This window comes from Mesorhizobium sp. NPDC059054, from assembly GCF_042739215.1.
Taxonomy (GTDB): Bacteria; Pseudomonadota; Alphaproteobacteria; order Rhizobiales; family Rhizobiaceae; genus Mesorhizobium.
The window spans coordinates 228160-285511 of sequence record NZ_JBHYHV010000003.1 but is presented as its reverse complement, the minus strand read 5'-3'; the positions used below and the strand labels follow the sequence as shown (position 1 = coordinate 285511).

The 57352-nt window shown below is 63.3% G+C and carries 51 protein-coding genes and 1 tRNA gene (2 of these 52 running past the window's edge); 30 read left to right on the top strand and 22 right to left on the bottom strand.

The window, feature by feature from the left end; genetic code table 11:
• From ACFWXH_RS14775 to ACFWXH_RS14755, 5 genes are all read right to left on the bottom strand, one after another.
• Positions 1-1449 carry the 5' portion of a formate dehydrogenase beta subunit gene (locus ACFWXH_RS14775; RefSeq protein ID WP_379121418.1) on the bottom strand. 108 nt of this gene lie to the left of the window's left edge, so only the first 1449 of its 1557 coding nucleotides appear in the window; the start codon lies at positions 1447-1449; the stop codon falls past the left edge of the window.
• Positions 1446-1925, bottom strand: coding sequence for a formate dehydrogenase subunit gamma (locus ACFWXH_RS14770; RefSeq protein ID WP_054312492.1), 480 nt, complete (start codon positions 1923-1925; stop codon positions 1446-1448). Before ACFWXH_RS14770 ends, ACFWXH_RS14775 begins: the two co-directional genes overlap by 4 nt.
• Before the next feature lie 106 nt (positions 1926-2031).
• Positions 2032-2961 carry a LysR family transcriptional regulator gene (locus ACFWXH_RS14765; protein ID WP_054312491.1) on the bottom strand — a complete coding sequence of 310 codons (930 nt, stop codon included), beginning with the start codon at positions 2959-2961 and terminating at the stop codon, positions 2032-2034.
• A 219-nt stretch (positions 2962-3180) separates the two neighbouring features.
• On the bottom strand, positions 3181-3534 hold the full coding sequence (locus ACFWXH_RS14760) for a SnoaL-like domain-containing protein (RefSeq protein WP_379121416.1): 354 nt from the start codon (positions 3532-3534) through the stop codon (positions 3181-3183).
• 121 nt (positions 3535-3655) lie between these two features.
• A complete protein-coding gene (locus ACFWXH_RS14755) occupies positions 3656-4033 on the bottom strand; it encodes a VOC family protein (protein ID WP_379121414.1) in 378 nt (125 codons plus the stop codon).
• 236 nt (positions 4034-4269) lie between these two features.
• Between ACFWXH_RS14755 and ACFWXH_RS14750 the strand changes: the two genes are divergently transcribed.
• The gene (locus tag ACFWXH_RS14750; RefSeq protein ID WP_379121412.1) at positions 4270-5448 is read left to right on the top strand and encodes an Mrp/NBP35 family ATP-binding protein; all 1179 of its coding nucleotides are present in this window, start codon (positions 4270-4272) and stop codon (positions 5446-5448) included.
• A gap of 362 nt (positions 5449-5810) precedes the next feature.
• Positions 5811-7232, top strand: a complete 1422-nt coding sequence (locus ACFWXH_RS14745) for a M20/M25/M40 family metallo-hydrolase (protein ID WP_379121410.1) — start codon at positions 5811-5813, stop codon at positions 7230-7232.
• A 170-nt stretch (positions 7233-7402) separates the two neighbouring features.
• On the opposite strand, the gene ACFWXH_RS14740 is transcribed toward ACFWXH_RS14745, so the two are convergent.
• A complete protein-coding gene (locus ACFWXH_RS14740; RefSeq protein ID WP_379121408.1) occupies positions 7403-7852 on the bottom strand; it encodes a carbon monoxide dehydrogenase subunit G in 450 nt (149 codons plus the stop codon).
• 164 nt (positions 7853-8016) lie between these two features.
• On the opposite strand from ACFWXH_RS14740, the gene ACFWXH_RS14735 reads away from it, so the two are divergent.
• A complete protein-coding gene (locus ACFWXH_RS14735; RefSeq protein ID WP_379121406.1) occupies positions 8017-9822 on the top strand; it encodes an IlvD/Edd family dehydratase in 1806 nt (601 codons plus the stop codon).
• A gap of 49 nt (positions 9823-9871) precedes the next feature.
• On the opposite strand, the gene ACFWXH_RS14730 is transcribed toward ACFWXH_RS14735, so the two are convergent.
• The 5 genes from ACFWXH_RS14730 to ACFWXH_RS14710 all read right to left on the bottom strand — a co-directional run bounded on the left by ACFWXH_RS14730 (position 9872) and on the right by ACFWXH_RS14710 (position 12316).
• Positions 9872-10021, bottom strand: a complete 150-nt coding sequence (locus ACFWXH_RS14730) for a hypothetical protein (RefSeq protein WP_097575905.1) — start codon at positions 10019-10021, stop codon at positions 9872-9874.
• Between the two features lie 102 nt (positions 10022-10123).
• Positions 10124-10540 (bottom strand): GFA family protein, encoded by a 417-nt coding sequence (locus tag ACFWXH_RS14725; RefSeq protein ID WP_379121403.1) that lies wholly within the window; start codon positions 10538-10540, stop codon positions 10124-10126.
• Positions 10541-10564: 24 nt separating this feature from the next.
• Entirely contained in the window at positions 10565-11029 is a 465-nt protein-coding gene (locus tag ACFWXH_RS14720) for an SRPBCC family protein (protein WP_379121401.1), read from the bottom strand.
• 2 nt (positions 11030-11031) lie between these two features.
• Positions 11032-11346 carry an ArsR/SmtB family transcription factor gene (locus ACFWXH_RS14715; protein WP_379121399.1) on the bottom strand — a complete coding sequence of 105 codons (315 nt, stop codon included), beginning with the start codon at positions 11344-11346 and terminating at the stop codon, positions 11032-11034.
• A gap of 133 nt (positions 11347-11479) precedes the next feature.
• Positions 11480-12316 carry a DUF2066 domain-containing protein gene (locus tag ACFWXH_RS14710; RefSeq protein ID WP_379121397.1) on the bottom strand — a complete coding sequence of 279 codons (837 nt, stop codon included), beginning with the start codon at positions 12314-12316 and terminating at the stop codon, positions 11480-11482.
• A 292-nt stretch (positions 12317-12608) separates the two neighbouring features.
• Between ACFWXH_RS14710 and ACFWXH_RS14705 the strand changes: the two genes are divergently transcribed.
• Entirely contained in the window at positions 12609-13412 is an 804-nt protein-coding gene (locus ACFWXH_RS14705) for an alpha/beta fold hydrolase (RefSeq protein ID WP_379121395.1), read from the top strand.
• 11 nt (positions 13413-13423) lie between these two features.
• Here ACFWXH_RS14705 and ACFWXH_RS14700 read toward each other — a convergent pair whose 3' ends face one another.
• Both ACFWXH_RS14700 and ACFWXH_RS14695 read right to left on the bottom strand, forming a co-directional pair.
• Complete coding sequence (locus ACFWXH_RS14700) at positions 13424-15280, bottom strand: diguanylate cyclase (protein ID WP_379121393.1); 1857 nt, start codon at positions 15278-15280, stop codon at positions 13424-13426.
• A 322-nt stretch (positions 15281-15602) separates the two neighbouring features.
• Positions 15603-16022 carry a GFA family protein gene (locus ACFWXH_RS14695; protein ID WP_054313212.1) on the bottom strand — a complete coding sequence of 140 codons (420 nt, stop codon included), beginning with the start codon at positions 16020-16022 and terminating at the stop codon, positions 15603-15605.
• Positions 16023-16384: 362 nt separating this feature from the next.
• Between ACFWXH_RS14695 and ACFWXH_RS14690 the strand changes: the two genes are divergently transcribed.
• Both ACFWXH_RS14690 and chrA read left to right on the top strand, forming a co-directional pair.
• Positions 16385-17851 carry an MATE family efflux transporter gene (locus ACFWXH_RS14690; RefSeq protein WP_379121391.1) on the top strand — a complete coding sequence of 489 codons (1467 nt, stop codon included), beginning with the start codon at positions 16385-16387 and terminating at the stop codon, positions 17849-17851.
• Positions 17852-17952: 101 nt separating this feature from the next.
• Positions 17953-19164, top strand: a complete 1212-nt coding sequence (gene chrA, locus ACFWXH_RS14685) for a chromate efflux transporter (RefSeq protein ID WP_379122217.1) — start codon at positions 17953-17955, stop codon at positions 19162-19164.
• A 309-nt stretch (positions 19165-19473) separates the two neighbouring features.
• Here chrA and ACFWXH_RS14680 read toward each other — a convergent pair whose 3' ends face one another.
• From ACFWXH_RS14680 to ACFWXH_RS14670, 3 genes are all read right to left on the bottom strand, one after another.
• Positions 19474-20073 (bottom strand): dimethylsulfonioproprionate lyase family protein, encoded by a 600-nt coding sequence (locus ACFWXH_RS14680; protein WP_379121389.1) that lies wholly within the window; start codon positions 20071-20073, stop codon positions 19474-19476.
• A gap of 111 nt (positions 20074-20184) precedes the next feature.
• Positions 20185-21774 carry a trimethylamine methyltransferase family protein gene (locus ACFWXH_RS14675; protein WP_379121387.1) on the bottom strand — a complete coding sequence of 530 codons (1590 nt, stop codon included), beginning with the start codon at positions 21772-21774 and terminating at the stop codon, positions 20185-20187.
• 425 nt (positions 21775-22199) lie between these two features.
• On the bottom strand, positions 22200-23690 hold the full coding sequence (locus ACFWXH_RS14670; protein ID WP_054313189.1) for a PLP-dependent aminotransferase family protein: 1491 nt from the start codon (positions 23688-23690) through the stop codon (positions 22200-22202).
• A gap of 336 nt (positions 23691-24026) precedes the next feature.
• On the opposite strand from ACFWXH_RS14670, the gene pgi reads away from it, so the two are divergent.
• The 5 genes from pgi to zwf all read left to right on the top strand — a co-directional run bounded on the left by pgi (position 24027) and on the right by zwf (position 29518).
• Positions 24027-25670, top strand: a complete 1644-nt coding sequence (gene pgi, locus ACFWXH_RS14665; protein WP_379121385.1) for a glucose-6-phosphate isomerase — start codon at positions 24027-24029, stop codon at positions 25668-25670.
• 5 nt (positions 25671-25675) lie between these two features.
• The gene (locus ACFWXH_RS14660) at positions 25676-26386 is read left to right on the top strand and encodes an HAD family hydrolase (RefSeq protein ID WP_379121383.1); all 711 of its coding nucleotides are present in this window, start codon (positions 25676-25678) and stop codon (positions 26384-26386) included.
• A gap of 74 nt (positions 26387-26460) precedes the next feature.
• Positions 26461-26928 (top strand): VOC family protein, encoded by a 468-nt coding sequence (locus ACFWXH_RS14655; RefSeq protein ID WP_379121381.1) that lies wholly within the window; start codon positions 26461-26463, stop codon positions 26926-26928.
• 184 nt (positions 26929-27112) lie between these two features.
• Entirely contained in the window at positions 27113-28120 is a 1008-nt protein-coding gene (gnd, locus tag ACFWXH_RS14650) for a phosphogluconate dehydrogenase (NAD(+)-dependent, decarboxylating) (RefSeq protein WP_379121379.1), read from the top strand.
• A gap of 12 nt (positions 28121-28132) precedes the next feature.
• Positions 28133-29518, top strand: a complete 1386-nt coding sequence (gene zwf / locus ACFWXH_RS14645) for a glucose-6-phosphate dehydrogenase (protein ID WP_379121377.1) — start codon at positions 28133-28135, stop codon at positions 29516-29518.
• Between the two features lie 263 nt (positions 29519-29781).
• Here the strand turns inward: zwf and ACFWXH_RS14640 are convergent, their stop codons facing one another.
• Positions 29782-30474: a class I SAM-dependent methyltransferase gene (locus ACFWXH_RS14640; RefSeq protein WP_379121375.1), complete on the bottom strand. Its 693-nt coding sequence runs from the start codon at positions 30472-30474 to the stop codon at positions 29782-29784.
• Positions 30475-30502: 28 nt separating this feature from the next.
• Entirely contained in the window at positions 30503-31396 is an 894-nt protein-coding gene (locus tag ACFWXH_RS14635) for a DMT family transporter (protein ID WP_379121373.1), read from the bottom strand.
• 506 nt (positions 31397-31902) lie between these two features.
• On the opposite strand from ACFWXH_RS14635, the gene ACFWXH_RS14630 reads away from it, so the two are divergent.
• The 16 genes from ACFWXH_RS14630 to ACFWXH_RS14555 all read left to right on the top strand — a co-directional run bounded on the left by ACFWXH_RS14630 (position 31903) and on the right by ACFWXH_RS14555 (position 49728).
• A complete protein-coding gene (locus ACFWXH_RS14630) occupies positions 31903-33075 on the top strand; it encodes an MFS transporter (protein ID WP_379121371.1) in 1173 nt (390 codons plus the stop codon).
• Positions 33076-33159: 84 nt separating this feature from the next.
• On the top strand, positions 33160-34353 hold the full coding sequence (locus ACFWXH_RS14625; RefSeq protein ID WP_379121369.1) for a GGDEF domain-containing protein: 1194 nt from the start codon (positions 33160-33162) through the stop codon (positions 34351-34353).
• A gap of 453 nt (positions 34354-34806) precedes the next feature.
• On the top strand, positions 34807-36120 hold the full coding sequence (locus ACFWXH_RS14620) for a purine-cytosine permease family protein (protein ID WP_379121367.1): 1314 nt from the start codon (positions 34807-34809) through the stop codon (positions 36118-36120).
• A gap of 64 nt (positions 36121-36184) precedes the next feature.
• Positions 36185-37201, top strand: coding sequence for an alpha/beta fold hydrolase (locus tag ACFWXH_RS14615; protein WP_379121365.1), 1017 nt, complete (start codon positions 36185-36187; stop codon positions 37199-37201).
• 98 nt (positions 37202-37299) lie between these two features.
• Positions 37300-38457, top strand: coding sequence for a transporter substrate-binding domain-containing protein (locus tag ACFWXH_RS14610; RefSeq protein ID WP_379121363.1), 1158 nt, complete (start codon positions 37300-37302; stop codon positions 38455-38457).
• Positions 38458-38475: 18 nt separating this feature from the next.
• Positions 38476-39144, top strand: coding sequence for an ANTAR domain-containing response regulator (locus ACFWXH_RS14605; protein WP_054313179.1), 669 nt, complete (start codon positions 38476-38478; stop codon positions 39142-39144).
• Between the two features lie 231 nt (positions 39145-39375).
• Positions 39376-40623, top strand: coding sequence for a transporter substrate-binding domain-containing protein (locus ACFWXH_RS14600; protein ID WP_379121361.1), 1248 nt, complete (start codon positions 39376-39378; stop codon positions 40621-40623).
• 66 nt (positions 40624-40689) lie between these two features.
• Positions 40690-41559 carry an urea ABC transporter permease subunit UrtB gene (urtB, locus tag ACFWXH_RS14595; protein ID WP_379121359.1) on the top strand — a complete coding sequence of 290 codons (870 nt, stop codon included), beginning with the start codon at positions 40690-40692 and terminating at the stop codon, positions 41557-41559.
• A 34-nt stretch (positions 41560-41593) separates the two neighbouring features.
• The gene (gene urtC / locus ACFWXH_RS14590) at positions 41594-42826 is read left to right on the top strand and encodes an urea ABC transporter permease subunit UrtC (RefSeq protein WP_379121357.1); all 1233 of its coding nucleotides are present in this window, start codon (positions 41594-41596) and stop codon (positions 42824-42826) included.
• 266 nt (positions 42827-43092) lie between these two features.
• Complete coding sequence (urtD, locus tag ACFWXH_RS14585) at positions 43093-43848, top strand: urea ABC transporter ATP-binding protein UrtD (RefSeq protein ID WP_379121355.1); 756 nt, start codon at positions 43093-43095, stop codon at positions 43846-43848.
• The gene (urtE, locus tag ACFWXH_RS14580) at positions 43841-44536 is read left to right on the top strand and encodes an urea ABC transporter ATP-binding subunit UrtE (protein ID WP_379121353.1); all 696 of its coding nucleotides are present in this window, start codon (positions 43841-43843) and stop codon (positions 44534-44536) included. The genes urtD and urtE overlap by 8 nt, the downstream gene beginning before the upstream one ends.
• A 35-nt stretch (positions 44537-44571) precedes the next feature.
• Positions 44572-45609 carry an aliphatic amidase gene (locus ACFWXH_RS14575; RefSeq protein WP_379121351.1) on the top strand — a complete coding sequence of 346 codons (1038 nt, stop codon included), beginning with the start codon at positions 44572-44574 and terminating at the stop codon, positions 45607-45609.
• Between the two features lie 274 nt (positions 45610-45883).
• Complete coding sequence (locus ACFWXH_RS14570; RefSeq protein WP_379121349.1) at positions 45884-46717, top strand: CbbQ/NirQ/NorQ/GpvN family protein; 834 nt, start codon at positions 45884-45886, stop codon at positions 46715-46717.
• A 35-nt stretch (positions 46718-46752) separates the two neighbouring features.
• The gene (locus ACFWXH_RS14565) at positions 46753-48960 is read left to right on the top strand and encodes a nitric oxide reductase activation protein NorD (protein WP_379121347.1); all 2208 of its coding nucleotides are present in this window, start codon (positions 46753-46755) and stop codon (positions 48958-48960) included.
• 87 nt (positions 48961-49047) lie between these two features.
• Positions 49048-49512, top strand: coding sequence for a helix-turn-helix domain-containing protein (locus tag ACFWXH_RS14560; RefSeq protein WP_379121345.1), 465 nt, complete (start codon positions 49048-49050; stop codon positions 49510-49512).
• A 139-nt stretch (positions 49513-49651) separates the two neighbouring features.
• Positions 49652-49728, top strand: a tRNA-Arg gene (locus tag ACFWXH_RS14555).
• A gap of 62 nt (positions 49729-49790) precedes the next feature.
• Here the strand turns inward: ACFWXH_RS14555 and ACFWXH_RS14550 are convergent.
• On the bottom strand, positions 49791-50528 hold the full coding sequence (locus ACFWXH_RS14550) for a DUF899 family protein (RefSeq protein WP_379121343.1): 738 nt from the start codon (positions 50526-50528) through the stop codon (positions 49791-49793).
• 108 nt (positions 50529-50636) lie between these two features.
• Positions 50637-52175: an MFS transporter gene (locus ACFWXH_RS14545; protein ID WP_379121341.1), complete on the bottom strand. Its 1539-nt coding sequence runs from the start codon at positions 52173-52175 to the stop codon at positions 50637-50639.
• A gap of 266 nt (positions 52176-52441) precedes the next feature.
• Between ACFWXH_RS14545 and ACFWXH_RS14540 the strand changes: the two genes are divergently transcribed.
• Both ACFWXH_RS14540 and ACFWXH_RS14535 read left to right on the top strand, forming a co-directional pair.
• Entirely contained in the window at positions 52442-54964 is a 2523-nt protein-coding gene (locus ACFWXH_RS14540) for a DNA translocase FtsK (protein WP_379121339.1), read from the top strand.
• On the top strand, positions 54936-55379 hold the full coding sequence (locus ACFWXH_RS14535; protein ID WP_379121337.1) for a DUF2195 family protein: 444 nt from the start codon (positions 54936-54938) through the stop codon (positions 55377-55379). The genes ACFWXH_RS14540 and ACFWXH_RS14535 overlap by 29 nt, the downstream gene beginning before the upstream one ends.
• Positions 55380-55436: 57 nt before the next feature.
• Here ACFWXH_RS14535 and ACFWXH_RS14530 read toward each other — a convergent pair whose 3' ends face one another.
• Positions 55437-55877: a MucR family transcriptional regulator gene (locus ACFWXH_RS14530; protein ID WP_054312360.1), complete on the bottom strand. Its 441-nt coding sequence runs from the start codon at positions 55875-55877 to the stop codon at positions 55437-55439.
• A gap of 366 nt (positions 55878-56243) precedes the next feature.
• Here ACFWXH_RS14530 and ACFWXH_RS14525 point away from each other — a divergent pair, with 366 nt between their 5' ends.
• Positions 56244-57014 (top strand): MerR family transcriptional regulator, encoded by a 771-nt coding sequence (locus tag ACFWXH_RS14525; protein ID WP_379121335.1) that lies wholly within the window; start codon positions 56244-56246, stop codon positions 57012-57014.
• A 138-nt stretch (positions 57015-57152) separates the two neighbouring features.
• Here the strand turns inward: ACFWXH_RS14525 and ACFWXH_RS14520 are convergent, their stop codons facing one another.
• Positions 57153-57352, bottom strand: the end of a protein-coding gene (locus tag ACFWXH_RS14520; RefSeq protein WP_379121333.1) for an MFS transporter. The gene runs 1123 nt beyond the window's last position; only the last 200 of its 1323 coding nucleotides appear in the window; its start codon lies beyond the right edge, outside the window — the gene reads right to left on this strand; its stop codon occupies positions 57153-57155.

The following is a 57352-nucleotide window of genomic DNA, read 5'->3' as shown; positions in this document are numbered from 1 at the left end:
GAACTTCATCGTGTTGCAGAGGTCGGTCACCAGCGCGAGGCTCTTTTCCGGTTCGATGCCGGCGGCAAGCCTGTCGATCACCTCCATGCCGCGTGTCGAGCCGATGCGGCAGGGCGTGCACTTGCCGCAGCTTTCGATGGCGCAGAATTCCATGGCGAAGCGCGCCATCTTCAGCATGTCGGCGGTGTCGTCGAACACGGTGATGCCGGCATGGCCGATCAGGCCGTCACGCTTGGCGAATTCTTCATAGTCGAACGGCGTGTCGAACAGCTCGCGCGGGAAATAGGCGCCGAGCGGCCCACCCACCTGCACGGCCTTCACCGGCCGGCCCGAACGGGTGCCGCCGCCGATCTCGTCGACGATCTCGCCGAGCGACAGGCCGAAGGCGATCTCGAACAGGCCGCCATGCTTGACGTTGCCGGCGATCTGGATCGGGATCGTACCGCGCGAGCGGCCCATGCCGAAGTCTTTGTAGAACGCCGCGCCCTTGTCCATGATGATCGGCACGGAAGCGAGCGAGATTACGTTGTTGATCACCGTCGGCTTGCCGAACAGGCCCTGGATCGCTGGCAGCGGCGGCTTGGCGCGTACCACGCCGCGCTTGCCTTCGAGCGAGTTCAGCAGCGAGGTCTCTTCGCCGCAGACATAGGCGCCGGCGCCGACACGGATCTCGATGTCGAAGGCGTTCGGCGAGCCGAGCACCGTGGCTCCCAGCACGCCGGCCTTGCGGGCGACTTCGACGGCCTTGTTCATCGTCGCCACCGCATGCGGATATTCCGAGCGGATATAGACGAAACCCTTGGTGGCGCCCGTGGCGATGCCGGCGATCGTCATGCCTTCGATCAGCACGAACGGGTCGCCTTCCATGATCATGCGGTCGGCGAAGGTGGCGCTGTCGCCTTCGTCGGCGTTGCAGACGATGTATTTGCGGTCCGCCGCCGTATCCAGCACCGTCTTCCATTTGATGCCGGTCGGGAAGCCGGCGCCGCCGCGTCCACGCAGGCCGGACTCGGTGACCTGCTTGACGATGTCGAGGGGCGCCATGGCCACGGCCTTGCGCAACCCGTCGAGGCCGCCATGCGCTTCATAGTCTTCCAGCGACACGGGGTCGGTGATGCCGCAGCGGGCGAAGGTCAGCCGTGTCTGCTTGGCGAAGAACGGGATGTCTTCCGGATCGCCGAGCGCCAGCCTGTGCTGGCCACCGGTGAGGAAGCCTGCATCGAACAGGCCTTTGATGTCGGCAGCTTTCACCGGGCCGTAGGCGCGGCGGCCTTCAGCCGTCTCCACCTCGACCATCGGTTCCAGGAAATAGGCGCCGCGCGAGCCGTTGCGCACGATCTTCGCGGCGATGCCGCGCTCCGCCAGTTCCTTGGCAGCCGCCTTGGCAACTTTTTCGGCGCCGAGCGCCAGCGCGCCCGAATCGCCCGGGATGTAGATGGTCGCGCTCATCGACGTACCTCCGCGACGATCTCGTCGATCGCCTCGTCGTCCAGCCTGCCGATAACCTGGCCGTCCAGCATCGCCGACGGCGCGCAGGCGCACAGTCCGAGGCAATAGACCGGCTCCAGTGTAACAGAATTGTCCTTGGCCGTCTCGTGGAAGCCTACGCCGAGGGCCTGCTTGACCTTGGCCGCGATCGCGTCGGACCCCATCGACTGGCAGGCTTCGGCCTGGCAGAGCTTCAGCACATGCCGGCCTGCGGGCTGCTTGCGGTAGTCGTGGTAGAAGGTGGCGACGCCGTGAACCTCGGCGCGGGAAAGGTTGAGCGCGTCGGCAATCACCAGCAACGCTTCCTGCGGCACGTAGCCGAACTCTTCCTGGACACCGTGCAGGATCGGCAACAGCGGACCTTCGAGGCCCTTCATCTCGCTGATCACCGCGGCGGTTCGCGCCGCTATCTCGGTACTTGCAGGCTGCAACGACATGCAGCGCCCTCCCTGACACCGCGCCCTATTGGGCGCCTTCTCCCTATTAAATGCGATGCAAACCCTTGGAATCAATAAAGCTGTTTCGTCGTATGATAAAAATTTTCTATCGATTAAGGTTCGATCGGAGCTTAGCCTCGGCCTCGCGGCGCAGATTGCCTGCCAGCGTCGTCGCCTCGTCCAGCAGCGCCTGCACCAGCGGCGTCTGCGGATCGCGCGGCGCCGTCACCAGTCCGACGGCGTGGCGCGCGTCCGGGTCGACGATGGGGATCGCCCGGATCGGTTCGGAAAAGCCGAATGTTTCCGCGAGGTTGAGCGGCATGATCGACGACCATTTTCCGGTGCGGATGTGCGAGAACAGCACGATCATGGAATTGCTTTCCAGCGTCGGGCGCACCTGCACGCCGGCGTCCGCCAGATGCTGGTCGATGATGCGGCGGTTCTGCATGTCGGGCGTGAGCAGGCAGAGCGGCAGGCTCGACACCTCCTCCCAGGTCACTTCTCCGCGATCGGAATATTCGGTGCCTGCCGCCGTGATCAGCTGATAGCGCTCGTCATAAAGCGGCACGCTGGTCACCCGGCCGAGCGGCTCGTTGTCGAGATAGGTGATGCCGGCATCGATATCGAGATTGCCGAGCAGCGACAGCACCTCGATCGAGGTGCGCGACAGCACCGAGAAGGTGACGCCGGGATGTTTTTCGCGGAACGGCGTGGTGAGCCTCGCCACCATGGCAAGCGCGGTCGGAATGGCGGCGATTCGGATGCGGCCGGAAAGGCCGTGCTTGGCCGCCCGCATCTCCTCCTTCATCGAGCGCGTGTCGCTGACGATGCGTCGCGCCCAGGTCAGCACCTGTTCGCCTTCCGGCGTCAGCCCCTGGAAACGCGATCCGCGCTTCACCAGCATGACGCCGAGCTGGTCTTCCAGCTGTTTGATGCCGGCCGACAATGTCGGCTGGGTCACCCCGCACATCTCGGCCGCGCGCCCAAAATGCTCTTCGCGGGCCAGGGCTATGAAAAATTCGAGCTTGTCGATCATGCGCCGAAAACTAGAGCATTTCCCGACCGGATTGAACCATACGGGCGGGTAGGAAATGCCCTATCGGCAATGCGAAGGAACGCCGTCAGGAATTGCGTCAGACCAAAGAGCAATTCCAGGAAAAGTGTGCAGCGGTTTTCCGTCAGGGATTGCGTCAGACCAAAGAGCTGGCGCGGGTCGCCGTTTCCGTGAAACGGTGGACCGCGCAAGGCCTCGGCTTTAGTAGTAGAAGCGCTCTTCGACGATCTTGCCGTCCTTGACCGTGTAGACGCCGACCTCGTCCATTTTGATACGCTCGCCCGTTGCCTTTGGCGTGACGTCCATCGTGAAACGGAGGGCGAATTGATCGCCGTTGACATAGGGTCCTTCGACGGAACCGCTATGGACGTCATGGTTTTCCGTCCACCAGTCGCTCTTCTGTTTGACGGCCTGCCTGCCTTCGCAGACCGCCATCGGACCTTCCATGGCTTCGTAACTGACAATGTTGTCGGCGTTGTACTTCTCGGCGGCTCCCTTGTGATCGTTTTGCTTGAGCAGATGCGTGAAGTCGTTGGCAAGCTCGGTGATGGTCATGATCAGCTCCTGGCGATCTGAAAACTGCAGTCCTGTCCAAGCCTGAATAATGCATCTCGCGTCGTTTGATGTCGACGCGAGAGCCGCATGTCAGCTGACAGATATCGCCAATGCGACTGCGCTATTGGTCGATCACGTTCAGGATGTTGCCATCCGGGTCCTTGAACCAGGCGACCTTCATGCCGTGGCCGACGTGGAGATCGCCGTCCAGTGTGGTGCCGGGCATATCGTAGTGTTCGAACGGCACGCCCTTCGATCTCAGGTCCTTGACGATGGTGTCGATCTCGGAGCCCACGGCCCACGTCACCGAGGTCGCCTTGTTGGTACCCGCGAACTCGGAACGGTAGACGACAAGAACGGTCTCGCCGCTCTTCAGGACAACGAGGTCGTCGTCCATGTGCGAGACCTCTTCCAGCCCCAATATGCCCTGGTAGAAGGCACGCGCGGCTTTGACGTCGCGGACGGCGATGTTGGCGGCTGCATTGTTGTTGGAAAGCATCTTCAATCTCCTTGCTCTGGTTCGTCCGCCGATTGTCCCGCAGTGAGCTGCGAGAACAGCATCGGCGCGAAAGACGATCACGAACTGACGGTGTGCTTTCCTAGGACGAACGTACCGGTCCTACCCCGACAAAAGGGCAGGGTTTTAATTTGTCGAAGGTAGGGGTGGCTTGGTCTTGCACGGGAAGTGCACTATTTCAGGCTCAAACAACAGGCAGCACAGGCAGAAGAAGCAGCATGTCCGTCAGCAAGGAAGCCGTCATCGATCGCCTGAAGACGATCAGCGGGCCGGATTTCTCCGGCAATATCGTCGATCTCGGCATGGTGTCGGAAATCTTCATAGCCGACGCCAAGGTGTTCTTCTCCATCACCGTACCGGCAGCGCGCGCCCAGGAGATGGAGCCGCTGCGCGCGGCCGCCGAGCGCGTGGTGAAAGCCATTCCCGGCATTGCCGGCGCGGTCGTGGCGCTTACCGCCGAGAAGAAGAGCGGCGGTATGGAAGCGCCGGTGCCGCAGCGTCCGGCAGCGCCCCGTCCGGCTCCACCGCCTGCCGCCCCACGCCCTGCACCCGCACCCCGGCAGGCGCCGCCATCGCAAAGTTCCGGCAAGCGCGGCGTTCCCGGCATCGAAGCGATCATCGCCGTCGCTTCCGGCAAGGGCGGTGTCGGCAAATCCACCACCGCCGTCAACATCGCCCTCGGTCTCGCAGCCAATGGCCTGAAGGTCGGCGTTCTCGACGCCGATATCTACGGCCCCTCCATGCCGAAGCTGCTCGGCATCCATGGCAAGCCGGAGACGGTAGACGGCAAGGTGCTGAAGCCGAAGGAGAACTACGGCCTCAAGGTGATGTCGATGGGTTTCCTCGTCGATGAGGAAACGCCGATGATCTGGCGCGGGCCGATGGTGATGTCGGCGCTCACCCAGATGCTGCGCGAGGTCGAATGGGGGCCGCTCGACGTGCTGGTGGTCGACATGCCGCCCGGCACCGGCGACGCCCAGCTGACCATGGCCCAGCAGGTGCCGCTGGCCGGCGCGGTGATCGTCTCCACGCCACAGGATCTTGCCCTGATCGATGCGCGCAAGGGGCTGAACATGTTCAGGAAGGTCGACGTGCCATTGCTCGGCATCGTCGAGAACATGAGCTATTTCATCGCCCCCGACACCGGCAAGCGCTACGACATCTTCGGCCATGGCGGCGCGCAGAAGGAAGCCGAGCGTCTCGGCGTGCCGTTCCTCGGCGCCGTGCCGCTGGAAATGGGCATTCGCGAAAGCTCGGATGCCGGCTCCCCGGTGGTCGCTGCCAAGCCGGATGGCGCAGAAGCGAAGATCTACAAGGACATCGCGGCCAAGACCTGGGCACAGCTGCAGGCAGGGAAGGGCGCCGCCGAGAGCGGGCCAAGCATCGTTTTCGAATAGGCCAACCTTGCTGCCGGCGCGCGGCCATCGGAGGCCGTGGCCGGATCGAGGTACTCTCCTTCAATGCAGTGGCCGCAGGCAGGGCTCGCAGTGTCCTGCCGCAATGCCTGGAGCTCGGCTCGAAGGCATCGCGCGTGCGTTCGCTATCGCCAGAACCTCACCACCACTCTTCACTGACACGCGTTCGGGATGAACCCTCACCTTGGGGGAGCATACCTAGCACTTAGTCGTATGTCGTAAGTCGTATGTCATAAGAAGTTGCTTTCATTAGGATGGACGAATGGGCGTTTCAACGGGGGAAATCCATAGACGGTTGAGGAAAGAAAACGATGAGATCGGTTCAGTCCATTTTGAGAACTGGCGTGGCTGTGTTCGGCGTTGCTGCCTTGATGGGAACAACGGCGCCCGTTGCTGCGCAGGAACCCGATGGAGCCGTTAAGCTTCTTCAACAGCTTTTGCGTTTCGACACGTCGAATCCACCGGGGAAGACGTTGGAAGAAGCGACCTTCCTGAAGAAGGTCTTCGACGAAGCGGGCATAGAGAACGAGATCATAAAAACCCCGAAAGAGGGCGTGGCTCATTTCATCGCCCGGCTCAAAGGGGACGGCAGCAAGCAACCGATCCTGCTGGCCGCACATTCCGATGTCGTTCCGGTGGAGCGGCAGACATGGAGTGTCGATCCTTTCGCCGGCGAAATAAAAGGCGACTATGTGCTGGGCCGCGGTGCGATGGATTTCAAGGGCGGCCAGGCTGTCTTCGTTCAAGCTCTTCTGGATCTCAAAAAGAGTGGTGTCGCCCTGTCGAGGGACGTGATCTTTCTCGCCGAGGCCGACGAGGAGGCCGGCGACTATGGCACCGACTGGCTGGCAAAGAACCACTGGGAGAAAATCAAGGCCGAATTCGTGCTGAACGAAGGCGGGTGGATTTTCCAGGACAAGAACGGCGTCGCCCGGCAGGTCAACATCACAACGCGTGACAAAATCTACGCCGGTCTGCGGCTGCGGGTGGTTGGCACGCCTACGCATTCCTCGCGTCCACAGCCAGACAGCGCGATCGGCAAATTGACCAGAGCCCTGGCGAAAATATCCACATGGGACACCGAGCCGACCCTTACGGATCAAACCAAAGCTTACTTCAAGGCGCTTGCGTCGAGCGCGAGCGGGCAGATGAAAGCGGATCTCGAAACCTTGGCGTCGAGCAGCGACGCTTCAGCGTTGAAAGAAGCGGGCGAGCGCGTCTCCGCAACGGGCGATTATCCCTTGCTGTGGCATGCTCTGATGCGCAACACGGTGGCGCCGACGATCGTCAAAGCCGGGGTGAAGGAGAACGTCATTCCAGGCGCCGCTGAGGCCTATGTGAATATACGCCTCGTTCCCGGCTCCACGCCATGGGATGTGCAGCAACAGGTCGAGAAAGTCGTGTCTGATCCGGATGTCAAGATCAGTGTCGATACGACGATGAACGAGGCCGACGCGAGGGCCTACTACAAGGAACGCACCGAAGCTCAGGCATCGCCTACGGATACTCCTTTGTTCAAGGCTCTCGAGAAGGCAGCAAAAAAGACATGGCCCGAAGCCACGGTGGTTTCGGCTCTCTTCGAGGCAGGTACGGACGCATCCGCCTGGCGGGATCGCGGCATCCCGGTCTATGGCATCTATCCATACCCTTTGGACAACGAGACACTCGAACGAATGCACGGCAATGACGAACGCGTGGCCGTCAAGTCGTTGGAAGAAGGGACAACCTTCATCCATGACATGCTGGTCGACGTTGCGGCAAAGTGAGCATCAACCGGCTCCGGCTTGCGGAGACCAGTTGATTTAAGTCGCGAAGCAAAGGGTGGGAGCGGGATAGCGGTTCTTCTGGGTCGCATTCCGCTCTCGTGAGATCCACCAGGGGGAAACGGATCGAGACGAAACAGGCGCGAAAGTGCCGCCGGCTGCGACCCTGAGCCTCAGCCGCCCACCTTCTTGCCGAAGGTGGAGAAGAACTCGCCGGCGAGTTTCTTCGAGGTCGACGTGATGAGGCGGCTGCCCAACTGCGCGATCTTGCCGCCGACATCGGCCTTGGCCGCGTATTTCAAGAGTGTCGCGCCATCGCCGTCGGGGGCCAGCGTCACGTCGGCGCCGCCCTTGGCGAAGCCGGCGATGCCGCCCTTGCCTTCGCCCTGGATGGTGTAGGAATGCGGCGGCTTGAGGTTCTTCAGTGTCACCTCGCCGTTGAAGGTGGCCTTGATCGGCCCGATCTTCAGCACCACCGTGGCCGCCATATCTGTGGGCGACTTCATCTCCAGGCTCTGGCAGCCGGGAATGCTTTCCTTCAGCACCGACGGGTCGTTGAGCGCCGCCCACACCTTCTCCACCGGGGCTGCGATGCGTTCCTCGCCTTCGATAACCAGAGCCATGCAATCCTCCCGTTGAGACGGTCCTCTCATTTAGACGGCCCGCCACTAGCCAAAGCGGTAGCGTAGTGCATCAATGCTGTCCATCGCACCAAAGTCCGGGGGCATGGCCTTGCCGGGATGCGTGCGATGACATATCCAATTGTCGGACAAATGCGGAGACAGCCATGGCAGGCGCGCCTAGCGATAAGAAAAAGTTCCGGTCGCAGGAATGGTTCGACAATCCTGACAATCCGGGCATGACCGCGCTCTATCTGGAGCGCTACCTGAACTATGGTCTCACCCGCGCCGAACTGCAGTCGGGCAAGCCGTTGATCGGCATCGCCCAGACGGGTTCCGACCTGTCGCCCTGCAACCGCCATCACCTCGAACTCGCCAAGCGGGTGCGCGAAGGCATCGTTGCGGCCGGCGGCATTCCTTTCGAGTTCCCCTGCCATCCGATCCAGGAAACGGGCAAGCGCCCGACCGCCTCGCTCGACCGCAATCTGGCCTATCTCTCGCTGGTGGAGGTGCTCTACGGCTACCCGCTCGACGGCGTCGTGCTCACCATCGGCTGCGACAAGACCACGCCGGCCATGCTGATGGCGGCGGCCACCGTCAACATCCCGGCGATCGCGCTTTCCGTCGGGCCGATGCTGAACGGCTGGCACAAGGGCAAGCGCACCGGCTCCGGCACCATCGTGTGGGAATCGCGCCAGCGCCTGTCGGCCGGCGAGATCGACTACGACGAATTCATGGAGATCGTTGCGTCTTCCGCGCCTTCGGTCGGTTATTGCAACACCATGGGCACGGCCACGACCATGAACAGCCTGGCCGAGGCGCTCGGCATGCAGCTGCCGGGTTCGGCCGCCATTCCGGCGCCCTATCGCGAGCGCGGCCAGATCGCCTACGAGACCGGCAAGCGCATCGTCGACATGGTGCATGAGGACCTCAAGCCTTCGGACATCATGACGCGTGAAGCCTTCGAGAACGCCATCGTCGTCAACTCGGCGATCGGCGGTTCCACCAATGCGCCGATCCATCTCAACGCGATCGCCCGCCATCTCGGCGTCAGGCTGGACAATGACGACTGGCAGGCGATCGGCCACAAGATCCCGCTTCTGGTCAACCTGCAGCCGGCCGGCGAATATCTCGGCGAGGACTACCACCATGCCGGCGGCGTGCCGGCGGTGGTCGCAGAACTGATGAAGGCAGGCCTGCTGCCGCATTCCGGCGCCGTCACCGCCAACGGCAAGACCATGGGCGAGAATTGCGGCAAGGCCGAAAACCTCGACCCGAAGGTGATCCTGCCCGTTGCCGATCCGCTGAAGAAGGAAGCCGGCTTCATCAATCTCAAGGGCAATCTGTTCGACAGCGCCATCATGAAGACCAGCGTGATCTCCAAGGAGTTCCGCGACCGCTACCTGTCGAACCCGGCTGATCCCGAAGCCTTCGAAGGCAAGGTCGCGGTGTTCGACGGGCCGGAGGATTATCACGCCCGCATCGACGATCCCGCCGAGGGCATCGACGAACACACCATCCTGTTCATGCGCGGCGCCGGTCCGGTCGGTTATCCGGGCGGCGCGGAAGTGGTGAACATGCAGCCGCCTGCCTATCTCATCAAGAAGGGCATCCACTCGCTGCCTTGTATCGGTGATGGCCGCCAATCCGGCACGTCCGGCACGCCTTCAATCCTCAACGCTTCCCCGGAAGCCGCGGTCGGTGGCGGCTTGGCGCTGTTGCGGAAGGGCGACCGCGTGCGTATCGACTTGCGCAAGGGCACCGCCGACATGCTGGTGCCGGAGGACGAGCTTGCCCGCCGCCGTGCCGCGCTCGGCAGCAATGGCGGCTACCATTACCCGAAGCACCAGACGCCATGGCAGGAAATCCAGCGCTCGATGGTCGACCAGTTCTCGGAAGGCATGGTGCTGAAGCCGGCCGTCAAATACCAGGACGTCGCCCACACCGCAGGCATGCCGCGCGACAACCACTAGCTTGCGGTGGCGTCACTCGGCTGGACCGCCAAAGGGTCCCGCCGAGCGGCTAGTGGCGCTTGAAGTATTGCACCTCACGCTCGTGCTTCTCGGCCGCTTCCCGTGATTTGAACGTGCCGAGGTTCCTGCGCTTGTGGGTCCTGGGGTCCACCTTGCGCGAATAGAGACGGTATTCGCCTGATTTCAGCTTGCGGATCATGGCAACCTCCTGTGCAGCCACAACCCCGTACGGTTTTGCGCGGTTCCGATAATCTCTGCTCCGGTCAGGCAAGCGTCGGCAGGAGTACACGCTGATGCGAGCCTATCCGTTCGGCATGCCGTCGAATGTTGGCAGTGACGGATCAAGCAAATCCCAGGCATGGCCACGAGCGGCATAGGTGACCACCTGCGGCTTGAACTGGCCAGGGTCGTCCAGGCTGGCCGCCGAGACCGCGACGAAGTCCGGCATGGCGACGGTCGACAGATAGACCGGCGCGCCGCAGGTCGGGCAGAAGGCGTAGATCTTTTCGTTGCCGCTGTCGCTCGCCACACGCCAGCTGTTCGTTTCGCCCGTCATCGCCATGTCGGCCCGGCTGGCAAAGGTCAGATAGGAGGCGTGTCCGGTGCCGCTCTGTTTCTGGCAGTCGCGGCATTGGCAGTGGTTCTCGAAGATGGGTTCGCTTTTCGTCTCATAGCGGACCGCGCCGCAGGCGCATCCGCCGCGATAGATCTTGGTCATCGGGAATCTCTCGTTGGATGAAGGTCAGGCCGCTTTCGGCTTGCCGAAAATGTCGAGGCCGCGGCCGGTTTCCAGGAAGGATTTCAGGCTGGAGAGAACCACAGGCCAGCCGTTCTTCATGGTTTTCGCCATGTCGCTGCCGGCTTCGAGTTCATCATGCGTGACGGTCAGCCGAACCATGTTCTCATAGTCCTCGATCGCGAAGGTCACCCGGCTGTGGTTTGCAGGATCGGCAGCCTGCGCCGGAGCGGCCCAGGTGACGACGAGGCGGGTCGGCGGCGTGGCCTCGACGACCTTGCCGACAACCTTGACGGTGCGCTCGTCACTGGCGCGCACATGTTCCCACGCCGATCCCGGCTTCCAGTCGGAGACGTTCTCGTGGCCCCAGTAGCGTCGCGTGACGTCCGGTTTGGCGATGGCCTCGAACACCTTTTCCGGGGTCGAGAGGATGTAAGTCACATAGACAAAACTGGTCGTTTCCTTGGCCATCCTCACTCTCCTTCGAGTTCCTGCTTCAGATCGTGCAGCAGTGCGAGCCGCTGACGTTCGAATTTGCGCACCCATCGCTCGTAGACCTCATGCAGCGGCACGGGGTTGATGAAATGCAGCTTTTCCCGGCCACGCCGGACTGTGCTGACCAGATTGGCTTCTTCCAATATGCCAAGGTGCTGGGTGGCGGATTGCCGGGCCATGTCCAGGTCTTCGCAAAGCTGGCCGAGCGTCTGCCCGTTCTTCTCATAGAGAAGGTCAAGCAGCCTTCTGCGTGTCGGATCGCCCAGCGCCTTGAAAACCTTGTCCGCGTCCATCGTTCCCGCTCGAATGTGGGATGATAATATGCAGGTAAAAGCCTGCATGTCAATATCAAGCAGGTAAACACCTGCATTTTGGCTCGCGCCCTGCCTTCCGCGCGAGACCATTTCCTGAAAGCTGTCGGCAGGCCTATTTCGCCGTGACAACGGCTTCGGGCTGTCCATTTCCCGACAGGATCTGCGCCGCCCCGCGCAGGGCGTTGCGGAACGTATCGTCGAAGCCGAAGCCGCGCAGTTGCCAATGACGGTCCTGGCTCTTTGAAACGAGATGCCAGTCGGCGACCCAGCCAAGGGCTTCCTCGCGCCAGACCATGGTGCCGACAAGGAGGAGGTCGCCACCCAGGGTTTTGGCTCTTTTGGCGAGCACTTCCGGCTTGGACTTCCCGGTTCGGATTGCATCGGCTTTGTACCGCGCAGGCAACTGCAACGGCATGCCTGTCTGTTCAGCGGCCGCCAACAACGCCGCACGCATGTCCGCGGCGAGATAGTTGTCGCTCTTGTTTGCCAGCATGAAGCTGTCGCCTTTCATCGGCGCGGCTTCGATCAGTGCGACGATCTTGGGTCGCGGCAACGGCCAGGGTTTGCGTCCGAGCGATGCCAAAAGAGCATTGATCTTGTCCGGATCGAAGTCGGCGGTGAGATATTGCGGCCGGTCGTAGGTGCCTTGTTCGTCATGCGGCGGGCGGTTGTTGAGGAGGTCCCGATAGCTGAACGCCTTGAGATAATCGGGAGCGTGTCGCGCCATTTCAGCGACACGCGGATCGCCGATCAGGCGAGGATCGCCGGAAACCTTGACCAGCACGTCTTCCAGGCTAGGGGCCAGCGCACGCGCCCGGTTCACTTCGCCGAAGCCATTGGTTACCGATTGGCCACGATAAAGATTGGTACGGTTGACTTCCGCTGCGCTCGCGGAAACCGCCATCGCCAGCGCTGCTGCAACGATCCCCGACTTCAAACCACCAAACATGCCAATTCTCCTGGTTTGACGGCGGCAGCTTAGAGCAATTCCAGGAAAAGTGTGTAACGGTTTTCTGTCCGGAATTGCGTAAAAACAAAGAGTTAGAGCGTTTCCGCGTTTCCGTGGAAAACGGAAACGCTCTAGAGGCAACGGCAGACAACGCGAATTTGGATGGTGATGCTGAGGTCGGCTCGAACTTTTTCATCTGGACTTGTCGAAAACGGTCGCGCCCGATCGTCTATAAAAGATGGAGCATCCTTTGCGTGTCCAAAAGGGCGTGTCGCGCTCCAAGGAGAGGCCTATGAATTTCACGGACGACGAACTCTTGAGTTTCGATGCGCATGGCGCCGCGCCGCTTCCCACTGCAATGATGGAAGGGTTCGTGGAGAACGACGGCGCTCGGATCTGGCATGCCGTCTATGGCTCGGGTCCCGCCGTCGTCCTGCTGCATGGCGGGCTCGGGCATGCCGGCAATTGGGGCCATCAGGTTCCGGCACTCGTCCAGGCAGGCAGGACGGTGGTCGTCATCGACAGCCGCGGCCATGGCCGCAGCACGCGCGACGCCGGGGCATTCGGCTACGAGCGGATGGCGGGCGACGTATTGGCCGTCATGGATCACCTCAGCCTCGAGAAGGCGGCGCTCGTCGGCTGGAGCGACGGCGCCTGCACGGCGCTGATCCTGGCCGACAAGCATCCGGAGCGTGTTTCGGGCGTCTTCTTCTTCGCCTGCAACATGGATCCCAGCGGCACGCTGGACTTCAAGCCGACGCCGCTGACCGATCGCTGCTTCAGCCGCCACGGCAAGGATTATGCGGCCCTGTCGGCGACCCCCGATGATTTCTCGACCTTCGTGTCCGATGTCGGGCGCATGATGTCGACCGAGCCGAACTACAGCGCCAGGCAACTGAGAGGCATCCGGGTGCCGGTTGCGGTCGTCATCGGCGAACAGGACGAGTTCATCCGGCAGGACCATGCCGATTATCTTGCGCTCAGCATTCCCGGCGCCGAACTCGTCGTGCTTGCAGGCGTCGGCCATTTCGCGCCGCTGCAGCGTCCGGTTCAGTTCAATCGGGAAGTGCGCCGCTTTCTCGATCGGGTCGGATAAGCCTCGGTGGGTCAGACGTGGCGCTTGGGCATCGCCACGAGCGCCGCTTCGATCATGAGGTTGCGCAGGTTGCTGGCCACGACCCGGTTCCGGCCCTGCCGTTTCGCCTGGTAGAGAGCCGCATCGGCGGCTTCGAACAGGGAGCCGTCGTCGTCGGCGAAGGCGGGGCGGATGGTCGCGCAGCCCACGCTCACCGATACGATCCCATATTCGCTGGCGTCGTGCCGTATATTGAGGTTACGCACCGCGGCGCAGATATCCTCGCCGATCTTCAGCGCTCCAGCCGCGTCGGTTCCGGGCAACAGCGCCACGAATTCCTCGCCGCCGTAACGCGCACAGAAATCGTCCGGCCGCTTCAGCACCTTGCGGATGGCGGAAGCCACCTCGCCCAGGCACTTGTCGCCCTTTGCATGACCATAGACGTCATTATACGTCTTGAAGAAATCGATATCGATGACGTGGAGAGACAGAAAGTCGCTGTGCCGCGCGGCCAGGCGCCACTTCACGCGGCTTTGCTCGTTGAGCTGGCGCCGGTTCGGCAGTCCGGTGAGAACATCGACGGCTGCCATTTTTTCCAGTTGCTGTTCGCGCAACACGCGCACCGTCACCTCGCGTGTGGAGCCGACGATGAAGCGCGGCCCCTCCTTGGACGTGGTGGTCGACAGGCGCATGCGGTTCTCGAACCACAGTTCGTTTCCGTCCGCATCGAAGGCCCGGAAGAGACAGTCGACATCCTCTTCGCCGCGGCGCGCGCGTTGCAAGGCGGCGTCTATGATGCCGAGATCGTCCGGATGTATGTGGTTGCGCCAGTCGAAATCGCCAAGCGCGCCTTCACCGAGGCCGAGCACCTGTGCGGTCACCGGTGAAATGAAGACGATGCGCCCGTCGAGATCGCAGACGAAGGCCATGTCGCCGGATTGGCGGGCGACCATTTCGTAGATGTCGCGGTCGGCTTGCGCCAGGCGCTGCAACTGTTCGCGCTCGTGCAGGAGTGCCGCGATCATGACGACGATGATGAAGGTGATGACCAGGAACACCCGGCAAAACAGCAGTGCGTGATGGACATTGGCGTCGCTCTGGCCGCCGCCCACCACGTGCAGATTGTCCATGGCATGGAACGGGCCTTGTCCCGTGCCGGTCAAAAGTACCGCGATCGGCACGAGAAGGGCCATGGCGACGGAGAGGCCGATGAAGCCGACGCGGAAAAGGATGATGATCAGCGGCGGCAGGATCAGGAACAGCGGCAGCACCGACGGTTGCTTGAAGATCAGTGCGGCGAACACACCGAAACCGGCGATCAAGGCGATTGCTTCCACCATCTTGCCGCTGCGGTGGAGTTCACGCCATTGCCGTGGCCGGGCGCGCAGCACCGGCGGCGTCAGCACCAGATAGGCCAGCGCCACGTTGGAATAGACGTTGAACCAGTATTCCGCCGAACTGTATCCGGGCGGCGGAATGCGCACGGCGGCAAATATGCTGGCGCAGACGAGCGGCAGCACCACCACCGTGACGAAACCGGCCGTTGCCCAGGCGCCGAGCTGGTCGGAACGGCCCTCGACCCAGTCGCGGTCGCGCGACAGGATGGCGGCGCCGGCCGTGGCGGCGAGGATCGATGTTACGGTGCTGACCAGTGCAAAGAAGCTGGTCAGTTCGGAGAGCGAGCCGATTGCCAGTGCCCGCACCATGATCAGCATCGGAAATGCGGTGATCAGATAGGCCGGCCATTGCCGGCGCGGCGTCAGGAGAAGGATCGCCAGCAGCAGGGCATAGGTCAGCTGCAGGGCAACCATGCCCTGAATGCGGAACACTGAATTCGAAAGGTAGTTGGCGAGGCCGAGCAGTGCGATCCAAAACAGGAACCGCGCCATGGTTCCTGTTCTCTGACCGGAGCCAAGTATCTGTATTTGCTGCATTAGCTACGTGTAATCGAGTGTGCCCCTTGCCCTCCTTCCTTCTAGCTTGCCGTCTTTAAGAATGGGATGCCAGAGGCAATCGCATTTAAATCGAATTCGATGAGTGTCCGGCCGGCTTCTTGAGCGTCGGCAGCCCCCGAGCCTTGGCCCAAGACAGGCTCCATGGTGCCGGAAATCTGTTTGCCTCGGGACAGAAGTGTCGTGCGTTCAGGCAAAAGCGCTGCGCCTGGGCAATTCCAGCAAAGTGCGCGGCGTTTTCGACAAAAGCGGAAACGCTCTAGAGATAGGCCGTGATTTCAGGTGCCTGCAGCTGCTGATCGCGCTTGCCGTCTTCATAGATGACGGGAGCGGCCGCCAGTTCTTCTTCCGTGGCGTCGTCGAGGCAGGCAACATTCACCGCCCAGAAATTGCCGCCCATGAACTCGAGATAGCCGCGCGAGAACGGATGCACGCCGCATTTCGGGCACATGTAATGATTGATGTCGCCTTCGGGCCAATTTGAGGGACTGGCCTTGTATTCCGCCATCTCGGCCTTGCCGCTGGTGATGTCGACCGCCTCATAGGCGGCAAAGGACTTCTTGTAACCGACCTTGAGGCAGAAGCTGCAGTTGCAACGGCGGATGCCTTCGTCGAGGTCGAGTTCGGCAGAAAAGCGGATAAAGCCGCAGTGACAGCTGCCGTGATAGGTCTTCTTCATCCTCTTCCCCGTCTTCCATTCGACCGGCTTCGCAAGCATGCACATTGTCCGCTGCGACGATACCCGCCTCGACGCGCGGGCGGCATCGTTATGGCCAGTTCTTGCCACCGAGGGCAGGGCAATCGCATTTGCATGCAGCGCGACTTGAAGCAGGGTCTCGATCGCCGCACCTTCGTCCACGTTCCGGAATGGCCCGGAAGAAACATGGCCATATGCGGCTGCCGCTCAGTAGGAGCTGTTATGTCGATAATTTTACCCGGATAATATTGACGTGACCGATAAAGCCGGGCATAGGGCGGACGTTTCGGCAGCGGCGGCATTTCGCTACAGTCGCCGCTACGGCGGAATCAGGAACGACCGGCATGAACGACAAGGCTTCCCGTCGCCAGCGCGACCTGACCAGCGGGCCGATCGCGTCGACGCTTCTGGTGTTTGCGCTGCCGGTGCTCGGTTCCAACGTGCTGCAATCGCTCAACGGCTCGATCAACTCGATCTGGGTGGGCCGGTTCCTCGGCGAAACCGCGCTTGCCGCGACCTCCAACGCCAATCTGGTGCTGTTCCTTCTGCTCGGCACGATGTTCGGCATCGGCATGGCGGCAACCATTCTGGTTGCGCAGTCGGTCGGTGCCCGCGACATGGCCGAGGCCCGGCGCATCGTCGGCACCAGCGCGACGTTCTTCTTCCTGGTCTCGCTGGTCTTCGCGCTTGGCGGCTGGCTGTTCGTGGATCAGATTCTTGGGTTGCTCGGCACGCCGGCCGATGTGATGCCGCTGGCACGCGCCTATCTGGTCATCATCTTCGCAGCGGTGCCGGCGGCCAATCTCCTCTCCTTCGTCATGACCATCCTGCGTGGCGCCGGCGATTCCCGCACGCCGTTCTTCTTCATGGCGCTCGCCGTCGTGCTCGACATCATACTCAATCCGCTGCTCATCATTGGTTTCGGCCCGATACCGGGCTTCGGCATCGCCGGGTCCGCGCTCGCCACGCTGATCGGCCAGACCGTGAGTGTGGCCGCGATCCTGATCCTGCTCTACCGGCGCAAGCACCCCCTGCGGCTGGCCGGCCCCGATCTCGCCTTGCTGAAACCTGATCCGCGCCTGCTGCGCATCGTCGTCACCAAGGGCATCCCGATGGGCCTGCAGATGATCGTCATCTCGATGGCGGCGCTCGTGCTGATGGGCATGGTCAATGGCTACGGCTCGCAGGTGGCGGCTGCCTACGGCATCGCCGCTCAGTTGTGGACCTATGTCCAGATGCCGGCGCTGGCGATCGGCGCCGCCGTGTCTTCGATGGCGGCGCAGAATGTCGGCGCCCGCCGCTGGGACCGCATCGGCCGTATCTGCGCCGCCGGCGTTGGCTTCAATCTCCTGCTCACAGGCACGCTGGTGCTGCTGCTTTATCTGTTCGACCGGCCGGTGCTTGGCCTGTTCCTGGCAGCCGATGGTCCCGCGGTGGATATCGCCCAGCGCATCAACAATGTCGCCTCGTGGTCGTTCATCCTGTTCGGCGTCACCATCGTGCTGTTCGCTACCGTTCGCGCCACCGGGGCGGTGATGCCGCCGCTGATCATCCTGATCATCTCGGTGCTCTTCGTCCGCACGGGCTTTGCCTATTCGCTGCGCGACGTGCTCGGCCAGGACGCGCTATGGTGGAGTTTCCCAGCCGGCTCGATCGCCTCGCTGGTGCTGGCCGTCGCCTACTACCGCTTCGGCAAATGGCGCACCATGCACATGATCGAAGAGGAACGGCCGGCCGCGGGCGAACCGCCGGATACCGGCCTCGGCGTGCCGCGCGGGCGCGCCGGCCTGGCACCGCAAGGGGAGAGCTGACCTCCTTCTTCTCCCATGTTTGAAAAGCAGGACAGCAAGCTTGCTCCTCCACCGCAAGGCGGTAGGATCGCCGCCGCAACGAGGTGGCAGTAGCGAGGCGGATGGTGACGGGGGAAAGCGATGAAGCGGCATCGCAAGGATCGCGCATCGCCGAGGTCTTCCTGGCCTTTCTCCAGCTTGGCCTGACGTCTTTCGGCGGACCGATCGCGCATCTCGGTTATTTTCGTGACGCCTTCGTGGTGCGTAGGAAATGGATCGACGAGGCCGGTTATGCCGATCTCGTCGCGCTGTGCCAGTTCCTTCCCGGTCCCGCCTCCAGCCAGGTCGGCTTTTCGCTCGGCGTGCTGCGCGGCGGCGGTCTCGTCGGCGGGCTTGCGGCCTGGGCCGCCTTCACGCTGCCGTCGGCATTGCTGCTGCTTGCCTTCGCGCTGGGTGCCGGCGCCCTCGACAATACCGTCGGCCAGGGCATTCTGCATGGGCTGAAACTGGTGGCGGTGGCCGTGGTCGCGCAGGCGCTGTGGGGCATGGCGCGCACGCTGACGCCCGACCGTCAGCGCATCGCCATTGCGTTCGGCGCACTTATGCTAAGCACCCTCGTTGGCGGCTGGCTTGGCCAGGTCGGCGCCATCGCTGCCGGTGCGGTTGCCGGGCTGTTCCTCTGCCAGGGCGAGGCCGGTGCAGCATCGACACATCCGGCCTTTCCGGTCAGCCGCAGGGCCGGCATCGCCGCGCTCGTCCTGTTCGCGGTCCTGCTCACGCTGCCGCCGCTGCTCGCCAGCTGGACCGGCAGCCATGCGCTCGCCTTCTTCGACGCTTTCTATCGTTCCGGCGCGCTGGTGTTCGGTGGCGGTCATGTCGTGCTGCCGCTGCTGGAGAACGCGGTTGCCGCACCCGGCTGGGTGCCGGTGCAGGATTTTCTCGCCGGCTACGGCGCGGCACAGGCCGTGCCCGGTCCGCTTTTCACCTTTGCCGCTTATCTCGGCGCCGTTTCCGGCATCGTGCCCAATGGCCTTCTGGGCGCCTCCATTGCGCTCGTCGCGATCTTTCTGCCCGGCCTTCTGCTTGTCTATGGCGCGCTGCCGTTCTGGGATGAGTTGCGCACTTTGCCAAAGGCGCAGGCGGCGATGCGCGGCACCAATGCCGCGGTGGTCGGCATCCTCGCTGCCGCCTTCTACGATCCGGTGTTGACCAGCGCGATCGCCGATTGGCTCGATGTCTTGCTTGCCCTCGGCGGCTTCCTGCTGCTGGTGTTCGCCAAGGCGCCGCCCTGGGTGGTGGTGGTCCTGCTGGCGATGGCCGGGGCCGCGGTGTGAGTGCGCCCTTATCTCCCCCCATGTGGGGGAGAAAGCGATTTCAGCATTTTAGCGAGCACGCCCGCAGGGCGGCGCAGCTAAGTGCTAGAAATCGCAAGAGAGGGGATTTGCAGCCGCCACGTTGGTGATCTGCTTCTTACCCTCTCGAACAAAGAGAAGAGATTTGTCAAATGCGAGATGTATCAGCTGAAAATCCCCTCTCTTGGATTTTCTACGACTTAGACTGCGCCGCCCTGCGGGCGTGCTCGCTAAGATCGTGAAAATCCTTTCTCCCTCGCAAGGGGGGAGATAAAAGCGCCTCGCCATCGCCTAAGGCAAGGGCAGGCACCAGATCGCGAACAGGGGCTGGTCGCCCGAGCGCATGGCGTGGACGATGTTGGCAGGGTTGTGGATCAACCCGCCGATACCCGGCGCAATCCATGGCTCATCATTCTGGCGCCAGTCTCCGGCGGACAGAGCGATATAGACCTCTTCCGGCGGATGGCGGTGGTCGGGATAGACCATGTTCGGACTGAGAATGGAGACGCCGATCTCGACATGCTCGCTCGCGATCACGCCGTCGCGACCGACGATCGTCGCGCCGGCGTAGTTTTCGGCGAGCGCTTTGGAATCACGCCTCTCCTCGCGGCTGGTCCAATCGAGCAACGGCTCGATTGCCTGGAAGGAGACGGCAAGCTTGCGCAAATGCGGTCCGGCATTTTCCAGATTGCGGTAGCCGGCAGCAAGATGGGTGCAGGCCGGCCGTCGTGCCGGCTGCGCCGGGCCGGTCTCGATCTCGCCACGCGGAATGCTGTCGGCCACCCGCCGCCAGCCACGTGCCAAGGGCGTGTCCCCGACCGCTTTCGGCTCGATCGCGGCCGCGAGGTCATCGAGGAAGGTGATCAGCTTCTCTTGGTTGGATGCTGCCATGCTGCTGCTCCGGCGTTGTGGTCACACTGTCCCGCGCGAGACAGGATGGAAGCAATGGCGAGCCTGGCACCGTATTTCCGGCAAGCGGAGACGACGACGCCGGCGTTGCCTTCACCCTCCCATGCCGGAACGGGGCAGGTGGATGATGCCGTCGAAGCGCTGGCGCAGGCGGTCGTCGATGGCGCGCGGCACGTGGTGCGGGAAACGCTCGGCCAGGATCCGTTTCTTCTCGGCGATGGCGCGCTGCAGGATGTCGGGCTTGCCGCGCTCGTTCCATTCCTTCGGCGAGAAACGGTCGCCGATGGCCGGGTAGAAATACTCCGTCTGCATCAGCTTCAGCGTCTGGTCGTTGCCGAGATAGTGGCCGGGACCGTTGAGGCAGACTTCGGTGATGGTGTCGATCGACAGCGCCTCGTCGCTGACCTCGATGCCGCGCACGCAGCGCAGGCACTGGCCGATCATGTCATTGTCGATGATCAGGCTTTCCAGGCAGAAGCCGAGCAGCGAAGCGTGCATGCCGGCCGATTCATAGACGAGATTCAGCCCCGACAGGCCGGCCATCACGTCGGTGATGCCCTTTTCGAAGCCGGACTGGATGTCGGGCAGTTTGGAATCGGCCATGCCGGCGGCTGATCCGCCGGGCAGGTCGTAGAATTGCGCCATCTGCGCGCAGGCCGAAGTCAACAGCGCCTGCTCGGCCGACCCGCCGGACATCGCGCCGGTGCGCAGGTCCGAGACGAAAGGCCAGGTGCCGAAGATGGCGGGGTGCCCGGGCTTCAGGGCGTTGACATAGACCAGTCCTGCCAGCACTTCGGCCACCGCCTGCACCACCGCACCGGCGATTGCCGCGGGTGCCGTCGCGCCGGCCTGGCCGGCGGAAAGCAGCAGGATCGGGATGCCGCCTTCCACGCAGGCTTCCAGCACGCCGCAGGCATCCTCCGCGAATTTCATCGGCGGCACGACGAAGCAGTTGGAGTTGGAAACGAAGGGCCGGGCGCGGAAATTCTCCTCGCCGCCGGCGATCGCATAGAGCATCTCCAGAGCCGGCTTCACGTTTTCGCGCACCGTGAACGAGGTGCCGACGTGCTTGGAGGTTCCCATCACGCAGGCATAGAGCGTGTTGAAATCCATCTCGAGCGGATCGGGAATGTCGCGCGGCACCATCGGCCGTTGGAAGAAGTGGATGTTGTCCAGCCCGTCGACGATGCGCGCGGCGTCGTAGATGTCCTGCAGCAGGCTCTCGCGGTATTCGCGCTTTTCGACATCGACCAGATGCACGGCGGCACCCGCCGTGCCGTAATGCACGCGCTTGCCCTGGATCAACATGTCGTGTTTGGGATCCTGGCCATGCAGCGTGAAGTTGCGTGCGGCGTTGCGGATCGTGTCGAGCACCAGCGCTCGCGGGAAGCGGATGCGGCCATCCTCGCTGTAGCTGGCGCCGACCCTGGTCAGCGCCTCGATGCAGGATGGAATGGCGTTGGCGAAGCCGACTGTTTCCAGAAGCGTCAGCACCGCCTCATGGATGCGTTCCAGGTCGTTTTGGGCCAATGGACCGTAGCGTCCGCCCTCCAGGCCGGCTCTCACTGGCCTAATGTCGTCAGCCAGTGGCGCCGCGCGCATGGCGCGTCTCGCTTCACGCCCGCCGGATCGTCGGGACCGGCTGTCGCCTTGCAAATCCTGCTTTTCCGCCGTCATGGACATGGAAAACCTCCACTTTTTGTCCTGAAGCTTTGCATGTGGCGGTTGGTCCACCATCAGCAAGCTTCTTCCCCTTGCTTCGCGGAACTATGCCAATCGTATTGGTGCAGCATATGTGCCAGCGATTTCGGGAAGATGGACCAGCGAAGAGGCAGAAATGCGGTTACTCGCCTTGGGCCGCATCACTTCTGAAAAAGCGATTTGCCCGGGCCGCCAGCGCGGCCGCGAAGCCCTGCAATCCAAGTGCCGGAAATTCCTGAAGGTTCAGAACGACAGGTGGGGAAATGGATCGCCCGGCAGATGGAGCGCCTGCGCAGGAGCATCCAGGTTCCGGCACCGAATCGCGGCGGAGACGAACCGGAGAGCCGCGAATTTAAAAACCCTCCCCCCGTTCAAGGGGGAGGGCTATTGTCGCTTGGGAGGTGGACCTATGCCGCCGCCGGCCTACGGCCTGCTGCGGTCGCGAGCTCGCGAATGCCGGGTTCGATATGTTGAAGCGCAATGGACGAAATGCCCAGCCGCATGAATCGTGACGGCTTGTCGGTGCGGTCGAAGAAACGGTCGCCCGGTTCGATGATCACGCTGCGGCTGGCCGCCGCCGCCGCGAGATCGCGGGAGTCGGTGCCGCGCGGTCCTTCCAGCCACAGCGAGGTGCCGCCAGCGGAATCGGTAGCGCGCCATTCCGGCAGGAATGCCGAGATCGCGTGCACCAGCCGCTTGCGCCGCTCGTCGAAGGCCGTCGAAAGACGGCGCACCAGCGCCTCGTGATGGCCGAGCGAGAGGAACAGCGCCACCGCGCGCTGGTTGTTGGCCGGCGGGTGGCGCAGCATGAAGCGGCGCAGCGCGCGCAGTTCCGCGATCAGCCCGGCGGAGGCCACGATGTAGCCGAGGCGCAGGCCGGGTGCCAGCGTCTTCGACATCGAGCCGACATAGACGACGCGGCCGGAGCGATCGATGCTCTTCAGCGCCTGCTGTGGGGCCTCGTCCAGCAACTGGCTGTCGTAGCCGTCCTCGATGATGATGTGGTTGTTGCGGTTGGCGCGGGCCAGCAGGTCCTGCCGGCGCTCCTGCGACAGTGGCACCATCGTCGGGCACTGGTGGCTCGGCGTCACGAACACGAAGCCCGTGTCTGCCGGGATCGCCGAGGTGACGATGCCGGACTGGTCGACCGGGACAGGCTGGATGTCGGCGCCGGCCAGCCGGAAGATCGAGCGGGCATCGGGATAGCCGGGGTCTTCCATTGCCACCTTCGAGCCCTTGGTCATCAAGAGTGTGGCCAGCATATAAAGTGCGTTCTGCGCGCCCAGCGTCACGATGATCTCGTCCGGATTGGCGAAGATGCCGCGCCGCGGCAGCAGCCGCGCCTGGATCTGTTCGATCAGCAGCGGGTCGTCGCGGTCGACCATGTCGGAGGCCCAGTTGCGGATCTCCAGCACGGCTAGCGCCATGCGGTTGCACTCGCGCCACTCGGCGGTCGGGAACAGCGCCGGGTCGAACTGGCCGTATACGAACGGATATGACGACTTGATCCAGTTGTCGTGCTTGGCCGGCGGCGGCATGTCGCTGGCGGCGATCTGGCGCAGCTTCTTCCAGTCGATCTCGTTGGCCTGTTCCGGTGTCTTCTGCGGCCGTGCCGGCGTCGCCAGAACCTCCGGGTTCACGAAGTGACCGCGCCGTTCGCGTGCCACCAAAAAGCCTTGATCGACCAGCTGCTGGAAGGCGAGCACCACGGTGCCGCGCGCCACGCCGAGCTTCTCGGCGAGGATCCGGCATGAGGGGAGCGGCATGGACGCGGCGATCTGACGGTCGAGGATCGCGGCCACGATGGCTTGGCGGATCTGCGCCTGCAGGGTCTGGCCGGACTCGGCCGAAATCCTGAACAGGCCCGACCATATCGCGGTGTCGTTACGCTGTGGCATATTCGGGCGCTCCTCGTTGGTCAGTCTTTTTTGTTTTGTGGACCATTGGACTGTATGATTGGTACAAGGGGTTGCGCCAATCAATTTTTCTGATCGCTGGGATTTATGCCAGTGATCCTTCATTCCCGCCGGTGAACACCAAAAAGTAGAAATTTCCCGCTCTGGTTGGCGTGGCAGGATGCATGCCCCGCTCCATTTCGCGCGGACGCAAAAATGTGCGCGCCGATTGGCTTGAACCGATTGAAACTCCGCTAGATAAGTTCGCTGCAAGCCTGTCGCTTGCCGCACTCGCTCTGCTAAAGTCTGAACCGACCCTGCCATAGTCTGGAGATCGCCGTGGACCGCACCGCCTTCGACAAACAGCTCGCCGCCCTGCGCGCCCATCGCGCGGCAACTCCGATGGACATGCGCGAGGCCTTCGCCGCCGATCCGGACCGCTTCAAGCGCTTCTCGGCGCTGGACGGCGACCTGTTGCTCGACTGGTCCAAATGCGCGGTCGACGGCAAGACGATGGAACTGCTCGAAAGCCTGGCCAAGGCGGCCGACCTCGAGGGCCGACGCGCCGCGATGTTTTCCGGCAAGCACATCAACATCACCGAGGATCGCGCCGTGCTGCACACGGCGCTGCGCAACCTCGACGGCAAGGGCTTGCATGTAGACGGACAGGACGTGCAGAAGGATGTCCGTTCGGTGCTGGATGCGATGAGCGTCTTTGCCGACGCCATCCGCTCCGGCAAGGCGGCCGGCCACACCGGCAAGAAGATCACCGACATCGTCAACATCGGTATCGGCGGTTCGGATCTCGGCCCGGTGATGGCGACGCTGGCGCTCGCCCCCTATCATGACGGGCCGCGCGCGCATTACGTCTCCAACATCGACGGCGCCCACATGCACGACACGCTGAAGGGCCTTTCGGCGGAAACGACGCTGTTCATTGTCGCGTCCAAGACCTTCACCACCGTCGAGACCATGACCAATGCCGAGACGGCGCGCAAATGGGTGGAGGCCAAACTCGGCAAGGAAGCCGTCGGCAAGCACTTTGCCGCCGTCTCCACCGCGCTCGACCTGGTTGCCAAATTCGGCATCGAGAAAGACCGCGTCTTCGGTTTCTGGGACTGGGTCGGCGGGCGCTACTCGGTCTGGGGTGCCATCGGCCTGCCGGTGATGATTGCCGTCGGACCTGAGAATTTCCGCGCCCTCCTGGCCGGCGCGCATGAGATGGACGAGCATTTCCAGTCCGCGCCGCTGAACAGGAACCTGCCGGCGTTGCTCGGCCTTGTCGGTTTCTGGCACCGTGTCGTCTGCGGTTATCCGGCTCGCGCCGTCATTCCTTATGACCAGCGCCTGTCGCGCCTGCCGGCCTATCTGCAGCAGCTCGATATGGAATCGAACGGCAAGAGCGTCATGCTGGACAATGGCAAGGCGGTGACGCCGACCGGTCCGCTGGTGTGGGGCGAGCCGGGCACCAATGGCCAGCACGCCTTCTTCCAGTTGCTGCACCAGGGCACCGACATCATCCCGGTCGAGTTCATCGCCGCCGCGATCGGCCATGAACCGGACCTCAAACACCATCATGATCTGCTGTTGGCCAATGTCGTGGCGCAGTCGGAAGCGCTGATGAAGGGGCGCACGCTGGAGGAAGCGCGTGCGCAGATGCTGGCCAAGGGCATGAAGCCGGAACAGGTCGACAAAATCGCGCCGCACCGCGTCTTTTCCGGCAACCGGCCCTCGCTCACGATCCTTTACCGCAAGCTCGACCCGCGCACTTTCGGCCGACTGATCGCGCTCTACGAGCATCGCGTCTTCGTCGAAGGCACGCTCTACGACATCAATTCCTTCGACCAATGGGGTGTCGAACTCGGCAAGGAGCTCGCCACCAGCCTGCTGCCTGTCGTTGAAGGCAAGGAGAATGCCGCCAAGAGGGATGCCTCGACCGCGGGACTGGTGGGACATATCCACCGGCTGAGCGGACGGGAGTGACGGGTTTGGCGGGCATCAAGGGTATCCTTTTCGACAAGGACGGAACGCTGATCGATTTCCACGCCACCTGGGGAGGCGTGGCCGATCGCATGGCGCTGGAAGCGGCGAACGGCGACCGTGCCAGGGCCGACGCGCTGCTGGCCAAGGCCGGCTATGATTTTGAGACGAAGGGCTTCAAGCCGGACTCCGTCTTTGCCGCCGGCACCAATGCCGACATCATCGCGCTGTGGTTTCCCGAATTGTCGGCGGCCGAACAGCGCGATGCGCTGGACCATTTCAACGCAATCAGCACCGAACAGGGCTCGGCGCTCGCCGTGCCGCTGCCCGGCATTGCCGAGTCGCTCGCAGCGCTGCATGCGAAATCCTATCGGCTAGGCGTCGCCACCAACGATTCCACCGCCGGCTGCGAGCGCACGCTTTCGGCCATCGGCATGGCGCAGCTGTTCGAGGCTGCCTATGGCTACGACGCGGTCGCCAACCCGAAGCCCGCGCCGGACGCGGTGATCGCCTTCTGCGACCTCACCGGCCTGAAGCCTTCCGAGATCGCCATGGTCGGCGACAACCGGCACGATCTCGACATGGCCCGCGCCGGCGGCTGCGGCCTGGCGGTCGGCGTGCTGTCCGGCACCGGCACGCGCGAGTCGCTGGCGCCGCTGGCCGACGTGGTGCTGGCTTCGGTTGCGGACCTGCCGGCGTTTCTGGCAGGGAGAGGGTGACAGAGCGTTCGCCGCTTGGCGCCCTTTCTCCGGGGAGATAAAGGCGCTGGGGCCCGGTCGAATGGAGATGCGTTGTGCACGACCCCTTCCAGCACGCCACCCTCGGTGTCGGCGTCTTCTACCGTGATCCATGGGCTGCGCTCGGATGGCTCGAGCGTGCGTTCGGTTTCCAGCGCAGCATGCTGGTCACTGATCCATCGGGCCGGCTGATGCATTCCGAAATGCGCTTCGCCGACGCCTATATCGTCGTCGACCATGAATGGGCGGACGACATCGCCAGCCCTGTCTCGGTCAATGGCAAGAATACGCAGCGCGTGTATCTGAAGCTGCCCAGCGGCCTCGACGAGCATTGCGAACAAGCGCGTTTCGCCGGTGCCGAGATCGTGCAGGAGCCTGCCGATCAGTTCTATGGCGAGCGCACCTACAGGGCACGTGACCCGGAAGGCCACGTCTGGACCTTTGCCGAGACCATGCGGCATGTCCCGCGAGACGAAGCGGAGCAATTGAGCGGCTGCCAAATCGACGGCTGGCACCGGGAATAGCTCCGACACTCCTTTTCCCCCAAGGGGAGAAGGGACGCCAACACAGGCTCTTCATTTGACACCACCTTCACATTCTTCTGGCTTGATCGCGACGGATCGGAGATTGTCTGCACCTCGGTTGCGTCGGCTGGTGCCGGCGAGCAGGGCGATCGGGCAGGCCAATGTCAGCAAGTAGGATGGAAACATGCAGATCGGAATGATGGGACTGGGCAGGATGGGCGCCAATATGGTCAGGCGCCTGCAGCGCGACGGCCATGAATGTGTCGTCTACGACATCAACCCGGCCAGCGTCGAAGCCCTGGTCAAGGAAGGGGCGACCGGCTCCGGTTCACTGGAGGAGTTCATCGGCAAGCTGGCCAAGCCGCGTGCCGTCTGGCTGATGCTGCCTGCCGCGATCACCGGCAAGGTCGCCGATCAGGTCGCAGCTCTCCTCGACAAGGGCGACATCATCATCGACGGCGGCAATTCCAATTATCGCGACGCGGTCGATCTCGGTGCCAGATATGCCGAAAAGGGCATCGCCTTCGTTGATGTCGGCACCAGCGGCGGTGTCTGGGGCCTGGAGCGCGGCTACTGCCTGATGATCGGCGGACCCGATGCTGCCGTGAGACATCTCGATCCGATCTTCGCCTCCTTGGCGCCAGGCGCCGATCATGGGGCTACGCCCGACAAGGCCGCCGGCACTGCTCCGTTTGGTTATCTGCATTGCGGCCCGAGCGGCGCCGGCCATTTCGTCAAGATGGTGCACAACGGTATCGAATATGGCGTCATGGCCGCCTATGCGGAGGGCGTGAACATCCTCAAAGCCGCCGGTTCCGGCAAGGCCAAGCGCAGCGCCGATGCCGAGACCACGCCGCTGTCCGAGCCGCAATATTATCAGTTCGACATCGATCTGCCGGCGGTCACCGAAGTGTGGCGGCATGGTTCGGTCATCGGCTCCTGGCTGCTCGATCTTACCGCCGGCGCGCTGAAGGCGGATCCTGCGCTGGCGCAGTTCGGCGGCCGCGTTTCCGATTCCGGCGAGGGCCGCTGGACGCTGAAGGCCGCCATCGACACCGGCGTGCCGGCGCCAGTGCTTTCGGCCGCACTTTTCGACCGTTTCTCCTCGCAGGGCGAGTCGGCCTTCGCCGACAAGCTTCTGTCCGCCATGCGCTATGCCTTCGGCGGCCATCTCGAGAAGCCGAAGGCATAAGGAGAAGCGATCATGGCAGCAGCGGCTGAAACCCGATCGGATGTGCTTGTGCTCTTCGGCGCCACCGGCGACCTGGCGCACAAGAAGATCTTCCCGGCACTCTATTCGATGGTGGAGCGCGACCACCTGAAAGAGCCGATCATCGGCATCGCCTATGACGACTGGACGGTGGAGAAGCTGGCCGAGCGTGCGCATGACGGCATCAAGGCGGCTCTCGGGAAAGTGGACGAAAAGGTGTTCGCCAGGCTGGTCGGCCTGTTGCGCTACGTCAGCGGCGATTACCGCAGCCAGGAAACCTTCGACAAGCTGAAGGAAGCGCTGAACGGCTTCCGTCACCCGCTCTACTACCTGGCCGTGCCACCCTCGATGTTCGAGCCGGTTGTGCAGGGGCTGGAACAGTCCGGCGGTGCCGCCGGCGCCAGACTGATGGTGGAAAAGCCGTTCGGGCGTGACCTGCAGTCGGCGCGCTGGCTGAACCGGGTCCTGCACATCGTCTTCGATGAGAATTCGATCTTCCGCATCGACCACTATCTCGGCAAGGAAGCGATCCAGAATCTGCTCTATTTCCGTTTCGCCAACTCCTTCCTGGAGCCGATCTGGAACCGCAACTATGTCGAGAGCGTGCAGATCACCATGGCCGAGGATTTCGGCGTGCAGGGGCGCGGCAAGTTCTATGACGAGGTCGGCTGCATCCGCGACGTCATCGAGAACCATCTGCTCAACATCATGCTGCTCCTGGCCATGGAGCCGCCGTCGGGCCGCTCGGCCGAGGACCTGATCGACGAGAAGGTGCAGGTGCTGAAGGCCGTGCGCACGCTGACCAAGGACGATGTGGTGCGCGGACAGTTTGCCGGCTATCTGAAAGAGCCTGGCGTGGCGCCGGGTTCCACGGTCGAGACCTTCGCCGCGGCGCGTTTCTTCGTCGACACATGGCGCTGGCAGGATGTGCCTTTCTTCATCCGCGCCGGCAAGAACCTGCCGGTGCGCGCTACCGAAGTGGTGGTCCGGCTCAAGCGGCCGCCGCTCGACGTGTTCGATGCGATTGCGCCCGACGAGACCAACTATCTGCGCTTTCGCATCAACCCGGAAATCTCGATCAGCATCGGCGCCCGCCGCAAGCAGGCCGGCGATGAAATGGTCGGTGAACAGGTGGAGCTTTCGGCGGTGGACGATTCCGCCGGCGACATGGAGCCGTATGAGCGCCTGATCGGTGACGCTATGAACGGCGATGTGCGCCTGTTCACGCGGCAGGATGCGTCGGAAGCGGCCTGGCGCATCGTCGGCCCGATACTCGACGACAAGAGCCAGCCCGCGATCTACGAGCCTGGCACCTGGGGGCCGGCCGAGGCGATGGTCAAATTCGGGCCGCCGAACGGCTGGATCGACCCGGCAAAATAGGGTCTGCGACACAGGGCTGCGCACAGAAAAAGACCGGGACGCTGGGCGTCCCGGCCGAAGCAGAGGCTGAAGAGCCTCTCGGGAGGGAAGAACACATCCGGTGCTACGGGAGGAATCACCGGATGATTTTTTCAGCATGCAGCAAGAATCTTGTGCACGCGAAGCATGAGATTCTGTTTTTTAGGCAATACACGCAAAAATAGGCGGCATTCTTCCAGGCAATCGCAGGTGGCGTAGAAGCATGTTCTTCCGCCAGGGTTGAATTAGCTGCTTTGCATGAAAGAGAAGACCGTCGCCCGGGTTATCTCGCCGGCCGCTGTGCCAAAGTCGGTCACGGGGTATTCGGCGATCGCTGCCAGCCGCTCGCGCGGCAGATAGGCGCGGCCCGGATCGCCGACCAGGACTATGATACCGGCGGCAAGGCAGCGGTCGAGGAACGCGGTGACGCGCTTTGCGAGCCGGCGTTCGTAGAACAGGTCGCCGACCGTTATCAGGTCGACACGCGGCGGCTCTCCGATGGTCAGATCGGAGAGCAGGGGCTCGATCGTCACATCGTTCAAGGCGGCGTTGAGGCGCAGCGCTGCAATCGCGTGCGCGTCGATGTCCACGGCGGTCACACTGCCAGCGCCTGCCTTAGCGGCCGCGATGGCGACAAGGCCGGAGCCGGTGCCCAGGTCGAGCACGGTCCGCCCGCGCACCGTTTCGGGATGATCGAGCAGATGGCGTGCCAGCACGGCCCCGCCTGCCCATTGATAGGCCCAATAGGGCGAGAGCCTGCTTCGCTGTTCGGTCAGGCGGCGCAGGCCGCTGCCGGGACGTGCGCCATGCAGCCGGATTTCGGGAATGTCGGGAACCGCGGCGACCGGCAGGTTGGCGGCGATGAAGGTCGCGATCTCGCCTGTCGCGTCGACGACGGCAGCTTCGATCTCATGGGGCTTATGTGTCACGGCATGCATGCCAGCAAGCCTAAACCGGCGCTCGGCATCACGCCATGAAGATCAGCGCCATGCCGGCCACCACCAGCGCCGCACCCGCCCAGGCGCCGGCGGCCGGTCGTTCGCCGGTGCGCAGCCACAGCAGCGGCAGGATGAGGACGGGCGAGGTTGCCGACAAGGTCGAGACGATGCCGACCTTGCCGCCGGAAAGGGCAAACAGCAGCAGCGTCATGCCGATCGCCAGCGCGAGGATGCCGGTCAGCGCGGTCATCGCCGCCACCTTCCAGGTCAGCGGGCCTTTGGGCTTCAACGCGGGAATAGGCAACTGGATCATGACGCTGAGGAAGGCCGCAGCGACGCCGACCCTGAGCATCGAGGCCACGAACGGGTCGATGCCGGTTTCCATCACCGGTCGCGCGATGATGGAGCCGATCGCCTGGCCGGTCGCGGCGCCGAGCCCAAGCGCCACGCCGATCCACAGCGGCCCTTTCACCGTCTCCCATTGATGAAGCTGCGATCGGCGTTTGCCGAACAGGATGGCCAGCAGGACGCCGGCGACGACAAGCGCCATGCCGAAGAGCGCCTTGGCGGTCAGCGTCTCACCGAGCAGCAGCCAGCCGAGGACCGCTGCGATCGGCGCGTTGAGCGCAAACAGGATGCCGGAACGGCGAGGACCGACCCTGTTCAGCGTAGCGAACAGCAATGTGTCGCCGATGAAGATGCCGATGAAACCCGAGGCGAGAAGCGGCAGCACATTGGCCGCCTCTAGCTCTCGCCATGAGCCGGTCGCCAGCACATAAAGCGCCAGCATGGCGGTGACGAAGATCTGGCGCAGACGGTTGAAGGCCGGCGCGCCGAGATGACCGGCCGGACCTGCCGAGATGATGCCGGTCAGCGCCCAGCAGGTTGCGGCGCCGAGCGCTGCGAGTTCGTGGATGGGCATCGGTCCTCGGTCGGGTCAGATTGGGTGGTCGACCGCTTGTACTGTTCGCGCGACGCCCCAGCCGGCGCAGGCCAGGTACGCATCCGCGCAGACATATTCGGCTTTCCAGCAATGCGGGTTGTCGATCTCGCGGAATTCCGTGCCCTTCGCAAGCGGTAGATCGTGTGGAACGTTGCGCCAGCACGATCGGCAGGCGGCAATGCGGTGGCCGCATACGCCGCCGCCACCCTTAACCTCTCCCGTGGAAACGGGGAGAGGGGTCGCGGCCAGTCTCTCTTCTCCCCGTCCTTCGCGGGGAGAAGATGCCGGCAGGCAGATGAGGGGCAGTGCAAACGTTATCGGTCAGGTGCCCAGCATGAACTGGCCACCGCCTTTCCCCTCAACTTCACTCATGCTAAGAACCCAGCTCCTGGGATAACCGAAGCACAGCCTCGAAACCCGATACGCAACACCACGCCGTATCGGAGGCCCTTCCGTCGCGGTGAGACGCGCGACGGGGCGGACACGTGAACCTTCGGATATTCTTCCTGGCTTTCGCCACCTTTGCCACCGGCACCGCGGAAAACATCGTCATCGGCATCCTGCCGGGCATCGCTTCCGGCCTTGATATCTCGATCGGCCTTGCCGGCCAATTGACGGCGGTCTTCTCGATCACCTTCGCGCTCACCGCTCCGCTGGCGCTTTTGCTGGCGACGCGGCTGGAACGCAAGACCATGCTGGGTCTGGCGCTGCTGCTGTTCATCGCCAGCAATGTGCTTGCAGCAGCCAGCCCTGGCTACGCGGTTCTGTTCGCGGCCCGTATCGGCATGGCGGCAGCCAGTGCCACAGCCTGCCTTGTCGCCACCATGCTGGCAACCGAACTGGCCGGCCCTGCCAAGCGCGGCCGGGCGATCGGCATCATCTTCATGGGCATCAGTGGTTCCATGGTGCTGGGCGTGCCGGCAGGGATGCTGGTCGGCGAACGCTTTGGCTGGCGCGCCGTCTTTGTCGCGCTTGCCCTGCTGGCCTTGGCCGTTCTCGCCATTTGCCTGCGCACGCTGCCGACGGCGGGGCGTAACAGCCCGGCGGCATCGGGATATCTGCAGCATCTGCGATCGCGGCCCCTGGTTGCCGCCCAGCTTGTCTCGATCCTGATGATCGGCGGTCATTTCACGCTGTTCGCCTATCTGGCGCCCTATCTCACCGAGGTGGTCGGCGTCGCAACGGGAAATGTCGCGCTGTTCTTCCTGGCTTTCGGTGTTGCCGGCATATGCGGAGGCTATTGCGGCGGCTGGCTGGCAGATGCCGTCGGGCCGCGTTTCGCCATCGTGGCGACGCCGCTCGCCTATCTGGTCGCGCTTCTCGCCATACCGCTCGCGGCGAAAGCGCCCGGGCTTTTCATCGTCGCGATGATGGCCTGGGCGATGATCAGCTGGATGATCTCGCCTGTGGTGCAGAGCTTCCTCATGGCGACAGGGCCGCAGACAGCGGAAGCCGGCGTCAGCCTCAACCTGTCGGCCATGCATATCGGCGTTGGTCTCGGCACCGCTCTGGGTGGCCTGGTGCTGGCTTGGTTGCCCTTGCAGAGCCTGCCCTGGCTGGGTGGGCTCCTGGCCGCGGGAGCCTTGGCCGCCGCCCTCGTCGCCGTGCGTTCTGGCGCGGAGGCGCCTCGGATCACGCAGCCGGCTGGCATTTTCTAACAGTTGACGCAAAACCCACCTTTTATTTTAACGTCCGGCAAAGCGGCGAACCCTTAGGAGGAAGGCTTCGTCCGGGGCATTGCGATGAAACTCGACTTCTTGACGCTTTACATCGTCATCCTGCTCAACTCGCTGACGGTGGCGGTCATCTGGGGCGCGATCGCCTATCGCTACCGCAATTTCGCGGCGGCGCGCGTGTGGCTGGCCGGATGCGTGCTGTCCACCATCGGCGGCTGCGTGCTGGCCCTGCAGGGCAATGAGGGCAGCTATGTGCCCGCCGTCGTCGGCAACGGTTTCGTCATTTTCGGCTTCTGCATGTTCTGGATCGGCGTGCGCGTCTTCTACGGCCAGTCCGGTGGCCTGAAGGCGAGCGTGGCGATCACCGCCGGCAGCCTGTTCCTGCTGCTGCTTCTGTTCGGCAGCCTGCAAGGCCGCAATCTCGTCTACGCCGGTGGTCAGTCGGTGCCGCTGGTGCTTGCTGCCTGGTATCTGCTGCGCTGGCATCGCAAGGATCTCGGCGCGATGATCGCGGCCATCGCCATGATTGTCGGCATCCTCGGCCATCTCATCGAAAGCCTCTTGAATGTCGGACTGATGCTGGGGCGCGTCGACCAGGACTTCTACACGACGGTGGAATCCTACGCGCTGTTGTGCGTCATCTTCTCGGGCGTGGTGTGGAACTTCGGCTTCACCATCATGTCGATCGGGCGGCTGCGCGAGGAACTTGCCGAACTTGCCCAGACTGACGACCTCACCGGTATTCCCAATCGGCGCCATTTCCTGGCCTTGCTGGAAGCCGAGGACAAGCGCACGCGCCGCACCGGCCGCCATTTCTCGCTGATGTTGATCGATATCGATCACTTCAAGCGTTACAACGACACCAACGGCCATGCCTTCGGCGACCGTATTCTGCGGCAGTTCGCCGAGATCGCCACCTCCATGGTGCGCGGCAGCGACATGGTGTTCAGGCTCGGCGGCGACGAGTTCGCCATCATCTTGCCGGAGACGACGGCGCGCCAGGCGGAAAAGGTCGCGTCCGTCCTCGTGGCCACCGTGCGCGAAGGCAGCGGCAAGACAGAGGACGAGGAGCGCTTCACCATCAGCTTGGGCATCGCGGAATGGACGCCCGACATCTACGTCGCCGCCGTCGACCTCACCGCCAAGGCGGATGAGGCCCTCTATCGCGCCAAGGCGGCCGGTCGTGACGGCTACGCCATTTCCGGCATGAAGAACCGCCGGCCGGCCGGGCAGAGCCATCTCAAACTGGTGGTTTCGTAAGGAGGCTGGCCGTCACTTGTCCCTTGGGGGGAGGATGCCTGTTCGAAATGCTCCTGCTGTTTGCCGTGGGCGCTCCATGGGCATCATTTTGAACTCCGAAACGCCGTATTGACAGGGTTTCGATGCCCGTCTAAATTTTTCTTCGCCTGTTAAGCAGGCAGGTGGCAACGGGGCCACCCAATCAGATCAAGGCAAGAAGGCCTCCCTTTGACTTCGGAAACGAAGCCATCGGGAGGCCTTTGTCGTTTTGGCGATACCGACCGAGATGCCGATGGGGAACCGGCGCCGGACGGCTATGAGCAAGGGGCTTGCGCCGGCGAACCGCCAATGGTTCCCGCGCGCCTTCCGAACCATGGCCTGAATGCGCTTCCACCGGGAAAGCGGGTGAGGACAAGGACGTCCAATCGCGACGACAGCCGCACACGCAACGCGATTGAGCCCTGGGAGGGTGCCATGAACAACAAGACGGAGATCGAGACGCTCGATAGCGTCGATCACATATTGGGAGAAGAATACGAACATCAGCCCGTGCCGATGGCGGCGCGGCGCTCGACCTTTTCGGTGACGACGGTCTGGATCGGTTTTCCGATGATCATCACCGGCGCCATGACCGGTTCCATCCTCGTGCTCGGCATGGGCTTCACCAGCGCGCTGTGGGCGATGGTGATCGGCAACCTCATCATGTTCGCCTATGTCGGTGCGCTGGGGCTTCTTGGAACCAGCCGCGGCATGAACTTCGCGCTGCTGGCCTCGATCGTGTTCGGCCGCAAGGGCTATGTCTTCGCCTCCGGCCTGCTGTCGACGCTGCTGCTCGGCTGGTATGCGGTGCAGACCGGCATCACCGGCGCGCTGATCAGTTCGGCCTATGACCTCAATTATGTCGCGATGACCATCGTCGCCGGCCTGCTCTACATCGGCATCACCTTCGTCGGCGTGCATGGGCTGCACCTGATCGGGCTGGTCTCGGTGCCGCTCTTCGTCATCCTCGGCGGCTGGGTGGTGTTCGATGCCGCTTCAGCCTCCGGCTGGCAGGCGATCCTCGCCTATCCCGGCAACAATGGCGCGGCTACGATGTCCATGGGCGTGGGGTTGACCGTCGTCATCGCGCTCTTCATCGACGCCGGCACGGTGAGTGCCGACTTCAACCGCTGGGCCAGGGACGGCAGGAGCTCGCTGATCGCGACCTTCAGCGCCTTCCCCTTCGCCAACCTGATCGCCATGCTGGTCGGCGGCATCATGACGGCCGCCCTTGCTGTTCCGAATGCCAACCCGTTCGGTGCCGACAACATGTTCGGCTACATGAACGGCAAGCAGATGGTGTTCCTCAGCGCACTCGCCTTCGTGTTCCTCTATCTCAACCTGGGCTCTGTCTGCGCGCACTGCCTCTACAACGCTGCCACCGGCTGGTCGCGCATCTTCGGCACCCGCATGCGCGTGATGGCCGTGCTTCTCGGCGCCATCGGCATCGCAGTCGCGGCAGGCAATGTCTGGGCCTTCTTCATCCAGTGGCTGTCGCTGCTCGGCATCCTGGTTCCGCCGATCGGCGCCATCATCCTGGTCGACCAGTATCTGGCCCGCAAGAACGCCGAGATCGACCGCGACTGGCGCCCGACCGCCTTCATCGCCTGGATCATCGGCTCGGCGGTGGCGGTCGTCGTCGAATTCTATCTGCCGCATTTATCGACCGCGATCAGCGCGGCGCTCGCCGGCGGCATCGCCTATGCGGCGCTGGCGCTGCGGCCGTCGCCGGAGCGGGCAACCGCATGATGTTCCGGACGAGGCCCGGTCGCCGGGCCTCGTCTCAACGTTTGAAAGTAAAGGAAACTGCCTGATGCCTGATTATGAGATCTACTCGCTGGGCGATTTTGTCCTGCAACGGGGGGCGACGCTGCGTGATGCCAAGCTTGCCTACAAGACCTTCGGCAAGCTGAATGCCAAGAAGGACAATGTCGTCGTCTTCCCGACCTGGTATTCCGGCCAGCACGTCGACAATGAATGGCTGATCGGCAAGGGCATGACGCTCGACCCGGCGAAATACTTCATCATCATCCCGAACATGTTCGGCAACGGGTTGTCGTCGTCGCCCAGCAACACGCCCGAACCCTACAACAAGTCGCGTTTCCCGCAGGTGACGGCCTACGACAATGTCCGCGCCCAGCACCAGTTGGTGACCGAGAAGTTCGGCATCAAGAAACTGAAGCTGGTCGTCGGCTGGTCGATGGGCGCGCTGCAGACCTTCCATTGGGGGGCGATGTATCCCGACATGGTCGAGCGCATCGCACCGTTCTGCGGTTCGGCCAAATGCTCGCGCCACAATTTCGTGTTCCTGGAAGGCGTGAAGGCGGCGCTGACCGCCGACTCTGCCTGGAACAATGGCTGGTATGACGACAAGCCGGAAAAGGGCCTGCGCGCCATGGCCCGCGTCTATGCCGGTTGGGGCTTCTCGCAAGCCTTCTATCGCCAGGAACTCGACCTCAAGACGCTGGGTTATTCCTCGCTGGAGGATTTCCTGGTGGCCTTCTGGGAAGGTTTCTTCCTGCCCAAGGACGCCAACAACCTTTTGACCATGCTGTGGACCTGGCAGAACGGCGACATCAGCGACAACGAGCTCTACAAGGGCGATTTCAAGAAGGCGCTCAAGGCTATCAAGGCCAAGGCTTTCGTCATGCCAAGCCGCACCGATCTCTACTTCCCGCCGGAAGACAGCGAGTTCGAGGTGGCCAGCATGCCGAATGCCAAATTCGTTCCGTACGAGTCGGTCTGGGGTCATTTCGCGGGCGGGCCGGGAACCAGCCCGAACGACGTCAAATTCCTCGACGGCAAGCTGAAGGAACTGCTGGCCAGTTGACCCATGAAGCGGCCGGCCTCAAGCTGCGCGGCCGGCCGCCGCATTCAGCAAGAATAACAACGAAATCCAGCGGCACTGGGGAACTTTGGGAGCGTATATTGACGAGATCAAGCAATACCTCCGAACCGTGGCGCGTCGGCGTCCTCTTCTCGCGCACCGGCTTCATGGCCGTGATCGAGGAGACGCAATTGCGCGGCACGCTGACGGCGATCGAAGAAATCAATGCTGCCGGCGGCATCAATGGCCGGCCGCTCGAGCCGGTGGTCTATGATCCCGGTTCCGAGGCCACCGCTTTCGGCCGCTATGCCAAGAAGCTGATGGTCGAAGATGGCGTTTCCACCATCTTCGGCTGTTACACCTCATCCAGCCGCAAGGCCGTGCTGCCGGTGGTCGAAAGGCTGAACGGGCTGCTGTGGTATCCGACGCTCTATGAGGGTTTCGAATTCTCGCCCAACGTCATCTACACCGGAGCGACGCCGAACCAGAACAGCGTCGAACTCTGCCGCATCCTGATGGAGCGCTACGGCACCCGCTTCTATTTCATCGGCGCCGACTACATCTATCCGCGCGAATCCAACCGCATCATGCGTGAATTGATCCGCAACAGCGGCGGCACGGTCGTGGGCGAGTCCTATGTGCGCATGGGCGCGTCGCGGGGCGAGTTCCTGCCCGTGATGCGCGACGTCAAGCGTGCGCAGCCCGACGTCATCTTCTCGACTGTCGTCGGTGACGGCACGGTCTATCTCTACCAGGCCTATGCCGATCTCGGGCTGGATCCCAAGGTGATGCCGATCGCCAGCCTGACCACGACGGAAGCCGAGATCCGCGCCATGGGTTATGATGTCGGCGAAGGCCACATCACCGCGGCGCCCTATTTCCAGGGCGTCGGCAGCGAGCGCAACTCATCCTTCGTGCGCGACTACAAGAAGCGCTACGGCGATGACGAGCCGACCAACATGTGCCTGGAGGCGTCCTATTTCCAGGTCAATGCCTTCGCCAAGACGCTCGAACAGACGAACTCGATGGACACCGAGATCCTGCGCGCTTCCGTGATGGGATCGGAGTTCGAGGCGCCGCAAGGCGATGTCGCCATCAACCCCTTATGGGGCCATGCCGATCTGTGGACGCGCATCGGTCGCGCCAACCGGCAGGGCCAGTTCGACCTCGTTTATGAATCGCCATCCTGCGTCCTGTCGGACCCTTATCTGCTGGGTTACGGGCGCAGCCTTGGCCAGAAAAATCTCGAGCTCGCATAGCGCGGCGGGGAGGAGAGAATGCAGGAAACCATCGACATCGCAAGATTTGCCCGCGAACCGCAGGGCGCGGGCGCCAGGAAGGACGCAAGCGGTCGCGACGCCCCTTCCGGTCCGTCCTCTTCGCGTTCGTTCTGGAACCTCAAGGTGGCCGTCATCGTCGATCGCGATGACGACGGCGAACGACTGATCCGCGAACTGCAGCGCCTGCGCTGCGACGTGCATCACGAATGGCCGATGCCCTCGCAGATACCGGCGCAATACGACGTCGTCTTCTGCGTGCTTTCACCCGACCTGCCGCAGCGCCTGCCCTGGATCCCCGGTGAGCCGGCCTCGGCACTGGTCGTCATCGATCCCGGCACCGGCATGCTCGACCTCAACCTGCTCCACAATTGCGCGGCCCACGGCGTGCTGCATTATCCGGTGACATCGCGCTCGGTGCAGTCGACGCTGGCACTGGCGCGCGGTCATTTCCTCTATGAGCGCAGGCTGAGAGGTCGCATCGAAAAGCTGGACGAGAGCCTGCGCACCATGCGCAGCGTCGAGCGGGCGAAGTCGCTGCTTATGCGGCTAAAGAATGTCAGCGAGGAAGAGGCTTACAACTATCTCCGGCGCCAGGCGATGGAACGGCGCGTCACGATCGGCGCTGTCGCCAGCGCCATCATTGACTCCTACGAACTTCTTGGCTAGCGTTCGATCATCGGCAGCAACGACGCTGCCGTCGAAATACAGGTAACGGAACCTCACGACTTTCGCGGAAGCGGGACGTGGGGTTTTTTGTTGCTTACGACCTTACTCTAGCGAACCGGCATGGTTCGCAGCGGCGTCGCTGCCGCGAAAAACAACAGGGCAATACGGCCTCGAAACGGTCTGCTTCGGCAGCTCGCTTCGGGGCCTTTTTTGTTTTCAGGGGAGAAGAAGGTGAAAAGCAATCGTCGCAGTTTTCTGAAGGCCACAGCCGCTTTCGGCACCGTGTCCCTCGTCGGGTTCCCGCATATCTGGAGCAAGAATTCCTCGCTCGCCTACGCCGCCGACGGGGAGATCAAGGTGGGGGTGCTGTTCTCGCTCACCGGCACCACCGCCATCATCGAGGAGTCGCTCAACAAGGCGACGATCATGGCGATCGAGGAAATCAATGCCGCCGGCGGCATCAACGGCAGGAAGCTCGTGCCGGTGGTCGAGGATCCGGCCTCCGATCCGGCGACCTTCGCCGAAAAAGCCCGCAAGCTGGTGCTGTCCGACAAATGCGTTTCGGTGTTCGGCTCCTACACCTCGGCCAGCCGCAAGGCGGTGCTGCCGGTGTTCGAGAAGCAGAACAATCTCTACTGGTACCCGACCCTCTATGAGGGCCGCGAATGCTCCAAGAACGTCATCTACACCGGCGCCGTGCCCAACCAGCAGCAGGACGATTTCGTCCCCTGGCTGGTCGAGAAGTTCGGCAAGCGCTGGTACCTGATCGGCTCGAACTACATCTATCCCAAGGAAGAGAACAACTACTGCAAGAAGCTGCTGGCCGAGCTCGGCGCCGAAGTGGTGGCCGAGGAATATGTGCCGCTCGGCCATTCGGAATTCTCGTCCGTCATCAACAAGCTGAAGGCTGAGAAGCCGAACGTCATCTTCTCGACGGTGGTCGGCGACTCCGTCGTCGCGCTGCATCGCCAGTACCACGCCGCCGGCCTCGATCCCGAGAAGATGCCGATGGCGAGCCTCACCACCTCGGAGAACGAAGTGGCGGCGATGGGCGGCGAGGCGGCCGCGGGCCACTTCACGTCGGCGCCTTACTTCATGGTGTGGGACTCGCCCGAGAACCACAAATTCGTCGATGCCTACAAGAAGCGCTGGGGCGGCGACAAGGTCACCCACTTCGTGTCCGAACCGTCCTATTTCCAGATCTACCTGTTCAAGCAGGCGGTCGAGAAACTGGCCGGCTCCGACATCTCGCCCAACGCCATCCGCGAGGCGGTCAAGGGCCAGGAACTGGTGGCGCCGCAGGGCAAGGTCCGCGTCGAGCCGGAGAACCTGCACACCTGGCTGTGGCCGAAGATCGGCCAGTGCCAGGCCGACGGCCAGTTCAAGATCCTGAAGCAGTCGGCCAACTGGCTCGAGCCCTCGCCCTACAAGGCCTACCCCAACCAGCACTGCACGGCCGAAGGCCTGAAGCAGAGCTGACAATGCGATACCCGGTGGCGGGCTTCGCACCGCCACCGCCTCCTCTTTTCCGGAAGAAGCGGCGACATGGAAATCTTCGTCTCCCAGATCATGACGGGCCTGAGCATCGGCTCCATCCTGCTTTTGGTCGCGCTCGGCCTCGCTATCATCTACGGCGTCACCGGCGTCATCAATCTTGCCCATGGCGAGTTCGTCATGCTGGGCGCCTACGCGGCCTGGTTCCTGCAGACGCAGTTCGGGCTCGGTCTGCTGGCCAGCCTGGTGCCGATCTTCCTGCTACTTGCCTTGTTTGGTTGGCTCATCGAGGCGCTGGTCATTCGCCATCTCTACGATCGGCCGCTCGACACCATCCTGGCGACCTGGGGCATCGGCGTCATGGCGCAGCAGGCAATCCGCCTGACCGCCGGTGGTGAGCTGCGCTATGTGCAGATGCCGGAATCGCTGTCGCAAAGCGTCAACATCCTCGGCGCGACCGACTCTGCCTATCGCCTGTTCATCCTGTTCCTGGCGCTCGGCCTGTTCGCGCTGACCTGGGGCATCTACCACTACACCAATTTCGGCCTGAAGCTGCGCGCCATCACCCAGAACCGCGCGGTCGCCTCTTCCTTCGGCATCAATGCCGGCCGCATCTATCGCTCCACCTTCGCTTATGGCGCCGGCATGGCCGGTCTTGCCGGTGCGCTGGTGTCGCCGCTGAAGAGCGTGTCGCCGGAGATGGGCACTACCTATGTCGTCGATGCCTTCATGGTGGTGGTGCTTGGCGGCACGCAGAGCCTGATGGGCACGCTGGCCAGTTCCGGCATCCTCGGCGAGCTGTCGGGCTATCTCGCCTTCTATTCCAACGACACGATCGCCAAGGCGCTGGTGCTGCTCGCCATCGTCGTCCTCATCCGCTTCCGGCCGCAGGGCCTGTTCACCGCCCGCGTGCGCGCCTGAAGCGACGATCATGTCAAGCCAGGGAAACAACAGAGTGCCAGAGCAAATCCAGGAAAAGGGCGTAGCGGTTTTCCGTGCGGAATTGCGTGAAAACAAAGAACCGGAGCGTTTCCGCGTTTCCGTGAAAAACGAAACCGCTCTTGCCAGAACGAAGACCGAAATCGCGCTCTACGCGGCGGTGTGCGTGGCCATCCTGCTTGTGCCGGTGTTCCTGCAGGATGCCTTCCTGCTCAACAAATACGCCCGCTACCTCGTCTTCGGCATGCTGGCCGTCTCGCTCAGCCTGTCCTGGGGGTATGGCGGCATCCTGAACCTCGGCCAGGCGATGACCTTCGGCATCGGCTCCTACTGCATGGCGATGATGCTGAAGCTGAAGACCGTTCCGGTGCATACCGGCGCCGACGGCCTGCCAGACTTCATGGTCTGGAACAATGTCACTGAACTGCCCTGGTTCTGGACGCCATTCTATTCGCCGCTGTTCGGCGTGCTGGCCGGCATCCTGCTGCCAGCCGGCGTCGCCGCCCTGCTCGGCTGGTTCGTGTTCAAGGGCAGGGTGACCGGCGTCTACGCGGCCATCATCACGCTTGCCGCCATGGTGGTGGTGCAGCTCGTCATCATCGATCAGCAGGCCTTCACCGGCGGCTTCAACGGCATCACCGATCTCGGCCAGTTCGACATCGCCGGCATCACCTTCGATGCCTACGGTTCGTCGAGCTACTATCTGGTCGCGATCTGCCTGACGGTCACGCTGTTCCTGGCGCTGGCCATCACCAGGAGCAAGACCGGCCTGATCGTGCAGGCGATCCGCGACGAGGAGGATCGCGTCCGTTTCTTCGGCTACGACGTCGCGCTCTACAAGATCTTCATCTTCTCGGTTTCGGCGGCGATCGCAGGCCTTGCCGGCATGCTCTACACCATCGTCATGGAGTTCGCCTCGCCGACCTTCCTCGGCGTGCCGCTCTCGCTTTCTGTCGTCATCTGGGTCGCGGTCGGTGGTCGCCAGAGCCTGCTCGGCGCGATGCTCGGCGCACTCATCGTCACTGGCGTGCAAGGCGCGCTGTCGGAATCCGAAACCTTCCTCGACACCTGGACCCTGATCATGGGCCTGCTGTTCGTGCTCGTCGTGCTGTTCCTGCCACAGGGCATCGCCGGCGCCTTCGCCAGCCTCGCCAGACGCTTCGAGCGGCAGCGGCCCGCGCCTGCGCCGAAGCCGGTACAGCACACCGAACCCGTGCCCAATGGCCGCGAGATCGAGAGCACGCGATGACCAGCAGCCTGCATTTCTCACACTCGATGTGGCCTGCGCCGGTTCAAGAAGCCGACAGGGTAGGAGCCATGCACAGACGCGATGCTGGGGCATCGCGCAAGCATGGCGACGCACACTGTCGGCTTCTTCAACCGGCCCTCCGGGTTGCCTTTCGGCGGACGTCTACGGCGTCGAGAGGCTCAACCGTATGTCCAATACGCTCTTCGCCCCTCGGCGCCGTATCCGCCTCGCCCAAAGTGCAACGCAGGCTACATGGAGTGTGAGAAATGCAGGCTGACCAGCTTATTGTCGAAAACGCCAGCGTGTCCTTCAGCGGCTTCCGTGCCGTGTCCGACCTTTGCCTCAAGGTCCGCGCCGGAGAGCTGCGTTGCCTGATCGGCCCGAACGGTGCCGGCAAGACCACCGCACTCGACCTGATCTGCGGCAAGACCAAACTATCGGGCGGCGAGATCGTGTTCAAGGGCAAGCCCATCCATCGGCTCAGCGAACACGCCATCGCGCGCGCCGGCATCGGCCGCAAGTTCCAGGTGCCCAGCGTGTTCCGGGCGCTCAGCGTGCGCGACAACCTCCACATCGGCCATTCGAAGCAACCCGGCGTGCTCGCCAATCTGGCGACCTTCGGGCAGGGCGGCGACACCGAAGACATCGAGCATCTGGCCGAACTGGTTGGGCTCGAGGACGAACTCGACACGCCGGCCGCGCATCTTTCGCATGGGCAGACGCAATGGCTGGAGATCGCGCTGATCCTGGCGCAGGACCCCTCGCTGATCCTGATGGACGAACCCACCGCCGGCATGACGGCGCAGGAAACCAAGAAGACGGCGCAGCTCTTCAACCGGCTCGGCGGTCGCCACACGCTGATCGTTGTCGAGCACGACATGGGCTTCGTGCGCGACATCGCCCAGACCATCTCGGTGATGCATCAGGGCAGGCTGCTCGCCGAAGGCAGCATCACCGACATCGAAGGCAACCAGGCGGTGCGCGACGCCTATCTCGGTTCCGGAGGGATCGGCCATGCTTGAGCTCGCCAATGTCGACGGCTTCTACGGCCGCAGCCGCGCCCTGCAATCGGTTTCGATGACGGTGGAAAACGGTGACTTCTTCTCCGTGCTGGGCCGCAATGGCGTCGGCAAGACCACGCTGCTGCGCACCATGCTCGGCCTGATGAGCCGCACCTCCGGCTCGATCCGGCTCGACGGCGAGGAACTGGTGGCCAGGCCCACGCATGAACGCGCGCTGGCCGGCCTCGGCTACGTGCCGCAAGGGCGCGGCATCCTGCCCGGCTTCACTGTGCGCGAGAACCTCATGGTCGGCACTTTTGCCGCAAAGGGTGGTGGTGGCCGCATCACTGAGTGGGTGCTCGACCTGTTTCCGATCCTCAAGGAATTCCTCAACCGCCGCGGCGGCAACCTGTCCGGCGGCCAGCAGCAGCAACTGGCGATCGCGCGGGCGCTGCTGTCGGAACCCAAGGTGATGCTGCTCGACGAGCCGACCGAAGGCATCCAGCCCAACATCGTCGAGCAGATCGAGGACGTGCTGATCGACCTCAACCGCAAGCAGGGCCTCACCATCGTGCTGGTCGAGCAGAACATCGCCTTTGCCCGCCGCGCCTCGAAACATTTCGCGATCCTCAATCGCGGCAGCGTCGCCGTTGGCGGCGCCATTCAAGAGCTAAGCGACGACCTCATCCACAAACATCTCGTCGTCTAGACCGCCATTCTGCAACCACAGGAGGAGACTGAAAAATGTACCACGGCGATATTTCGAGCAGCAACGACACCGTCGGCGTTGCCGTCGTCAACTACAAGATGCCGCGGCTGCATACGCGCGAAGAAGTGCTCGCCAATGCCCGCAAGATCGCCGACATGGTGGAAGGCATGAAGCGTGGCCTGCCCGGCATGGATCTGGTGATCTTCCCGGAATATTCCACGCACGGCATCATGTACGACCAGAAGGAGATGTACGAGACCGCCTCGGCCATTCCGGGTGAAGAAACCAGGATCTTCGCCGAGGCCTGCAGGAAGGCACGCGTCTGGGGCGTGTTCTCGCTGACCGGCGAGCGCCATGAAGAGCATCCCAACAAGGCGCCCTACAACACGCTGATCCTGATGAACGACAAAGGCGAGATCGTGCAGAAATACCGCAAGATCATGCCCTGGGTGCCGATCGAGGGCTGGTATCCCGGCGACTGCACCTATGTCTCCGACGGCCCCAAGGGCCTGAAGATCTCGCTCATCATCTGCGACGATGGCAACTATCCCGAGATATGGCGCGACTGCGCCATGCGCGGGGCGGAGCTGATCATCCGCTGCCAGGGTTACATGTATCCGGCCAAGGAACAGCAGATCCTGATCTCGAAATCCATGGCCTGGGCCAACAACGTCTATGTCGCGGTTGCCAACGCTGCCGGCTTCGATGGCGTCTATTCCTATTTCGGCCATTCGGCGATCATCGGCTTCGACGGCCGCACGCTCGGCGAATGCGGTACCGAGGAGAACGGCATCCAGTATGCCCAGCTCTCGACCTCGCTGCTGCGCGACGCGCGCCGCAACATGCAGTCGCAGAACCACCTCTTCAAGCTGCTGCATCGCGGTTACACCGGCCTGATCAATTCCGGTGACGACACCCGCGGCCATGCCGTGTGCCCGTACAACTTCTACCATCAGTGGATCACCGATCCGGAAGGCACGCGCGAGAAGGTCGAGGCGATGACCCGTCAGACGGTCGGCACGCCGGAAAGCCCGATCGAAGGCATCCCGAACAAGGTGGCGGCGCACCGCTGAACGGAGCGGCCACCGACGTGTCGCGGCCACCTGGAGCGCCGCGCGTCCTCTTGGACGCGCAAAGGACACTCCAGCACGTTGGGTGGGCGCATGATCCTTTCCGAAAATCGGTTCCGATTTTCGTGGTCATGCGCCGGGGTCGCGACACGTTTGGCCCGGGTTTTCCATTCACGCCTTTTTTGCTCGCGGTGGCTTTGCCGCGGGCTCGCTCTGCCAGGGCTCGGGGAAGCGAGCGGGCAGGCGGAACTGAACGGCAATTGCATCGAGGTTGGAAATGCACAGCACCAGCGGCGCCAAATCGGCTCACGATCCTGCGCTCGACGATTTCAGGATCGACCAGGAACCCTATTACCGCTCCGTCGGGCACGAGGTCGCGCTGTTCGAGGCCGCCTATGGCGCGCGCATGCCGGTCATGCTCAAGGGACCGACCGGCTGCGGCAAGACCCGTTTCGTCGAACACATGGCCTGGCGGCTGAAGCGCCCGCTGGTCACCGTTTCCTGCCATGAGGACATGACCGCCTCCGACCTCGTCGGACGCTATCTGCTCGATGCCGATGGCACTGTCTGGCATGACGGGCCGCTGACATTAGCGGTGCGTTCTGGCGCCATCTGCTATCTCGACGAGATCGTCGAGGCACGGCAGGACACCACGGTCGTCATCCACTCGTTGACCGATGACCGCCGCATCCTGCCGCTGGAGAAGAAGAACGAGGTCTTGAAGGCGCATCCCGACTTCCAGCTCGTCATCTCCTACAATCCCGGCTACCAGAGCGTGCTCAAGGACCTGAAGGAATCGACCAAGCAGCGTTTCGCGGCGATCGCCTTCACCTATCCCGACGCGGCGATCGAGGCGGAGATCGTGGCCTCGGAAGCCGGTGTGAAGAAACCTGTCGCTGAGACACTGGTGCGCATCGCCCAGCGTTCGCGCAATCTCAAGGGCCACGGCCTGGAGGAGGGCGCCTCGACGCGCATGCTGATCAATGCCGGCCAGCTGGTCGCCGGCGGCATCGCGCTCGACCAGGCTTGCGAGGTGGCGCTGGTGCTACCGATCACCGACGATGCCGACATGCGCGACGCGCTCACCGCCGCGATCGCTGCCTGCCTCTGACGGCGATGGGTGCTGAGCAGAAGACGAGCAGGACGATGCAGTCGGACGAAGCCATCCGGTCCGTCTTTCCGGGCGATCTCTACGATTCCTGGGGCGATGTCTGCCGCCGCCTTGCAGGCGCCGGCTATGGCGATGTCGTCACCGACAGCTATTTCAAGCATTCGCCAGAACTCGCCCGCCTGGCTTCGCCGCAGGCAGCGATCGCGCTGGCGGCGATCGTTTCGGGTCTGGCGATCCGGACTGGTCGTCGCGCGGCCTCGCTGGCGCCGGCCGCCGCGATCGTCGCGGCAAAACGCTACACCGATGCAGCTTCGCTGCAGGAATGGCTGCGGCTCGTCGAGCAGGTCGGCGATCAGGCGCCGGAATCGGCAGGCGCCCTGCTCGACCAGACCGCCAGCCTGACCGCGCGCCTCGACGTGCGCGCGCTGGCCTCCTGGGTCCGGATCGGCCTGCGTTCGAACAATGGCGAGCCGGAGCGGCGCCTGCGCTTCTTCACGCTGGAAGACCCCAATGCGCGACGCTGGCTGCTGCGCGAAAGCGGCGAGGTCGGCTTCCTCGATCTCGAGGCGCGACTGAAACCCTATCTGGCAGCCCTCTGGGGCGAGACGCCGCCGATACGCGAGACGCCGGCCAATGCGCCGGAACAGGCCCGGCGCCGGCCTGGCTTCGACGGCAGCGTCGTCAGGCTGCCCGCCGCCTATCCCGGCTTTTCCGGCAGCGACAGCGAAAAACTCTACCGGGCCGCCGTCGCCCATATCGGCGCCCATCTGAAGTTTTCGCGGGAACGCTTTCCGGTCGGCGGGCTGAAGCCGGCCCAGATCGCGCTGGTTTCGCTGATCGAGGACGCCAGGGTCGAGCAACTGGCGATGCGCGAGCTTCCGGGGCTGCGTCGCCTGTTCACACCCTTCCATGTAGCGGAAGCATCCGGCACGGCCACCGCGCCGGGCCTGTTTGCGCGGTTGTCGCGGGCGCTCGCCGATCCGGCCCATGACGATCCCGATCCCTGGGTGCAGAAGGGCCGTCGCGCCTTCTTCGAGGCAGAAGCCGATTGGGGCAACCAGCAGGTCAGCCGCCACCTCGGCGACCTGCTCGGCAACGATCTCGGCCAGATGCGCGTGCAGTTCGACCCCAAGAACTACGTCGTGCAGCCACCCTATCGCGACGACAATCTCGGCCTGTGGGATTTCGGCGACGATGACCAGCAGCAGTCGTCGGAGGCCGAGCAGGTGCTGTCCTCGGCGCGCATCCGGCAAGAGCAGGACGACAGCCGTCCGCCCGACCGCACCGAAACCGAAATGGGTGACACCGGCGGGCGGGTCGAAGTCATCGAGCAGGCGCATGATGGGGTGCTCGTCGCCCGTTACCCCGAATACGACTATGTCGCCGCGCGCGAGCAGCCCGAATGGACCTCGGTCAAGGAATATGCGCCGAAAGCCGCCGCGAATGGCCCGGTCGCCCGGCTCGCCGAAGACCATGCCGATCTCGTCGCGCGGGTGACGGCGCTGATCCGCTCCGCCCGCGTCAGCCGTGCCGAACGCCTGCGTCGCCAGCCGGAAGGCGAATTCCTCGACATGGATGCCTGCATCGAGGCGACGGTCGCGCGTCGCATCGGCGAGGCAGCCGATCACCGCATCCACGGCCGTTACGAGCGGCGCAGCCGCGACCTGTCGGTACTTCTGCTGCTCGACATCTCGCAGTCGACGGCCGAGAAGGTGCGCGGCTCGACGCGCTCGGTGCTGGATGTCGAGCGCCAGTCGGCGGCGCTGCTGGCACGGGCAATGGCGGGGCTCGGCGACCCCTTTGCCATTGCCGCTTTCTGTTCCGACAAACGCGACGACGTGCGTTATGTCCGCATCAAGGATTTCAACCGCACCTATGACGATCTCGTCGACGCACGCCTCGATGGGCTGGAAAGCGGGCTTTCCACCCGTATCGGCGCCGCCATGCGCCATGCCGGTGCCGACCTCGCCCGTGAGCGCAGCTACCGCCGCCTGCTCTTGGTCGTCACCGATGGCGAGCCCTCCGACATCGATGTCGAGGATCGCCAGTATCTGGTCGAGGACGCCCGCAAGGCTGTGCATCACCTCAATCGTTTCGGCATCGACACATTCTGTGTCGGCCTGGATTCGAACGCGGATTCCTATCTCGGCCGCATTTTCGGCCAGCGCAACGCCATCACCATCGCGGCGGTCGAGCGGCTGACCGACCTTTTGCCGAAGCTCTATCTGACGCTGAGCCGATGATGGAATGCAGCAGCTGAATTTGGGGCTCAAGTCGCCAGTCGGGGGCCCTGGGCTGCAAGGGATCGAAGAAGACGGGGAACAAGAGCGATGCACCATACGGAAACGGCCGCCATAGCCGCGCGATTGCTGGGCTTGCGCCAGCTCCGCAATGTCACTCAGATGGAACTGGCCAGCCATATCGGCGTCTCTTATCAGCAGCTGCAGAAATACGAACGCGGGCGCAACCGCATCTCGCCGGCGATGCTGCAGCGCTGCGCCGCATATCTCAGCGTGCCGATCGACTACTTCTTTTCCGAACAGGCGAGGCTATCGAACCTCGCCACCCGTGTTCGCAAGGGCGGCAACGCCGCAAGCGATGGGATTGCCGAGCTTGTCGACCCGTCGGACTGGAAAATGTGGCAGGAGTTCTCGGCGCTGCCGTCAAGCTTGCAGGAATCGATCCGTTCGTTGGTGGCCGATATCCACGACGTGCATCTGGGCCGAAAGACAACTGAACCTGCGCACGTCGCGCGCCCGGCTTCACGGGTCAAACAAGACGCGGCCGTTCAGTAGAAGACGCTTCTGGCGCCGATGCCCGATCCGAAAGGGCGGCCCAGCCCATTTCTGCATTGAAGCAGGGCACGGCTTCGTCTATGAAGCCGTTGACCGGCTCCAACGGGCTGGTTCGTTTCTGGATCTCACGATCCCGGAAGCACCCGTAGCTCAGCTGGATAGAGTACTGCCCTCCGAAGGCAGGGGTCACAGGTTCGAATCCTGTCGGGTGCGCCACTTCTTTCATTCCCACCACGCCGACAGCGAGAACCACTCGTTGTTCAGCTAGAACGGCACCGTCATGCGAGCCTGTCGGAACGCCCGGCTTTCAAGCGAGGCCATTGTGAGATGGGACGCCCGTCGATACGCATGGGGTGCTTGTCTTCGCCCCATTCCTGGGGCCAACCCTGCGGCGAATCTTCGAATTCCTCCTGCCGTCCATAGACCGTGAGATCGAGCAGGCGGTACGTGTTGTCCATCGTCTCGACGCCGCGCATGGTCGTCCAGTATGTCTCGAAGACTTCGGTCTCTCGCCGCAGATAGCAGACGATGTGCATCATGCCGATGCGTCGCCCAACCAGCAGCGTGTCGAGCGAATCCTGCGCCGAATACCAGGGCATGTCCCAACCCATGAAATCCCGGTAACGGGCGCTCTCCGCGTAGGGACCCTGGCAGAAGGTGGCGTAGGTCACGTCGCGCGAGTGCAGGTGCGACAGTTCGCGAACCTGTGTGGTGAAATAGGTGCAACCCTCGCACTGCTTGGGGGCAGGCTTCCCAGGATACCACATGAAATAGTAGGCGATGAGCATGCTGCGCCCCTCGAACGCGTCGAGCAGCGTCGTGGGTCCATCTTCGCCGACAAGCGGAGTTGCGCCATCGATGGCGACCATCGGCAGTCTCCGCCGCTCGGCGGCGATGGCATCGCCCTGACGGGTGTGCGCCTTCTCGCGAATGCGCAGCGCCTGGAGTTGCGTCTCGAACGCGGCGCGATCGACAACGTCCGGGACGGTGGGTCGATCTGCTTTAGCGTTGGTCATTCTTTCCTCCATTTCACCTGTGGTTTTCAGTTGCTGCAGCAAGCCGCCTTGTCGGTGACTTTCCGCAACGCCCGTGGACCGCTATCCGGCGGTTCGGGCTGCTGCATCTCAGGCCTCCTGACAGGAGGGACTGGAGCGCATCCGGCGAAGCAACATTGCCGCGAGCGCAGCGGTTGCGAGCAGGCCCAGGACGGAAATGCCGGCGGTCAATTGCATGCCGGCTGTAAAAGCATCCCGAGCGGCTGAAACGAGCGCTTCGGCCTCTTTCGGCTGCAGTGTTTCAGCCGCAGCGACCGCTCCGCCGATCGTGGCCTGCGCCGCCTCGGACAAGGCGGCCGCCGGTTCGCCGGCCATTGCGCCTCTGTAGACCGACATTGCGATGCTTCCGAGGACAGCGATGCCGAGCGTTCCGCCGGCCTCATTGCTCGTCTCGCTGAGCGCGGCCGCGGAACCGGCGCGCTCCGGTGGCGCAGCGCCGACCACGATGTCGGTGGTCAAGGTGATCACCGGCGTCAAACCGAGCGAGAAGATCACGGAGCCGATCACGGCCACGGCAAGCGAGCCGGCAGCGTCCACCTGCGTCAAAACCGCAAACCCTGCCGCGGCGACAACGAGCGCGGCGATCAGCACGCGTTCCGCCTGCAGCTTTGCAGCGATCGCCGGCGAGAGAAGCGAGCCCGCGATGAACGCAATTCCGGAGGGCAAAGTCCAGAGCCCGGCTTCGAGCGGCGACAGGCCGACCACGAGCTGCAGGTACTGCGGGACAAAGAAGAAAATGCTGAACATGAAGAAGAAGCCGGCCAGGTTCACGGCCAGTGCGATGCTGAATGCCGGGCTGCGGAAGAGCGCAAGATCCACGATCGGATCTGCGAGCCGACGTTGGCGACGAAGAAAAACGGCCGCAAGCGCCAGCCCCGCGACGATCGTCGCCGCAGCGCTCGCGTCCGGCCCGTGCTCGGCCAAGCGCTTCAGGCCCCAGACCACAGAGAGCGCCGCGACAAGCGACTGGCCGGCACTGACCACGTCGAGCCGCCCGGCGTTGGGGTCGCGGTATTCCGGCAGAAGCAGCGGACCGAGGGTCAGCAAGACAATCATGATGAGCACGTTGACGAGGAATACCGAACCCCACCAGAAGTGCTCCAGCAAAAGCCCGCCCACCACCGGTCCGATCGCAGCCCCGGCGGAAAAACTTGCGATCCACACGCCGATCGCGATGCGTCGCTCGTCTTCATCCTCGAACATGTTTCGGATGAGCGAAAGCGTGGAGGGGGCCAAAGTTGCGGCGGACAGACCCAGAAGCGCCCTGGCCACTATGAGTTGAACGGGGCTGGTCGCAAATGCCGCCACCGCCGAGGCGATACCGAAGAAAGCGGCACCGATGAGGAGCAGCCGCCGACGCCCGAAACGGTCGCCAAGCGTGCCCATCGTCATGAGCGCGCCGGCGACCATGAAGCCGTAGATGTCAACGATCCACAGCAATTGTCCTGCGCTCGGGCTGAGGGCGGCCGCCAGATGCGGAACTGCAAGGTTCAGAACCGTCATGTCCATCGACACAAGGATGCAAGGCAGCGCGATGACGCCGAGGCCGATCCAGCACTGCGTCGGCGCCTTGCCAGGCGTCGTGAGACCAGTGGGTGACATAGACATTACGCTCTCCTTTCCGTCGTGTGCAGCCAAACCGGTCAGCCGTCGCGGCTTCGTGTTTCGCTGGCGTTCCGTCTGACGAACGTAGGCCTGGATATCGGATGGTGTGAGTTACAAAGCTGGCGGGGTTCCACTCGCCGGGACAAACGGGGCTCTCGTCGTCAGGACATCTGAGAGTGTTCTTCCTCTCATCCAGCCCGTTTTCGGAAGGAACTGTTAACCATCGGTTCCTATGTCTCAGGGGGCATTCAAACCGGCGAGTCTCCAGCATGGCATCCACGCGTTTTTCTCGGGCAAATCTGACGGCTGTTGCGCCTGAGGAGGATGAACCGCAACGCCACGAGACCACGCCGCAGGCGATCGACTTCGCCGGCCGAATCGCCGGACGCGACGGCAACGCACACACATATGTGAAGCCCCAGGGCGATGGCGCGGTGTTCCCCAATTTCGGCGGCGAGGGCGAATTCGCCCGTCCGGAATGGCAGGACTATTTCTTCCTGGCGCCCAATGTGCGCTTCACGCGCACGCCCGACCGCGAGATCAAGAAGATCAAGCCGGAAGATGAACATCACGAGCCCGTTGAACAGGCTGCCGGCTCCATTTCACAGCCGCGCACGCCGGCCCCGGCCGTAACAGCCAGGCCGGCTTTGGCTGAGCCGCGAGCCGCGGCGCCGTCTCCGCAGCTGAGCCAGGCCAGGCGCGTCGTGGACCAAACGCCAGCCGCACCCGTCGCCCCTTCACCCGGAGCGTCCATCGCCCGGGCAGCTCCCACCGTTGCAACTCCGGCAGCGGCCGCTACCGTCCAGGCTGCAACGCATCAGCCGGCGGCCAAGGCCGCGGCGCCGCGGCGCAGCGCGCGCTGGTCGTATATTTCAGACCACGCTTTCTTCGAGTTCGCTTCCGGCTTCGTGCCGCAGTCGACAGCGGCGCCTGCTCCGGTGTCGGCACCTGCGGTGCCCGTCAAGGCCGAGGTCCCCGCAGCGCGCCTGCACGAACCAAGGCCGGTCGTGGCGCCCGATGCGACGTCTCTCTACAGGGTCATCGAGGTATCGGCTTCGATGCAGCTGACGCCCGTGGAAACGGTCAAGGCTCCGGCAGCGGTCGTCGAGGCCGCGACATCCGCCGTTGAAACGCCAGCCGCCGTGGCCATTTCAGCCAACAGGCCCGTTGCCGCAAACGACGCCGCGCCGACCGCTCCGTCGCGCACTGTCGAAATCACCATGCCGGCCCCACGCCAATCACCGTCACTGCCCATGATTGGCGAAGCGGCGCAGGTCGGGCCGGGCGACTATGAGCTGCCCTCGGAAGAGCTGCTGCAGCTGCCGCCGGAAGGGCAGGGCTTCTACATGTCGCAGGAGCGGCTGGAGCAGAACGCCGATCTTCTCGAAAGCGTGCTCGAGGATTTCGGCGTCAAGGGCGAGATCATCCATGTCCGCCCCGGCCCCGTCGTCACCCTCTACGAGTTCGAGCCGGCGCCGGGCGTGAAGTCCTCGCGCGTCATCGGCCTCGCCGACGACATCGCCCGCTCGATGTCGGCGATTTCGGCGCGTGTCGCTGTCATCCCCGGCCGCAACGTCATCGGCATCGAACTGCCCAATGAAACCCGCGAGACGGTCTATTTCCGCGAGCTGATCGAGTCCGACGGCTTCCGCAACACCGGCTGCAAGCTGGCGCTCTGCCTCGGCAAGACCATCGGCGGCGAGCCCGTCATCGCCGAACTCGCCAAGATGCCTCATCTGCTCGTCGCCGGCACCACCGGCTCGGGCAAGTCGGTCGCCATCAACACCATGATCCTGTCGCTGCTCTATCGGCTGAAGCCGGAAGAGTGCCGCCTGATCATGGTCGACCCCAAGATGCTGGAACTGTCGATCTATGACGGCATCCCGCATCTTTTGACGCCGGTCGTCACCGACCCCAAGAAGGCGGTCACCGCGCTGAAATGGGCGGTGCGCGAAATGGAGGACCGCTACCGCAAGATGGCGCGGCTCGGCGTGCGCAACATCGACGGCTACAACCAGCGCGCGGCGGTCGCCCGCGACAAGGGCGAGGTCGTGGTGATGCAGGTGCAGACCGGCTTCGAGAAAGGCACCGGCGCGCCGGTGTTCGAGGAACAGGAGATCGACCTCGCGCCAATGCCCTACATCGTCGTCATCGTCGACGAGATGGCCGACCTGATGATGGTCGCCGGCAAGGAGATCGAGGGCGCCATCCAGCGCCTCGCCCAGATGGCCCGCGCCGCCGGCATCCATCTGATCATGGCCACGCAGCGCCCGTCGGTCGACGTCATCACCGGCACCATCAAGGCCAACTTCCCGACCCGCATCTCCTTCCAGGTGACGTCGAAGATCGACTCGCGCACCATCCTTGGCGAGCAGGGCGCCGAGCAGCTGCTCGGCCAGGGCGACATGCTGCACATGGCCGGCGGCGGCCGCATTGCCCGCGTCCATGGCCCGTTCGTCTCCGACGCCGAAGTCGAGCATGTCGTCAACCATCTCAAGGCGCAGGGAAGGCCCGAATATCTGGAGACGGTCACCGCCGACGAAGAGGAGGAACTGCCCGAGGTCGACGACAGTCCGGTGTTCGACAAGAGCGGCATGGGCGCCGAGGATGGCGACAACCTTTATGACGAGGCGGTCAAGGTGGTGCTGCGCGACAAGAAGTGCTCGACCTCCTACATCCAGCGGCGCCTCGGCATCGGCTACAACCGTGCCGCCTCGATCGTCGAGCGCATGGAGCAGGAAGGCATCGTCGGAGAACCCAACCATGTCGGCAAGCGCGAGATCATCCGCTAACCGGGACCCGCTGGTCGCCTCGAAGCTGGGTTGCCGTCTCGCATTCGTCCAAGGCGCAATGCTGGCCGCGCTGTTCGGCAGCACTGCCGCCGCAGCGAGCGCGGACAATGTCGTCTTTCAGAATGACCTTGCCGCCTGCGTGACGCCCAAGGTCACGGAATTGCGAACGGAAACGAACATCGTTTCGGCTGTCGTCGACTTCCAGGGACACCAGCCGATCGGTGCATGCGGATGCATGTCGGCGCTGGCTGCCTATACCAGCAGCGTTGACGTCGAAGGGGTTCGACAGACCGTGCTGGAAGGGATCGTGGCACTCAAGAAAATGGAGCCGAAAACGCTCGTCCTTGCGACGGAGCCGGCTCTCGTCGCAGGCAGGCAAGTGCATGTGCGGTTGACATGCGCGCGCCCGTCATAAGCTTTCGCGTCGAATGAATGGTGCGGCAGCCGGGCGCCCTGGCCGCCGGATACCTGCTCAGGCCTTGCCCTTAGGCTTGCCGCGTTTCGTACCAGGCTTCCGGCCGAGGCCGAGGCTCCTGGCCAGTTCGGATCGCTTCGCGGCATAGGCCGGCGCAACCATCGGGTAATCGACGGGAAGGCCCCATTTCGCGCGGTATTCCTCAGGCGTTAGGCCGAGCTTCCCGAGATGGCGCTTGAGCGTGCGGTATTGCTGGCCGTCCTCCAGGCTGATCAGATAATCGTGGGTGAGCGATTTCCGGATCGAAACTGCCGGCTTCTGAGGTTCCGGCGCAACCTCTGCCTGGCCTTGCCCCAAGCGGCCGATGCTATCGGCCACGCTGGCGATGACGCCGGGCAAATCGGATACCGGTACCGGATTCTTGGTGACATATGCCCCCACGATCGCGGCGGTAAGTTCAGTAACGAGGTCGTTGGAAACCTTGTTGTCGTCGGCCATTGATTGTCCCCTTGCTGCCCTCCACTTGCCTAGCCGAGAAACGAGAATTTCGGAAGATGGAACATTAAGTCAAAAGGAAAAGAATCTACCCGTGAGCGCGTCGATTGGATTGGCCGGCGCCATGAAACCAGCCGGCTTCGGCAGCTTCGCATCCACGACGCGGCAGCAATTCATTGTCGCTGGCCGGGCATTTGACCCGTCTTCGCCTTCAGGGGCTGGGAAGCTTTATGGGATCCTGTCGCGAGCCTCCATCTGGAGACAGCGGTCGGCTCGATTTTTCGCTGCGGATGCCGGTCGAAATCTATGGCTTGACCCTCACGTGGCGTGAGGGTCCAGGTTACGACCAGATCGGCGGGAGATGATCGATTGCGCGACCACACCGTGAAACAGCTTGCAGAGCTTTCGGGCGTGTCCATTCGCGCCCTGCATTATTACGACGAAATCGGTTTGCTCAAACCAGCACATATAGGGGGTAACGGGTACCGGTATTATGGGCGTGAAGAACTGCTTCGACTGCAGCAAATACTCTTCCACCGGGAACTCGGGTTTCCGCTTGGGGAGATCGGAAAAATACTGGACGCGCCGGACTTCGATCAAGCCGCCGCTCTCCGATCGCATCGCCAGAGGCTCCAGGGCGAGGTTCGCCGCTACAAGCGACTGATCCAGACCATCGACGACACTTTGGCTCAAATAGAAGGAGACACTCCAATGAACGAGAAAGCATTCTACAAAGGTCTCGATCCAAAGCGGTGGGCTGCACAGGATCAATGGGCGATAGATCGATACGGGTCAGCAGCGGAAGCAAGCATCAAGCGGCGAAATGACCTCATGAGCGGTTGGACTGAAGCCGATGGCAAGCGCATCATTGGTGGCTTCCAGGCGATACGGGCCGAGTTCGTGGTGGCGCTTTCGCAGAATCGTCCAGCAGACTCCAACGAGGTGCGCGCAATCGCGCGTCGTTTCCTCGGCCTCCTCAACGAAACCGCGCCCGCACCGCTTTCAAAGGCCGGTTTTCTCAATGCCGTGGATGCGATCGCGGGAAACCCGCATTTTCGTTGCAGCCTCGAGGCGCAGTCGCAGGGTCTCGCCGACTATGTCGTCGGCGCGATGCGGGCCTTCTCCGAGGAGATCGTCTAGAGGCTTCCGGTTTTTCGGAAACGCGGAAACACTCTAACTCTTTGTTTTTTGTGTAATTCCGGACGAAAACCGCTACGCACTTTTCCTGGAATTGCTCTAAAGCGTGTCGCGGTTTTGCGATGATGACATGCGTAAAATCTAGTCGGCCGCGCGGTTGTCTCCCCAGCGGTCGATCGCCTGTCCGGCGATCCAGAGCGCGACAAGCGTGCAGATGGCGCCGGAGAGCAGATAGGCGCCGGCCGAGATCAGACCGAAATTGGCTGAAAGCAGCAGGGCGGCCAGCGGCGCGAAACCGGCGCCGAACATCCATGCCAGGTCGGATGTGATGGCCGAGCCCG

Bases quoted from the DNA above. Each gene is read 5' to 3' on its own strand.
- ACFWXH_RS14680 (WP_379121389.1), bottom strand. From the start codon at position 20,073: ATGGCAGCATCCAACCAAGAGAAGCTGATCACCTTCCTCGATGACCTC.
- ACFWXH_RS14530 (WP_054312360.1), bottom strand. From the start codon at position 55,877: ATGGCCGACGACAACAAGGTTTCCAACGACCTCGTTACTGAACTTACC.
- ACFWXH_RS14770 (WP_054312492.1), bottom strand. From the start codon at position 1,925: ATGTCGTTGCAGCCTGCAAGTACCGAGATAGCGGCGCGAACCGCCGCG.
- ACFWXH_RS14765 (WP_054312491.1), bottom strand. From the start codon at position 2,961: ATGATCGACAAGCTCGAATTTTTCATAGCCCTGGCCCGCGAAGAGCAT.
- ACFWXH_RS14670 (WP_054313189.1), bottom strand. From the start codon at position 23,690: ATGCCACAGCGTAACGACACCGCGATATGGTCGGGCCTGTTCAGGATT.
- zwf (WP_379121377.1), top strand. From the start codon at position 28,133: ATGGCAGCAGCGGCTGAAACCCGATCGGATGTGCTTGTGCTCTTCGGC.
- ACFWXH_RS14575 (WP_379121351.1), top strand. From the start codon at position 44,572: ATGTACCACGGCGATATTTCGAGCAGCAACGACACCGTCGGCGTTGCC.
- ACFWXH_RS14750 (WP_379121412.1), top strand. From the start codon at position 4,270: ATGTCCGTCAGCAAGGAAGCCGTCATCGATCGCCTGAAGACGATCAGC.
- ACFWXH_RS14540 (WP_379121339.1), top strand. From the start codon at position 52,442: ATGGCATCCACGCGTTTTTCTCGGGCAAATCTGACGGCTGTTGCGCCT.
- ACFWXH_RS14635 (WP_379121373.1), bottom strand. From the start codon at position 31,396: ATGCCCATCCACGAACTCGCAGCGCTCGGCGCCGCAACCTGCTGGGCG.
- gnd (WP_379121379.1), top strand. From the start codon at position 27,113: ATGCAGATCGGAATGATGGGACTGGGCAGGATGGGCGCCAATATGGTC.
- ACFWXH_RS14705 (WP_379121395.1), top strand. From the start codon at position 12,609: ATGAATTTCACGGACGACGAACTCTTGAGTTTCGATGCGCATGGCGCC.
- ACFWXH_RS14690 (WP_379121391.1), top strand. From the start codon at position 16,385: ATGAACGACAAGGCTTCCCGTCGCCAGCGCGACCTGACCAGCGGGCCG.
- ACFWXH_RS14605 (WP_054313179.1), top strand. From the start codon at position 38,476: ATGCAGGAAACCATCGACATCGCAAGATTTGCCCGCGAACCGCAGGGC.
- ACFWXH_RS14755 (WP_379121414.1), bottom strand. From the start codon at position 4,033: ATGCTTTCCAACAACAATGCAGCCGCCAACATCGCCGTCCGCGACGTC.
- ACFWXH_RS14715 (WP_379121399.1), bottom strand. From the start codon at position 11,346: ATGGACGCGGACAAGGTTTTCAAGGCGCTGGGCGATCCGACACGCAGA.
- ACFWXH_RS14550 (WP_379121343.1), bottom strand. From the start codon at position 50,528: ATGACCAACGCTAAAGCAGATCGACCCACCGTCCCGGACGTTGTCGAT.
- ACFWXH_RS14735 (WP_379121406.1), top strand. From the start codon at position 8,017: ATGGCAGGCGCGCCTAGCGATAAGAAAAAGTTCCGGTCGCAGGAATGG.
- ACFWXH_RS14640 (WP_379121375.1), bottom strand. From the start codon at position 30,474: ATGCATGCCGTGACACATAAGCCCCATGAGATCGAAGCTGCCGTCGTC.
- ACFWXH_RS14565 (WP_379121347.1), top strand. From the start codon at position 46,753: ATGCAGTCGGACGAAGCCATCCGGTCCGTCTTTCCGGGCGATCTCTAC.
- ACFWXH_RS14740 (WP_379121408.1), bottom strand. From the start codon at position 7,852: ATGGCTCTGGTTATCGAAGGCGAGGAACGCATCGCAGCCCCGGTGGAG.
- ACFWXH_RS14545 (WP_379121341.1), bottom strand. From the start codon at position 52,175: ATGTCTATGTCACCCACTGGTCTCACGACGCCTGGCAAGGCGCCGACG.
- ACFWXH_RS14695 (WP_054313212.1), bottom strand. From the start codon at position 16,022: ATGAAGAAGACCTATCACGGCAGCTGTCACTGCGGCTTTATCCGCTTT.
- ACFWXH_RS14625 (WP_379121369.1), top strand. From the start codon at position 33,160: ATGAAACTCGACTTCTTGACGCTTTACATCGTCATCCTGCTCAACTCG.
- ACFWXH_RS14730 (WP_097575905.1), bottom strand. From the start codon at position 10,021: ATGATCCGCAAGCTGAAATCAGGCGAATACCGTCTCTATTCGCGCAAG.
- urtD (WP_379121355.1), top strand. From the start codon at position 43,093: ATGCAGGCTGACCAGCTTATTGTCGAAAACGCCAGCGTGTCCTTCAGC.
- ACFWXH_RS14700 (WP_379121393.1), bottom strand. From the start codon at position 15,280: ATGGCGCGGTTCCTGTTTTGGATCGCACTGCTCGGCCTCGCCAACTAC.
- urtB (WP_379121359.1), top strand. From the start codon at position 40,690: ATGGAAATCTTCGTCTCCCAGATCATGACGGGCCTGAGCATCGGCTCC.
- ACFWXH_RS14560 (WP_379121345.1), top strand. From the start codon at position 49,048: ATGCACCATACGGAAACGGCCGCCATAGCCGCGCGATTGCTGGGCTTG.
- ACFWXH_RS14615 (WP_379121365.1), top strand. From the start codon at position 36,185: ATGCCTGATTATGAGATCTACTCGCTGGGCGATTTTGTCCTGCAACGG.
- chrA (WP_379122217.1), top strand. From the start codon at position 17,953: ATGGTGACGGGGGAAAGCGATGAAGCGGCATCGCAAGGATCGCGCATC.
- ACFWXH_RS14570 (WP_379121349.1), top strand. From the start codon at position 45,884: ATGCACAGCACCAGCGGCGCCAAATCGGCTCACGATCCTGCGCTCGAC.
- ACFWXH_RS14725 (WP_379121403.1), bottom strand. From the start codon at position 10,540: ATGACCAAGATCTATCGCGGCGGATGCGCCTGCGGCGCGGTCCGCTAT.
- ACFWXH_RS14720 (WP_379121401.1), bottom strand. From the start codon at position 11,029: ATGGCCAAGGAAACGACCAGTTTTGTCTATGTGACTTACATCCTCTCG.
- urtE (WP_379121353.1), top strand. From the start codon at position 43,841: ATGCTTGAGCTCGCCAATGTCGACGGCTTCTACGGCCGCAGCCGCGCC.
- ACFWXH_RS14620 (WP_379121367.1), top strand. From the start codon at position 34,807: ATGAACAACAAGACGGAGATCGAGACGCTCGATAGCGTCGATCACATA.
- ACFWXH_RS14535 (WP_379121337.1), top strand. From the start codon at position 54,936: ATGTCGGCAAGCGCGAGATCATCCGCTAACCGGGACCCGCTGGTCGCC.
- ACFWXH_RS14760 (WP_379121416.1), bottom strand. From the start codon at position 3,534: ATGACCATCACCGAGCTTGCCAACGACTTCACGCATCTGCTCAAGCAA.
- ACFWXH_RS14675 (WP_379121387.1), bottom strand. From the start codon at position 21,774: ATGTCCATGACGGCGGAAAAGCAGGATTTGCAAGGCGACAGCCGGTCC.
- ACFWXH_RS14710 (WP_379121397.1), bottom strand. From the start codon at position 12,316: ATGTTTGGTGGTTTGAAGTCGGGGATCGTTGCAGCAGCGCTGGCGATG.